The sequence below is a fragment of the Mesorhizobium sp. GW821-FHT07A06 genome, assembly GCF_059419085.1.
Genome location: NZ_JBWKRC010000005.1, coordinates 165592 through 221201 on the forward strand (window position 1 = coordinate 165592; position 55610 = coordinate 221201).

Here is a 55610-nt window from a genome sequence, read left to right on the forward strand (position 1 = left end):
GGATCGTCTGCTTGTTCGTCATCTCCCTCATCGGCAGCGGCCACGCGGCACTTTGGCCGATTGGGGGAGGGGGCGTTCTGGTTCCGGGGTCGCGTACCACGCGACCCAAGGCAGGAGATGTCACACCGCCGGTGGGTTAAGCCGGGCGAAGCCTTCCTGGCGGCGATAGGGGAAATACGGGTAGGGCGCGGTGACTTCGCTCGCCGCGTCGAGTTTCTTCACCTGATCCGGCGTCAGCGCCCAGCCGACCGCGCCGAGGTTCTGGCGCAACTGCTCCTCGTTGCGGGCGCCGATGATGACGGAGGAAACGGTCGGGCGCTGCAACAGCCAGTTGATGGCGATCTGCGGCACCGTCTTGCTGGTCTCCTGCGCCACCGCGTCCAGCGCGTCCATGACCCGGTAGAGATGCTCGTCCTCGACCGGCGGGCCGAAATCCGCCGTGTCATGCAGCCGGCTCTTTTCCGGCAGCGGCTGGCCACGGCGGATCTTGCCGGTCAGCCGGCCCCAGCCAAGGGGGCTCCAGACCAGTGCGCCGACGCCCTGGTCGAGGCCGAGCGGCATCAGTTCCCACTCATAGTCGCGGCCGACCAGCGAGTAGTAGACCTGATGCGCGGCATAGCGGGGATAGCCGTGCTTGTCGGCCTCCGCCAGCGACTTCATCACTTGCCAGCCGGAGAAGTTGGAGACGCCGACATAGCGCAGCTTGCCGGCGCGCACGAGTTCGTCCAGCGTCGAAAGCACCTCCTCGATCGGCGTGCCGGCATCAAAGGCATGCAGTTGCAACAGGTCGATGTAGTCGGTGCCGAGGCGTTTCAGCGCGGCGTCCGTGGCCTTGATCAGCCGCGAACGCGACGAGCCGTAGTCGGCCGGCCCGTCACCCATCGGCGGCGAGGTCTTGGTCGAGATCAGCACGGCGTCGCGGCGGCCCTTGATCGCTTCGCCCAGCACCTGTTCCGAGGCGCCGCTCGAATAGACGTCGGCCGTGTCGAACAGATTGACGCCGGCTTCAAGGCAGATGTCGATCAGCCGCCGCGCTTCCCTGGCGTCGCTGTTGCCCCAGGCACCGAACAGCGGGCCGGAGCCGCCGAAGGTTCCCGCGCCGAACGAGAGTGCGGGCACTTTCAGGCCCGATGCGCCGAGACGTCGATAATCCATTTTCTGCTCCTGGTGGTTTGGAAAGAGGAAAGGCAATCCGGTTCGCCGACGAGCGTCAGGACCGGACGGAGACAGGCTCGCCGAGCGCGTTGGTGCGATCGAGGCGCAGGGCCAGCGCGGCCACGGCGAGTGCGGCGACTGGCAGCAGGGCGGCGACCCAGGTGAGCGAACCCAATCCGAGGCCATGGGCGATGACCACGCCGCCAAGCCAGGCGCCGGCGGCGTTGCCGAGATTGAAGGCGGCGATGTTGAAGGACGAGGCGAGGCTCTGGCCGGCGCCTTGCGCCTTTTCCAGTACCCACATCTGCAGCGGCGCCACCGTGGCGAAGGCCGCGGCGCCCAACAGGCCGACATAGATGACGGCCATAACCTGGCTGTGGATGGCGAAGCTCATGGTCGCCAGCACAAGGGCCAGCACGACGAGACTGCCCAGCACCGCCGGCACCAGCCAGCGGTCGGCGACCTTGCCGCCGGCGAGGTTGCCGGCGATGAGGCCGCCGCCGAAGACGAGCAGGATCGGCGACACGGCGGCTTCCTCGAAGCCGCTGATCTGCGTCAACAGCGGCGCGATGTAGGTGAAGACGGCGAAGACGCCGGCATAGCCGAGCACGGTGGTGGCAAGCCCGAGCAGGACCGGCGTGCGGCGCAGCACGGCGAGATCGGCGCGCAGGTCGCTCCTCTCGGGCGCGGCCTGGCTGCTCGGCACCAGGGCCAGGATGACGGCGAAGGCCGCCAGGCCGACCGCGGTGACCGCCCAGAAGGTCGCACGCCAGCCGAAGGCCTGGCCAAGCCAGGTGCCGAAAGGCACGCCGAGGATGTTGGCGATGGTGAGCCCGGTGAACATCAGCGCGATCGCCGAGGCCTTCCTGTTGGGCGCGACCAGGCCGGTGGCGACCACCGAGCCGACGCCGAAGAAGGTGCCGTGGGCAAAGGCGGTGACGACGCGCGCACCCATCAGGGTCCAGTAGTCGGGGGCCAGCGCACAAGCGAGGTTGCCCAGCGTGAAGATCGCCATCAGCGCCAGAAGCACGGTCTTGCGCGGCCAATTGCCGGTGGCGATGGTGAGCAGCGGCGCGCCGATGACGACGCCGAGCGCGTAGCCCGAAATGAGCTGCCCGGCGGCGGAGATCGAGACGCCGAGATCCTTGCTGACGTCGAGCAGCAGGCCCATGATGACGAATTCGGTGACGCCGATGCCGAAGGCACCGGCGGCGAGGGCGTAGAGAGCAAGAGGCATGGCGGTTCCCACTTTGAAAGACGGCCGTTAAGGCGATGAGCGCCCTTGTCCAATCCGCGCCCCGACCGGGAAGATCGTGTTGCCGGGTGCTGTGAACCAGACTTGATCAAGGCATATTTTCTGTGAAATAGATTCACAGATGGCCAGACCCGACATAAACCGTTCCGGCGAGATCGAAGTCTTCGTGCGCGTCGTCGAGGCAGGCAGCTTTTCCGCCGCGGCGCGCGCGTTGCGCATGACGCCGTCGGCCGTCAGCAAGCTAATCGCGAGGCTGGAATCCCGGCTCGGCGCGCGGCTGGTCAGCCGCTCGACGCGCAAGCTGCTGCTGACCCCGGAAGGGGCGGCGTTCTATGAAAGCGGACTACGCATCCTCGCCGACATGGCAGCAGCAGAGCGCGAGGCGGCCGCGGGCGCCGCACCGCGCGGGCGGCTGCGCGTCAACACCTACGTGCCGTTCGGGGTGCACCGGCTGATCCCGCTGCTGCCGCGCTTCCTCGAACGCTATCCCGAAATCTCGGTCGATCTGGTGCTGACCGACAGTGTCATCGACCTGATGGCCGAACGTGCCGATGTGGCGATCCGGGCCGGGCCGCTTGGCGAGTCACGGCTGGTGGCGCGCAAGCTCGGGCAGAGCCCGGTGGTCGTCGTTGCGGCCCCTTCCTACCTCGAGCCGCACGGCACGCCGCTGACGCCGGCCGATCTCGACGCACACAACCGGATGGGCTTCGGCTTCGTCAGGCACATTGACGGCTGGCCGTTCCTCGACGCGCAGGGCAATGCCGTCATGATCCCGATCACCGGCAACACCCAGGTCAGCGACGGCGAGGCAATGCGGCTGATGACGCTGGCCGGGGCAGGCATTTCCCGGCTGGCGCGCTGGCATGTGGCGGCCGACATCGCCGCCGGGCGGCTAGTGCCGCTGCTGGAGGATTTCAACCCGGGCGACGAGGAGGCGACGCATGCTGTCTATGTCGGCCAAGGCCGGCATCTGCCGGCACGGGTAAGGGCGTTTCTCGATTTCCTGGGCGAGAGCGTGCGGCTGGGCTGAACGGTTTTCGGGAGCCGGCCGGCTCCCGAAATGTCTGTGCCGGCTGCCTATGCCTTGGTTACGAACGGCGCCGGGCGCCGGCCGGCGCCTTGCCGCTCCAGCATCCATGCTGGATATTCGGACGGCAGCGCGCTGACTTCGTCGAGCTTGGCGAGATCGTCCGCGTCGAGTTTCACTTCAGCCGCGGCAAGGTTCTGTTCGAGCTGGTCCATACGGCTGGCGCCTATGATGACGCTCATCACGAAAGGCTTGGCCAGGACATAGCCGAGCGCCACGGTGGCAACGCTGACGTCGTGCTTCTTGGCGATCTCGCGCATGACGCCGACGGCCGCCCAGGCACGGTCCTCGTTGACCGGCGGGAAGTTGAAGGACGCACGGCGGCCCTCGCCATTGCCGGGCGCGCCGGGACCGTATTTGCCCGACAGCAGGCCGCCGGCCATGGGCGACCACACCATCAAGCCGAGTTTCTCCTCGTTGATGAGCGGCACGATCTCACGTTCGAGATCGCGACCGGCGATCGAATAATAGGACTGTATGGTCTCGAAACGAGCAAAACCCTTGCGGTCGGCGATGCCGAGCGCCTTGGCGATGCGCCAGGCCTGCCAGTTGGAAACCCCGACATAGCGGACCTTGCCGCTGGCAACGAGATCGTCGAGCGCCCGCAGCGTTTCGTCGATCGGGGTCACCGCGTCGGTACCGTGCAGCTGATAGAGATCGATATGGTCGAGTTGCAACCGTTCGAGGCTGGCATCGACCGAATCCATGATGTGACCCCGCGAGGAGCCGCGGTCGTTCGGCCCGTTGCCCATGGTACCATGGACCTTGGTGGCGATCACCACGCTCGATCTGGGAATGCCGAGGTCCCGCAGGGACTGGCCGAGCAGACGCTCGGATTCACCGAAGGAATAGACATCGGCCGTGTCGAAGAAGTTGACGCCGGCGGCGATCGAGCGGCCGACAATCTCATTGACGCCCTTCTGGTCGAGGCTCGCGATCAGGCCCCATTGGGCGTTCTGGCCGGCAGCGCCGAAGGTCATGGTGCCGAGACAGAGTTCGGAGACGAACATCCCCGTATTCCCAAGCTGGTTGTAACGCATGGCGAAGGCTCCAAAAAAATGTGATGACGCAAAACAAATAGGAACGGTACGTTTCGTTTCCAGTGTTGGCGTAATGACGCTTCTGGATTGGCCCAACGCTGTAGGCATGAGCGGAGGTGAGATGCCCACGAGGCGAAAACGAACTGGCTTAGGCGTCCCAGGGATTGAACACCGTCACGCCTGTATCGTCGAAGTCGGCAACATTGCGCGTCACAAGAATGAGATCATGGACAAGAGCGGTAGCCGCGATGAGGGTATCGGCGCTGCCTCGTGTACGGCGGGCGGTGATGCGGCCCCAAGTTAACGCGACATCTTCCGTGACGGCGAGAATACGATCGGCATTGTCGCGCCGAAGCTCCCGTAGCCACAGATCGAGGCGTGTTGCCTTTTCGGAGTCGACCTTGCGTAGCTTGATGATCCCACGTTCGATCTCTCCAAGCGTGATGACGCTGAGGCTGACCGAGGTCGGATCCACCGAAGCCAGCCATTCGGTTGGCTTGGGTAGTCGCCTCTGCACATCCGAAACGATGTTCGTGTCGAGCAGATACATCAGAGATCGACGTCCCGGATCATCGTCTCCGAGCGGCGGCTGACCTCTTCGGCGAAATCATCGTCCCAAACCGGACCAGTCAAAAGATATTCGGCCAACGACTTCTTCTTTCCGGCCAGGCGGTCGTAATCCTCGGCGGAAAGCACCACTGCGGCGCGCTCGCCGCGCAACGTCACCGTCTGCGGTCCCTCGCTGCGCGCACGCTGAACCACCTTGGAGAAATTGTTCTTTGCGTCCTGAAGGTGCCAGTTCATTGAATGCCCCCTAGCTAGCTTGGCTGGATATAACATTCGCCCGATGATGCGGCAAGGAATGCCGTGTTGGCGTCTGGGGCTAACGGCTACCAAAAATCGCCGAGCCGACCCTGACGCTGGTAGCGCCGAAGGCGATGGCCGTTTCGTAGTCGCCGGACATGCCCATGGATAGCTTTTCGACTCCGGCCTCGCGCCCAAGCTTCTCCAGCAGCGCGAAATGCGGGCCGGGATTTTCGTCTGCCGGGGGGATGCACATCAGGCCTTCGATGGCGAGGCCGTGGACATCGCGGCAGCGGGTGACGAAAGCCACGGCATCGCGCGGTTCGATGCCGGCCTTCTGCGGCTCGGAGCCGGTGTTGACCTGGACATAGAGTTTCGGCGCGCGGCCTTGCCGGGCCATTTCCTTGGCGAGTTCGGCGGCGATCTTCTCGCGGTCGACCGTCTCGATGACGTCGAACAGCGCGACCGCCTCTTTCGCCTTGTTCGATTGCAGCGGACCGATCAGGTGCAGTTCGATGTCGGGGAATGCCAGCTTCAAATCCGGCCATTTGCCTTGCGCTTCCTGGACGCGATTCTCGCCGAAGACCCGCTGGCCGGCCTCGATCACCGGCTGGATGTCGGCGGCGTCAAAGGTCTTGGAAACCGCGACCAGCGTCACGGCACCGGCCTGGCGAGCGGCCTCCTGCTCGGCGGCGGCGATCCTCGCCTTGACCGCGAAAAACTGCTGAACGGTGTCACCCATATGCAAATCCCGCTGTTTTGACCCGCGTTTTTAACCGCCGCGATGCCCATATGGTTGACGGGTTTGCCAAACCATGGTGAACACCCGGACCACATTCCCTGAACCGCCGAGCCAGTCGCCCGCGGTTCGCGCCTGCTTTTAAGTGAAAAACGTCCCATGGCAACCGAACGATACAATCCGCGCGCGTCAGAGCCCAAATGGCAGAAGGCCTGGGCCACCAAGAAGCTTTTCGAAGCGCACAATGACGACCCGAAGCCTAAATACTACGTGCTGGAAATGTTCCCCTATCCGTCGGGGCGCATCCATATCGGCCACACCCGCAACTACACGATGGGTGACGTGGTGGCGCGCTACAAGCGGGCCAAGGGGTTCAACGTGCTGCATCCGATGGGCTGGGACGCCTTCGGCATGCCGGCCGAGAACGCGGCCATGCAGAACAAGGTCCATCCCAAGGAATGGACCTACCAGAACATCGCCACCATGCGCGAGCAGCTCAAGGTCATGGGCCTGTCGCTGGACTGGGCACGCGAATTCGCCACCTGCGACGTCGACTACTATCACCGGCAGCAGATGCTGTTCCTGGATTTCGTCGAGAAAGGACTGGTGACGCGCAAATCCTCCAAGGTCAATTGGGACCCGGAGGACATGACCGTGCTCGCCAACGAACAGGTCATCGACGGGCGCGGCTGGCGCTCCGGCGCGCTGGTCGAGCAGCGCGAGCTGACGCAGTGGTTCTTCAAGATCACCGATTTCGCGCAGGACCTGCTGGATTCGCTCGACGGCCTCGATGAATGGCCCGAAAAAGTGAAGCTGATGCAGCAGAACTGGATCGGCCGTTCGGAAGGCCTGCTGATCCGCTGGCCGCTCGCCTCGGACATTGCGGGCGAGCATGAGCTGGAAGTCTACACGACGCGGCCCGACACTATTTTCGGTGCCTCCTTCATGGCCATCGCCGCCGATCATCCGCTGGCCAAGAAAGCCGCCGAGACCAATCCGGAGATGGCGAAGTTCATCGAGGAGGTCCGCCATATGGGCACTTCGGTGGCGGCGCTGGAGACGGCGGAGAAGAAGGGGTTCGACACCGGCATCCGCGTCGTCCATCCCTTCGACGACAGCTGGACGCTGCCTGTCTATGTGGCCAATTTCGTTTTGATGGAATACGGCACCGGCGCCATCTTCGGCTGCCCGGCGCATGACCAGCGCGACCTCGATTTCGCCAACAAATACGGCCTGACGGTGGTGCCGGTGGTGATGCCGGAAGGCGAGAATCAGGCGACCTTCCAGATCATCGACGTGGCCTATGGCGACGACGGTGCGATGATCAATTCGCGCTTCCTCGACGGGATGAAGCCGACCCAGGCTTTTGACGAAGTGGCCAGGCTCCTGGAACAGAAGACGATCGGCAACCGGCCGATGGCCGAGCGCAAGGTGAATTTCCGCCTGCGCGACTGGGGCATTTCGCGCCAGCGCTACTGGGGCTGCCCGATCCCGATGATCCATTGCGAGGATTGCGGCGTGGTGCCGGTTCCAAAGGCCGACCTTCCGGTCAAGCTGCCCGACGACGTCGATTTCGACCGGCCGGGCAATCCGCTCGACCGGCATCCGACCTGGCGGCACGTGAAATGCCCGCAATGCGGCAAGGACGCGCGCCGCGAGACCGACACGATGGATACGTTCGTCGATTCGTCCTGGTATTTCGCCCGCTTCACCGCGCCCTGGGCGCACGAGCCGACCGATCCCAAGGCGGCGAACGAATGGCTGCCGGTCGACCAGTATATTGGCGGCATCGAGCATGCGATCCTGCACCTGCTCTATTCGCGTTTCTTCACCCGCGCCATGCGCGAGACCGGCCATGTCGATCTCGCCGAGCCCTTCAAGGGCCTGTTCACGCAAGGCATGGTGGTGCACGAGACCTACCGGGTCGGTTCGGCATCGAATGGCCGCTGGCTGGCACCGACCGAGGTGCGGCTGGAGGAAGTCGACGGCAAGCGCCGCGCCATCGACATCGCCACTGGCGAAGCGGTCACCATTGGCCCGCTGGAAAAGATGTCGAAGTCGAAGAAGAACACGGTTAGCCCGGAAGACATCACCGACGGCTACGGCGCCGACACGGCGCGCTGGTTCATGCTGTCGGACTCACCGCCCGAGCGCGACGTCGAATGGACCGACGATGGCGCCGCCGGCGCGCATCGCTTCATGCAGCGCATCTGGCGCCTGGTGTCGACAGCGGCCGAGACGCTGGCGGGCGTCAAGCCTGCCGCGGCCGGCGCCGGCGAGGCGGGAGCGGTCTCGAAGGCCACGCACAAGATCCTCAAGGCAGTCGGCGAGGACATCGAGAAGCTCGCCTTCAACCGCGCCATCGCCCGCATCTATGAACTGGCCAATGTGCTGACCACACCGCTCAACGAGGTGGCCGAAGGCAAGGCCGATCCGGCGCTGCAAGGCGCCTGCCGCCAGGCCGTGGAGATCCTGGTGCATCTGATCGCGCCCGTGATGCCGCATCTGGCCGAAGAGTGCTGGGAGACGCTCGGCGGTACCGAACTGGTCGCCGAACGGCCGTGGCCGGTCTTCGATCCGGCGCTGGTCATCGACAACGAAGTCACCTATCCGGTGCAGGTCAACGGCAAGAAGCGGGGGGATTTGACAATTGCCCGCGACGCGGACCAAGGTGCGGTCGAAAAAGCGGTATTGGCTCTCGACTTCGTGCAGAAAGCACTTGAAGGTAAGGCTCCGCGCAAGGTGATCATCGTGCCGCAGAGGATCGTCAATGTCGTTGCCTGATCAGGAAAAGACAGAGCTGAGCCGTTTGCTGCGCCGTGTGGCGCTTGCCGGCCTTGTCGGGTCGCTCGCGCTGGTTTCGGCCTGCACGGTGCGGCCGCTCTATTCCAGCGCGCCGCTGACGACGGGTTCGAGCGCCAATGCCGAACTGGCATCGATCGCCATCAAGCCGGTCAAGACGCGTTATGCCCAGCAGGTGCGCAACAACCTGATCTTCGGCTTTGGGCGCGGTGCCGGCGAACCGGCATCGCCGCTTTATTCGCTTGATCTCAGCGTCTCCGAAGCCGTTGAATCCTCCGCCCTCGTGCAGGTCGGAACCGATGAGGACGAGCCGACAGCCGGTTCGGTGACACTTACCGCCAGCTATACGCTGACCGATGCGAAAACCGGTGTCGTCATCACGGTCGGCAAGCGCGCGATCACCTCCTCCTTTGACAGGCCGCGTCAGGAATTCGCCTCGTATCGGGCGCAGATCGACGCCGAAAATCGCGCCGCGCGCGAACTGGCCGAGGCCCTGCAACTGTCCATCGCCCAGGATCTGGTCCGGCACGGCAAGGCGGCCAGCTGACGCCGCTCTTCGTTTTTACGAAGACGCCATCTCGATCCTTGCGTCAGGCCTCCCGGTAGCAGCCGGGCGCCCTTTTTTAGCGCGCTTTTTAGCCCGACGCAGGGATGAGCGAGTGATCGCCGAATGACGATCAACGGCTCGAATCCCGATCACTCCATATCGTCGTGAAAGATACGTTTCAGTTGCTTTAGCGGCGCTCAAGGGAAGCAACTGTTAACCACTCGCTCCCTATTGCTCAGCAGACGTTTCAGAGTGAGTCTTGAGAATGGAATCCAAGCGTTTTCCCCGGGTCAATTCATTGAAGGCAACCTCGCCCGACGACCCCAGAGTAGAGCGTTTCAGCGGCAGGAGCGACAAGGCGGATAGCCAGCGGACCGGAGCGGCCAAGGCCGGCAATTCCCAGCCGCCCGTTCATCTTGGTGGCAACGAAAGCCCCGCCTGGCAGGATTATTTCTTCCTGGCGCCCAATGTGCGGTTCACGCGCACGCCGGACTATGACGCCAGCACAAACAACACGCGGCACGAGCAGGTTGCCGTCGAGGAAAGTGAACCCCTGACGCCGCCGACACAGCACGCAATCGCCCGTCCGACTGCGGCACTCCAAGCCGGCTCGTCCTCGCCATCGCCTATGAGAAACCCCGCTCTGGAAGCCGCCCGGCCTCTCGCAAGCAACAGGGTGGCGACGCATGAAAGGCAGGCTGCCCCTGCCCCTGTATCCGCCCAGCCAGGGCATGCCGGTGAAAAGGCGCGCACTGTTGCCCCGGCGGGCTCCAGGACGGCGGTAACGGCACGCGCATACACGCCGGCAGCGTCTGCCCGCGAGGTTGCGTCACAGGTCAGAACACAAGGCCGCGGAAATGCACGCTGGCCCTACCTGTCGGATCACGTCTTCTTCGAACTCATGGCGCCCTACATGATCGAGAGCCCGTTGCCGGCGCCACGGGCGGTCCCGGTTCCGCGGCCGGCCGCGCCGGTTGTCCCACCACGGGTGGATATCCGCGCAACGCCCACGGATGACCCGACGGCGTTGTTTCGGGTCATCGAGTGGCTTCCGGGCCTGCAAGCCCCATCCTCCTTGCCGGATGTCCGTCCGGCCAATTCGAACGAAGCCGCGAGCAACGCGCCGCAGGATGCCCGGACAGCGGCTGCGGGTCCCGTCGCCGCGACAAGCAACGCCGTTCAGGTCCAGGCCGCGCAAGGCGCGGAGGAGACTGTGCAGGCTCCAGCCTTGCGGGCCTCCGCGACGCTGCCCAGGGTCGGCAAGATCGTGCCGGCCACGACGGGCGAGGCATACGAACTTCCCTCCGAAGAGCTGCTGCAGCAGCCGCCGGAAGGGCAGGGCTTCTACATGTCGCAGGAGCGGCTCGAGCAGAATGCCGATCTCCTGGAAAGCGTGCTCGAGGATTTCGGCGTCAAGGGCGAGATCATCCACGTTCGCCCGGGTCCGGTCGTGACCCTCTATGAGTTCGAGCCGGCGCCGGGCGTCAAATCGTCCCGCGTCATCGGTCTTGCCGACGACATTGCCCGCTCCATGTCGGCGATTTCGGCGCGCGTCGCCGTCGTGCCGGGCCGCAACGTCATCGGAATCGAGCTGCCGAACGAGACGCGCGAGACGGTCTATTTCCGCGAGCTGATCGAATCGCAGGGTTTCCGAAAGACCAGCTGCAAGCTGGCGCTTTGCCTCGGCAAGACGATCGGCGGCGAGCCTGTCATCGCCGAGCTGGCGAAGATGCCGCATCTGCTCGTTGCCGGCACCACCGGCTCGGGCAAGTCGGTTGCCATCAACACCATGATCCTGTCGCTGCTCTACCGGCTGAAGCCGGAAGAGTGCCGGCTGATCATGGTCGATCCCAAGATGCTGGAGCTCTCCGTCTATGACGGCATCCCGCATCTTCTGACGCCCGTCGTCACCGATCCCAAGAAGGCGGTCACCGCGCTCAAATGGGCGGTGCGCGAGATGGAGGATCGCTATCGCAAGATGGCGCGGCTCGGCGTGCGCAACATCGACGGCTACAATGAGCGCGCCGCCCAGGCCCGCGACAAGGGCGAGGCGGTCGTCATGACGGTGCAGGCCGGCTTCGAAAAGGGCACCGGCGCGCCGCTCTTCGAGCAGCAGGAAATCGACCTTGCGCAGATGCCCTACATCGTCGTCATCGTCGACGAGATGGCCGACCTGATGATGGTCGCCGGCAAGGAGATCGAAGGCGCCATCCAGCGCCTGGCGCAGATGGCGCGCGCGGCCGGCATCCACCTGATCATGGCGACGCAACGCCCCTCGGTCGATGTCATCACCGGCACGATCAAGGCCAATTTCCCGACCCGTATCTCCTTCCAGGTCACGTCGAAGATCGACAGCCGAACCATCCTGGGCGAGCAGGGCGCCGAACAGCTGCTTGGCCAGGGCGACATGCTGCACATGATGGGTGGCGGACGCATCGCCCGCGTGCACGGCCCCTTTGTGTCCGACGCGGAGGTCGAGCATGTCGTGGCGCACCTGAAGGCGCAGGGCCGCCCGGAATATCTGGAAACCGTGACGGCCGATGAGGACGAGGAAGAGGCCGAGGACGACCAGGGCGCGGTCTTCGACAAGGGATCGGTCGCCGCCGAGGACGGCGATTCCAGCTATGACGAAGCGGTCAAGGTGGTGTTGCGCGACAAGAAGTGTTCGACGTCCTACATCCAGCGCCGGCTCGGCATCGGTTACAACCGCGCCGCTTCCCTGGTCGAACGCATGGAGAAAGAGGGATTGGTCGGCGCGCCGAACCATGTCGGCAAGCGCGAGATCACCATGGGGCGGCGCCCGCCGGTGGCCGCGCCCGACGACGACGGCACGGACTGATCGGCAGCCTTTCGGTGGTGTTCTTCCTCTGAAAATAAAAAAGGCCGGTTGCCCGGCCCTTTTTCATGGAAGCAGTGCGACCTCAGCCGATCTTCTGGCCGGTCTTGGCCCAGTCGGCGAGGAAGGTGGCGAGGCCCTTGTCGGTCAGCGGATGGTTGACCAGCGCCTTCAGCGTCGCCGGCGGCGCGGTGACAACGTCGGCACCGATCAGGGCCGCCTGCTTGACGTGGTTTACCGTGCGCACCGATGCGGTCAGGATCTCGGTCTGGAAATCGTAATTGTCATAGATCTGGCGGATCTCCTGGATCAGCTCCATGCCGTCCGAGCCGGTGTCGTCAATGCGGCCGACGAAGGGCGAGATGAACGAGGCGCCGGCCTTGGCGGCGAGCAGCGCCTGGTTGGCCGAGAAGCACAGCGTGACGTTGACCATGCGGTTCATCTGGGTGCGGATCGTCTTGCAGGCCTTCAGGCCGTCCAGCGTCAGCGGCACCTTGATGCAGACATTGGGCGCGATCTTGGCCAACACCTCGGCCTCCGCCATCATGTTCTTGTATTCGGTCGCCACCACTTCGGCTGAAACCGGACCTTCGACGATATCGCAGATCTGCTTGGTGACGTCGGCGATCTTGCCGCCGGATTTCAGGATCAGCGACGGGTTGGTGGTGACTCCGTCAAGCAGCCCCAGATCGTTGAGCTCACGGATATCCTTGATATCGGCGGTATCGACAAAAAATTTCATGGCGGTCTCCTGACGATTTCGTCGTGCTTGGGAAGGCACGTTCAGCGTTGCTCTTTGATCTAGACCAAAGTCGGGGCAAGGTCACGCCTCATGATCGAAGATTCGCCCTTTGTCGCAGCCGCACCGGTGCTGGTGCCGATGCCTGCCGAACGCCCTTACACCTATGCCGTGCCGGCCGGCATGCGCGTGGTTCCGGGGTCGATCGTGCGCGTGCCGCTCGGCCCGCGCCAGGTCGCCGGCATCGTCTGGGACGGCGTGGTCGAGAACATCGACGCGAAAAAGCTGCGCCCGATCGAACAGGTTTTCGACTGCCCGCCGATCGACCGCGCCATGCGCCGCTTCGTCGACTGGGTGGCGCAATACACGCTGTCGGCACCGGGCATGGTGGCACGCATGCTGCTGCGCGCGCCGGAGGCCTTCGACCCCGAGCCCTGGATCGAGGGGCTGCAGCGAACGCTCCTCGTTCCCGACCGGATGACGGATGCGCGGGCGCGCGTGCTGGAGACGGCCGAAGGTGGGCTCGCCTGGACGCGATCCGGCCTGGCGCATGCGGCCGGCGTGTCGTCGACGGTGATCGAGGGGCTGAAGGCGCAGGGCGTGTTCGAGACGGTGATGATCCCGCCGCGCCCCGTGGTGGCCGCTCCCGACCCAAGCTATGCCGTGCCGGAGCTGATGCCGGATCAGAGCGACGCAGCATCGATGCTGCGCGCCAACGTCGCGGCCGGCGCCTTCAATGTCGCGCTGCTCGACGGCGTCACCGGTTCGGGCAAGACGGAGGTTTATTTCGAGGCGGTGGCGGCGGCGCTCGACCAGGGCAAGCAGGTGCTGATCCTCTTGCCGGAAATCGCGCTGACCCACGCTTTCCTAGAGCGCTTCCAGCAGCGCTTCGGCGCCAAGCCGGGCGAATGGCATTCCGACCTGCCGCCCAGGATGCGCGAAAAGGTCTGGCGGCAAGTGGCTGAGGGCACGGTGCGCGTCGTTGCCGGCGCCCGATCGGCTTTGTTCCTGCCTTTCAAGGAACTTGGCCTGATCGTGGTCGACGAGGAGCACGACCCGGCCTACAAGCAGGAAGACCGCGTCTTCTACAACGCCCGCGACATGGCCGTGGTGCGCGGCCATATTGGCGGCTTTCCGGTCGTGCTGGCGTCGGCGACGCCATCGGTCGAGAGCCGGGTCAATGCGAGCCAGGGCAAATACAACAGGGCCGTCCTTTCCGCCCGTTTCGCCGAAGCGGCGCTGCCGCAGCTGAGGTCGATCGACATGCGGCGCGCGCCGCCGGCGCGCGGCGGCTTCCTGTCGCCGGTGCTGATCGACCATATGCGCCGGACGCTGGAAAAGAAGGAGCAGTCGCTTTTGTTCCTCAACCGGCGCGGCTATGCGCCGCTGACACTGTGCCGGGTGTGCGGTCACCGTTTCGGCTGCCCGGTGTGCTCGGCCTGGCTGGTCGAGCATCGTTTTCGCGGCCAACTGGTCTGCCATCATTGCGGGCACAATGAGCGCCGCCCCGAGGCCTGCCCGGAATGCGGCACGCTCGACCATCTGGTCGCCTGCGGACCGGGCGTCGAGCGCATCGCCGAGGAGGTGGTCACACATTTCCCCGATGCGCGGACAATCGTCTTGTCATCGGACCTGATGGGCGGCGTGCGGCGGCTGCGGCTGGAGCTTGAGGCGATCGCCGATGGCGAGGCCGACATCGTCATCGGTACGCAACTCGTCGCCAAGGGCCATAACTTCCCCAACATGACCCTGGTCGGCGTCGTCGACGCCGATCTCGGTCTCGCCAATGGCGATCCGCGCGCCGCCGAGCGAACCTTCCAGCTGCTCAGCCAGGTGACCGGCCGCGCCGGGCGCACCGGCAAGAAGAGCCTCGGCCTGCTGCAGACCTTCCAACCCGACCATCCGGTGATGCGGGCGATCGTCTCGGGCGATGCCGAGGCTTTCTACGAGCGCGAGATCGCCGAGCGCGAACGGGCGGCCTTGCCGCCCTTCGGCCGGCTGGCCGGCGTCATCGTCAGCGCGGTGACGCGGGCCGAAGCCGAAGGCCATGCACGCGGGCTGCGCCGTGCCGCTCCGGAGGCATCGGACCTGTTTGTATTGGGACCGGCGGAAGCGCCACTGTCCCTGCTCGGCGGCCGCCATCGCTTCCGCCTGCTGATCCAGGGTGAACGCCGCGCCGACATGCAAGGTTTTATCCGGGCCATGCTGGCCAATGGGCCAAAACAGCGCGGTTCGGTCCGGGTGCAGGTCGACATCGATCCGCAGAGCTTTTTGTAAAATGGGATCGACTAGTCGAAGCCTGGCGGGTCTTGCAGTATATTCCAGCACAAAACGTCAAGCGCTTCAAAATGCCTGACGTTTGTAGTGACCACGGTAAGTCCGTTAACCGCCGCCGTAGCAGCGATCAGTGTGTCCGCCAGGCCCGGGTTCTTCCCTTTCGCAGAGGCTGCTTCCTCCATTCGACCCGCTCTTCGAGCTATATCGGCGTTGATCCCTAGAATTTGATCTGCGAATCCTTCGATCGTGTCATTGAGCCAGACAGTGAGGCTATCCACTCGCCCCTTGGCCCCAGCACGATCGAGCTTGCGTATGCCTTTCTCGATTTCGGTGATTGCAATTACCGGTATGAAGAGCGTTTGCTTCTCACCTTGCGTTACGACCCAATTGGCGACGTCTTTCGCAATTGGCGGCCCGCCGGGCGCGAACGCGGACAAAATGGACGTGTCGAGAAGATAGCCGCTCAAAGATCGATGTCCCTCGACGGCGACTCGTTCCTTTCAAGCTCGATCCCTCCCGGATAGGTCAGAAGAAACTCTCCGAAGTTTCGTCGCTTGGCTGGATAAAGCTTTCGTAAGTCCTCGACCGAAACGACGGCCGCCGCCGGCTTGCCGTGCTTTGTGATGATGGTGGGCTCGCCGCTCTCCGCAGCCTCGACCAGCGCCGAGAACCCTGCCTTGGCCTCCCGAACCTGCATTGTTTTCACGGCAAATCTCCTTGTGGTCTCATGTGGTCATAATATAGGAATTGCACGTGCAAAGGAACAACCCATCATGAAAACCCTTGGCCTTCTGGGCGGCATGAGCTGGGAATCGACCGCCATCTACTATCGGCTGCTCAACGAGATCGTGCGCGAGCGGCTTGGCGGGTTGCATTCGGCGAAACTGCTGCTCTGGTCGTTCGACTTCGCCGAGATCGCCGAGCGGCAGCATCATGGCGATTGGGATGGTGCCGGCATGCTTCTGGTCGAAGCCGCGCGCAAGCTCGAAGCGGGCGGCGCGGAAGGGCTGCTCTTGTGTACCAACACCATGCACAAGCTGGCTGACCAGGTGCAGGCGTCGCTATCCATTCCGCTGATCCACATCGCCGACGCCACCGCCGTGGCGATCAAGCGCGCCGGCATGCAGCGCCCGGTGCTGCTGGCGACGCGGTTCACCATGGAACAGGATTTCTACAAGGGCCGGCTGGCCGACAAATACGGCCTCTCACCCGTGGTGCCCGATGCCGCGGGGCGCGACATGGTGCATCGCGTCATCTATGACGAGCTCTGCCAGGGCATTGTCAGCGACGCTTCGAAGACTGCCTATATCGAAGAAGCCGAACGTCTGCGCCGTGAAGAGGCCGCCGACAGCCTGATCATGGGCTGCACCGAGATCACCATGCTGATCGGGCAGCGAGATTTCGACATTCCCGTCTTCGACACGACGCAGATCCATGCCGAGGCGGCCGTGGAATTCGCTCTGGGTTGATGCATCTCCGCTAAAGTGCCCAGAGCTATCTGGCGCGGCGTTTTTCCTCCGGTAGAATGCCCGCAACTTCAAAATAGGCATTTCGAGGGGACAAAATGGATTTTGCGCTTCCATGGCCGACGAGCCAGGGCGAATGGCTGGCTTGGTCGAGTGCGGTCTTCACGGTGCTGCTCGGCCTTCTGTTTTTCCTGGCGCCGGGCCTGGCCTTTCGCATCCTGCGCCTGCAGGCCAAGCCCGAGAAGGCGGCGGCGATCGCCGAGGGGCGCGGCAGGATGTCGGGCTTTTATCTTGGCGTCGGCCTGTGCTGTATCCTCCTGGCGCAGCCGCTGATTTACATGGCGCTCGGCTTCTCCTGGCTGTTCACCGCCTTCGGCCGGCTGCTGTCGATGATGTCCGACGGCGCCAACACACCTTTCAATTGGGTTTCCATTGTGGTGGAATTGGCCCTGGCGGCATTGCCGCTTGCCTTTGCCTTCGGCTTTGTGCCCTGAATCCAAGGGTATTCCGGCGCGCAAGACCCGAGTCTTTCGCCGGATGCGACAATAGTGCCTGAAAAGCATGCGGAACGACGCATTGCGGTCTTAAAATGCCTGTGCTAGACGGCAATCGACTTTCGGCCGGGGATAGCGGAAGCCGCGCCTCCGTGCTTGAGAAAATGCAGTAAGGTCAAAGATTTAGCCAGAGTTTTTGCTCGCGCCAACAATCTGCGGCCTGTCAGACAAGAGAAAAGACGGTCCGTGGCTCAATCGTCATCGCCAATCTCAGGTGTCGCAGAACGCTATGCGGGTTCGCTGTTCGAACTCGCCCTGCAGGCAAATTCCGTGGCCAAGGTCGAGGCCGACCTCAACAGTTTCGAAGCGCTGCTCGCGGGGAGCGCCGACCTGACCCGGCTGATCAACAGCCCGGTGTTCTCCAGCGAGGATCAGGCCAAGGCCATCGCGGCGATCGCCGACAAGGCCAAGATCACCGGCCTCACCGGCAATTTCCTGCGCGTCGTCGCACGGAACCGCCGCTTGTTCGCCGTGCCCGGTATGATCAAGGCGTTCCGCCAGATAGCGGCCGAACACCGCGGCGAAACCGCTGCTGAAGTGACGTCGGCTCATGAGCTGACCGCCGCCCAGCAGACAGAACTCAAGGCGGCGCTGAAGAGTGTTGCCGGCAAGGACGTGGCCATCTCCGTTACCGTCGATCCGTCGCTGCTTGGCGGGCTGGTGGTCAGGATGGGCTCGCGCCAGATCGATACGTCGCTCAAAACCAAACTCAATTCGCTCAAGCTTGCACTGAAAGAGGTCGGCTGATGGACATCCGCGCCGCGGAAATTTCCGCAATTCTGAAAGACCAGATCAAGAATTTCGGCAAGGAGGCAGAAGTCTCCGAAGTCGGACAGGTGCTGTCCGTCGGTGACGGTATCGCCCGCGTCTACGGCCTCGACAACGTCCAGGCCGGCGAAATGGTCGAATTTCCCGGCGGCATCCGCGGCATGGCGCTCAACCTCGAAGCCGACAATGTCGGCGTCGTCATCTTCGGCGCCGACCGTGACATCAAGGAAGGCGATACCGTCAAGCGCACCGGCGCCATCGTCGACGTTCCGGTCGGTCCGGGCCTGCTCGGCCGCGTCGTCGACGCGCTCGGCAACCCGATCGACGGCAAGGGCCCGATCAAGGCGACCGAACGCAAGCGCGTCGACGTCAAGGCGCCCGGCATCATTCCGCGCAAGTCGGTGCATGAGCCGATGTCGACCGGCCTCAAGGCCATCGATGCGCTGATCCCGGTCGGCCGCGGCCAGCGCGAGCTGGTCATCGGTGACCGCCAGACCGGCAAGACCGCCATCATCCTCGACACCATGCTCAACCAGAAGTCGGTGCACGACAACGGCCCCGAGAAGGAAAAGCTGTACTGCGTCTACGTCGCCGTCGGCCAGAAGCGCTCGACCGTCGCGCAGTTCGTCAAGGTGCTGGAAGAGCGCGGCGCGCTCGAATATTCGATCATCGTCGCCGCCACCGCTTCCGATCCGGCGCCGATGCAGTTCCTGGCGCCGTTCGCCGGCTGCACCATGGGCGAATATTTCCGCGACAACGGCATGCACGCGCTGATCAGCTACGACGATCTGTCCAAGCAGGCCGTCGCCTATCGCCAGATGTCGCTGCTGTTGCGCCGCCCGCCGGGCCGCGAAGCCTATCCGGGCGACGTCTTCTATCTGCACTCGCGCCTGCTTGAGCGCGCCGCCAAGCTCAACGACGATCTGGGCAATGGCTCGCTGACGGCCCTGCCGGTCATCGAAACGCAGGCCAACGACGTGTCGGCATACATCCCGACCAACGTGATCTCGATCACCGACGGCCAGATCTTCCTCGAAACCAACCTGTTCTTCCAGGGCATCCGTCCGGCCGTCAACGTCGGCCTGTCGGTGTCGCGCGTCGGGTCCTCGGCGCAGATCAAGGCGATGAAGCAGGTTGCCGGCTCGATCAAGGGCGAGCTCGCGCAGTACCGCGAAATGGCGGCCTTCGCGCAGTTCGGCTCGGATCTCGACGCCGCCACGCAGCGCCTGCTCAACCGCGGATCGCGCCTGACCGAACTCCTGAAGCAGCCGCAGTTCTCGCCGCTGAAGACGGAAGAGCAGGTCGCGGTGATCTTCGCCGGTGTCAACGGCTATCTCGACAAGCTGCCGGTCAACCAGGTCGGCAAGTTCGAGCACGGTCTGCTCAGCCACATGCGTGCGGCGGGCAAGGACGTTCTCGACGCCATCCGCAAGGAAAAGGCGCTGTCGGACGATCTGCGCGCCAAGCTGAAGGCAGAGATCGACGCTTTCGCCAAGACCTTCGCCTGAGCGAAGCGACAAGACGGGATCAGGTTTGAAGCATGCCTTCATTAAAAGACCTTCGTAACCGTATCGCCTCGGTCAAGGCGACGCAGAAGATCACCAAGGCGATGCAGATGGTCGCCGCGGCGAAGCTGCGCCGTGCGCAAGAGGCCGCGGAAGCGGCGCGCCCCTATTCGGAGCGCATGGGTTCCGTGCTGGCCAACATCACCCAGGCGATCGGCGGCGGTGGCGATGCCCCGGCGCTGATGACCGGCACCGGCAAGGACGACGTGCACCTGCTGGTCGTCTGCACGGCCGAGCGCGGCCTGTGCGGCGGCTTCAATTCGCAGATCGCGCGCCTTGCCCGCGATCACATCCGCCGGCTTCTGGCCGACGGCAAGCAGGTCAAGATCATCTGCGTCGGCAAGAAGGGTTTCGACATCCTGCGCCGCGACTATGCATCGATGATTCTCGACCGCATCGATCTGCGCGAGGTGAAGACGCTCGGCTTCGTCAATGCCGACGCGATCGCCAAGAAGGTCATCCACCTTTTCAACGACGGCGGCTTCGACATCTGCACGCTGTTTTATTCGCAGTTCAAGTCGGTGATCAGCCAGGTTCCGACCGCGCAGCAGATCATTCCGGCCGGCGTCGCTTCGGCTCCCGCCGAGGCGGTGGATGGGGGCAGCGCCGTCTATGAGTACGAGCCGGAGCCGGGCGAAATCCTGTCCGACCTCATCCCGCGCAACATCTCCGTGCAGATTTTCCGCGCGCTGCTTGAAAACGCGGCCGGCGAAATGGGTGCCAAGATGAGCGCCATGGACAATGCGACGCGCAACGCCGGCGAGATGATCAACAAGCTGTCGATCACCTACAACCGTCAGCGGCAGGCGCAGATCACCAAGGAACTGATCGAAATCATTTCGGGCGCCGAGGCGCTCTAGGCGCGGTCCGTGGGCCATCTGGCCCGCGACCGGACCGCGTGAGAAACAAAGGACGAAAAAGGGTAAAGACGATGGCGAAAGCAGCGACCCCCAAGACGGCAGCCCCCAAGGCCGCAGCCGCGAAGACCGCAGCCCCCGCGAAGGCGGCCAAGGCTCCGGCAGCCGCCGCGAAGGCAGCTCCGGCAAAGACGGCGGCAGCGCCGGCCAAGGCCGCCGCGGCCAAGACATCGGCAGCGGTTGCCAAGGCAACCGGTGTTGTCGGCAAGGTCCGCCAGGTCATCGGCGCCGTCGTCGACGTGCAGTTCGGGGATCACCTGCCGGCGATCCTGAACGCGCTCGAGACGACCAATGTCGGCAACCGTCTGGTGCTCGAGGTTGCCCAGCATCTGGGTGAAAACACCGTGCGCTGCATCGCCATGGACTCCACCGAGGGTCTGGTGCGCGGCCAGGAAGTGCGTGACACCGGCGCGCCGATCACCGTGCCGGTCGGTCCGGGCATGCTCGGCCGCATCATTAACGTCATCGGCGAGCCGGTCGACGAAGAGGGCCCGGTCGACGCAATCGAAATGCGCTCCATCCATCAGCCGGCTCCGACCTATGTCGAGCAGTCGACGGAAGCGCAGATCCTGATCACCGGCATCAAGGTGCTCGACCTGCTGGCGCCCTACGCCAAGGGCGGCAAGATCGGCCTGTTCGGCGGCGCCGGCGTCGGCAAGACCGTGCTGATCCAGGAACTGATCAACAACATCGCCAAGGCCCATGGCGGCTATTCGGTGTTCGCCGGCGTCGGCGAGCGCACCCGTGAGGGCAACGATCTCTATCACGAGTTCATCGAATCCGGCGTCAACAAGAAGGGCGGCGGCGAAGGCTCCAAGGCGGCCCTCGTGTACGGCCAGATGAACGAGCCGCCGGGCGCGCGCGCCCGCGTCGGCCTGACCGGCCTGACGGTCGCCGAATATTTCCGCGACCAGGGCCAGGACGTGCTGTTCTTCGTCGACAACATCTTCCGCTTCACGCAGGCGGGTTCGGAAGTGTCGGCTCTGCTCGGCCGTATCCCGTCGGCCGTGGGCTATCAGCCGACGCTCGCCACCGACATGGGCGCGCTGCAGGAACGCATCACCACCACCACCAAGGGCTCGATCACCTCGGTGCAGGCCATCTACGTGCCCGCCGACGACTTGACCGACCCGGCGCCGGCGACCTCGTTCGCCCATCTTGACGCGACGACGACGCTGAACCGCGCCATCGCCGAAAAGGGCATCTATCCGGCGGTCGATCCGCTGGATTCGACCTCGCGCATGCTCGACCCGATGGTCGTCGGCGAAGAGCACTATGCCGTCGCTCGCCAGGTGCAGTCGATCCTCCAGCGCTACAAGTCGCTGCAGGACATCATCGCCATCCTGGGCATGGACGAGCTGTCGGAAGAGGACAAGCAGACGGTTGCCCGCGCCCGCAAGATCGAGCGCTTCCTGTCGCAGCCGTTCTTCGTCGCCGAAGTGTTCACCGGCGCCCCCGGCAAGCTGGTCGATCTCGCCGACACCATCAAGGGCTTCAAGGGCCTCTGCAACGGCGACTACGATCACCTGCCGGAAGCTGCCTTCTACATGGTTGGCGGCATCGACGAAGCGGTCGAGAAGGCACAGCGCCTGGCGGCTGAAGCAGCTTAATCAAGGGAATAGGGAGTAGTCAGTAGTCGGTAGTGAATAGCAGGCGGGTGACCGGGCATTTGCCCTTTCTCCCCACTTCCTACTCACTATTCCCTACTCACTAAATCGACATGGCTGAAGCTTTCAAATTCGAACTGGTCTCGCCGGAGCGCCTGCTGGTTTCCGCCGAGGTCGAATCTGTCGTCATCCCGGGCGCCGAAGGCGAGATGACCGTGATGGCGCATCACGCGCCAGTCATGACCACGATCAAGCCGGGTGTCGTCACGGTGAAGACCGCTTCGGGCGGCGAAGAACGCTATGTCGTGTTCGGCGGTTTCGCCGACATCGTTCCGGCCGGCTGCACGCTGCTGGCGGAATCAGCGGTGGCGGTGAAGGATGTCGACCGGGCGGATCTCGCCCGCCGCATCCAGGAAGCCAAGGAAGATGCCGCCGACGCCAAGGACGACCAAGCGCGCAGCAAGGCGGAGCAGTTCCTCAGCCAGCTCACCACGCTGGAAGGCGCGCTTATCCCGGCCTGAAATTCAGTTCAGATGACTTGATGAAAAGCGGGGCCTTGCCCCGCTTTTTTGTTTAAATGCCCAAGGCGGCGAAGGCCAATGTCGGGCCATCGCGTCGCAAATGCACCAGATGCACCGCCGTGAGTTCAATCAGCGTCTGGCGCTCGGCGTGATCCCCGGCAAAGCCGGCCAGGTCGAACACTGCCGTCACGGTTTCGTTCGCCGGCAGCTGCTGGTCCAAAAGCGCCGTCAGGGCCGCGTCGAGCGGATCGGTGAAATGGTTTTCGGGCAAGGTCTTGCCGCGAGCGGCACAGGCGGCAATCCAGGCCGCCACCACCAGCGTGAGATGCACGAACTCGGTACCCGCTTCGAGGCACTCGATGGCGGACGCGATGATGCGCTGTGGGAGTTTCTGGCTGCCGTCATTGGCGATCTGCGCCGTGCGATGGGCGAGCGCGGTGTTGGAAAAACGCTCGGCAAGCTCGGCTGTGTAGGTGGATGTATCGAGCCCGGCGTCCTCCGGCAATGTCGGGATGGCTTCGGCCCAGAGCCCGTCGACAAATTGCCGGATCGCCGGATCGGCAAAGGCCCGGTCGACCGTGGCGTGGCCGCTGAGCAGGCCGAGATAGGCGATGCCCGAATGCGCTCCGTTGAGAAGCCTGAGCTTCATGTCCTCGAAGGGGCCGACATCGCCGACCATGGTGACGCCGAACTTTTCCCAAGCCGGCCGGCCGGCGGAAAAATTGTCCTCGATCACCCATTGGCGGAAGGGCTCGGTCATCACGGGCCAGGCATCGTCGACACCGAGTTCGCCAGCGACGCGTGCCCGGTCGGCGTCGGTGGTTGCCGGCACGATCCGGTCGACCATGCTCGACGGAAACGCGACCTGGCTTGCGATATGGTCGAAGAGTCCGGGAACCTCCGCCGTGGCAAGCCTGGCATCGCGCAGCGCGGCGAATTCGGTCAGCAGCCGATGCAAGGTGGCGCCATTGGCTGGCAGGTTGTCGCAGCACAGCACGGTGAAGGGCGGGGTGCCGGCTGCCAGTCGTTGAGCCAGCGCCTCGGCGAGAAAACCATGCGCCGTCTTCGGCATTCGCGGATTTGCCAGATCGTGGGCGATGTCGGGGTGAGCGGCGTCCAGCCCGCCGCCCGCGGCCCTGAGATAGGCCTTCTCGGTGATGGTCAGCGTGACGATGCGGGTGCGCGGATCGATCAGCGCGGCCAGCACCGCGGCCGGATCTTCCGGCGCCACAAGCATCGACTGAATCGAGCCGACGACGCGCAGCTCCTCCGCGCTACTGCTGCGGACCGCCAGCGTGTAGAGCCCGTCCTGCGGCCCCAGCGCATCGCGCGTGTCGGGGCTGCGCAGGGAGACGCCGACGATGCCCCAGTCCGTCTCGCCCGCCGCCAGGCAGTCGTCGACATAGGCGGCCTGATGGGCTCGGTGGAAGGCACCGACGCCAAGATGCACGATGCCGGGCGCAACGCGGCCGCGGTCATATGCGGGGATCTCGGCGGCCGCGGGCAGCAGTTGCAGCGTTGCGTTGGACAGATGGCTTCTGGTCATCACGATACCGGGGCTGAGGGCTTTGGGGACGCGGCCGATGACAGGCGGCGTAACACCTACGTCCGCCTGCCGCAAGGATGCCGCTTTGCCGGGGCACGTTGACATCGCGTTGGCCCAAACGTACCGATAACCAACTGGAAGGAGCTGCTTTCCCATGGTCGCGCTGATCGATCCGGACCTGCTTTTTCCGCCTGAAGCGCATTCGCGCTCGCTTGCCCGCGACCTCTATGTGGGGGTCAGGAACCTGCCCATTGTCAGCCCGCACGGCCACACCGATCCGCGCTGGTATGCGCTAAACGAGCCGTTCCCGGATCCGGCACAATTGCTCATCGTGCCCGACCACTACATCTTCCGCATGCTGTTCAGCCAGGGCGTACGGCTGGAGGATCTCGGCGTGGCGACCCTGGACGGCGCCCCGGTCGAGAGCGACGGCAGGACGATCTGGCGGCGCTTTGCCGAGCACTATTACCTGTTCCGGGGCACGCCGACCCGGCTGTGGTTCGACCATGTGCTGGCGCACCTGTTCGGCATCGAGGAGCCGCTGAGCGCCGAGACCGCCGACCGTCATTACGACACGATCGCGACGCTGCTGCAGTGGGAGAATTTCCGTCCGCGCGCCTTGTTCGAGCGCTTCAACATCGAGGTGATCGCGACGACGGAAGGCGCGCTCGACGACCTCAAATGGCACCAGATGATCCGCGACAGCGGCTGGGAGGGCCGTGTCGTCACCGCCTACCGGCCGGACGCGGTTGTCGATCCCGATTTCGAAGGGTTTGCGGCCAATCTCGACCGGCTGGGCGAGATCACCGGCTGCGACACCGGCGGTTGGGCCGGCTATCTCGACGCGCATCGCCAGCGGCGCGCCTTCTTCAAAGGCTTCGGCGCGACCTCGTCCGACCACGGCCATCCGACAGCCGAGACCGCCAACCTTTCCGATGCGGCGGCCGAGGAACTGTTCAACCGCATTCGCCGCGGCTCGGATGACGAGCGCGAGCGAAAACTGTTTCGCGCCCAGATGCTGACCGAGATGGCCAAGATGAGCAGGGATGACGGGCTGGTGCTGCAGATCCATCCTGGCTCCCAGCGCAATCATTCGGCTTCCGTTTTCCAGAAGTTCGGCCGCGACAAGGGCTTCGATATCCCGACACGGACCGACTACGTGACGGCGCTGAAGCCGCTTCTCGACTGCGTCGGGCTGGAGCGCGACCTGACCGTCATTCTCTTCACGCTCGACGAAAGCAGCTATGCGCGCGAGCTGGCGCCGCTGGCCGGCGTCTACCCGGCACTCAGGCTCGGTCCGGCCTGGTGGTTCCATGACAGTCCGGAAGGCATGCGCAGGTTTCGAGAGATGACCACGGAGACGGCGGGCTTCTACAACACTGTCGGCTTCAACGACGACACTCGCGCCTTCCCCTCGATCCCGGCCCGTCACGACGTGGCGCGGCGGGTCGACTGCGCATTCCTGGCGCGGCTGGTCGCCGAGCATCGGCTGCGCGAGGACGAGGCGCATGAACTGGCCGGGGAATTGGCCTATACGCTTGCCAAGAAAGCCTATCGGCTTTGACGGGACGTGCCTGGCTGGCGTTGGCCGGCCATTGGCGGCAAGGAGATGACGATGACGAAGATATTCGCCCATGCCGGCGAGGCGCCCTGGACGCCGACGCCCGACGGCAACAGGCGGCGCGTTCTCCTCTCCACCGATGAATTGATGCTGGTCGAGTTCGGCTTCGACAAGGGCGGTGTCGGTGCGCTGCATTCGCATCCGCATGTCCAGTCAAGCTATGTCGCCGAGGGCCGCTTCGAGGTGACCATCGACGGGCTGACGGAGATCCTTGAGGCCGGTGGCAGCTTCATCGTGCCGTCCGGCCTGGTGCATGGCGTCAGGGCGCTGGAAGCGGGGCGGCTGGTCGACAGTTTTGCGCCGTGCAGGGCCGATTTCCTCGCCTGAGGGCGCTATCCGGGAAGGGTCACGGTTCGGCTTCCAGCAGCGGCAGGCCGGCCAGCTCCAGCCTGATATGCCCACGCTCGGGCCGCAGCAGCCGGATCGGTGCGCCTTTCTCGTCAAGGCGCCGACGCAGAAGGATGAGCCTGGTTTCAAGATTGTCCTTGATATCAGGCAGCCGCAGCGTCGCGTCCCGCCTGATCTCGCGATTGGAGAAATCGCGGCGTCCCGTGGCGAGGAAGGTGCGGACAAGGTGGATCAGGAGCCGCCCGGGGACGCCTTTGATCAGATAGTCGTCGTCGATAAAGACACTGTCGTCGAAAGCGAAATATCTTATCTTGAACGCGGGTGCTCCGGCCTGATCCGAGGCATGTCCGCCTTGTGCCGACTTCGCGAAGGCATTGGCTTGGTGGCCACCTTCCAGTTCGGCAAGCCGCAACCCCGCGGCCAGTTGGCTCGCAACCAGCATCAGGGCATCCTCATCCTGATGGCCGAAAGCGAAACTGGCCTCGGACTCGACAAACAGCACGCCTCGCAATTTTCCCTGGGCAAGCATCGGCACCGCCATCTGGCTGCGCGGACCGGCAAGTCCGGGAAGCGGGATATGGCGTGTGCGCTCGGACGCCGAAAGTATGGCTGAGGCATAGCGTTGGGAACGCCGCAGGTCACAGATACGAACCGGCTGGCGCGTGGCGGCCGCGATGCCGATCACGCCTTCACCAAACGCGATCTCCGCGCCGACACCAAGGCTGCTGTATCCGCGACTCGCCAGGGTGCTTAGCCGCTGGGCGGTCTCGTCGGGCACCAGAACCATCGCATGCCGATAGTCGAAGCTGTTCTCAAGTCCGGCCAGCGCCTTGTCCAGCATAACATCGGCATCGGCTTCCGAGCCGATGGCGGCGGCAAGAAGCGCGGCCTTGGGCAGGTGGTTCGTTGTCGCGGGGACCGGATTGCGATGTTCAGGCGGGACGGCGCCGACCACCGCGCGGCAATCGCGCACGAAGTACAAGTCGGCGCTGCGCAGTTTCATGATCCCCGCCATTCCTTGTTGCGCACTCATCACCGAAAGATGCGATTTTATGCGTTCGAACAGCTCGCCATGGTCGAGCGCATGCAGGAATTCCAGATCGAGTATGTGTTGGACGCCGCTTCGTCCATCGACGACCATCAGCGTGGCGACGCCGCTGGCGCGCACATTGGCGGCCGTCTTGGAAAAGAACTGGTTCGAAAGCGCGACATGGCTCTCATCGACGTAATAGACATGAGACAGATACGAGATGTTGGGTATGCCGTCGCCATCGCTGGTCGCGATCACCGATGGGATGACGCCTTCAAAACTGTCGCGGATGTCGCTGAGGGAGATCATGGCGAGTGTGTCCGGAGCCTCTCGCCCGCACCGGGTCCGGGTGACTGCGAAAAGACATCGGTGGGCCGAAAACGGATACGAAGCAGATCACTGTCGACCAGGGTATGAGAGAGTTGATGCCGGGTCACGCCAAGCGCTTCCATCACCACCAGCATCTCGGAAATGTAGTTTTGCGCTTTCGCCCTGTCGGCATCGTCGGCCGGTGACACCGCCAGGATGCGGCCCTTGATCTGGACGGCGCGATAGTCGTGTGGGCGTACCATCGTGACCGCCACCGGTGCATCCAAGGCGGCGTTCTCGACAACTTCGGGCCATTGGGCCCGCGATACGAGCACGTCGATACATCCGAGGCTCGCGACATGCGCGGCGCCGGTGCCGCGGCCGATGGCTGGGCGAAACGCGGCATTGCGTGTGGATATGAGAATCATCACCGGACCTGCGAGCAGGTCGTCTATTTCCTTGCTGATCAAGGCCGCCCCATTGCCTACATGCAAACAGTCTAATCGGATAGGAAAGTTTTAGGAACAGGCATGCTGCTTAGGAAGCATTTAGGAAGCATGTTCTTCAGCCCTTGACTAGAAGGCCTCGCGAAGCCGGCGCGATCAGTCATCGTGACAATCGGGACGCCGCACAGACGGGAGATCTTCAATGACACATGCAAGAATACCAGACCTCAATGGCCGCTATGATCTTTACGGCCTGATCCACAAGGGTCTTCGCAAGGCCCAATGCGAATTGCTTGCGCGCCTGGGCAGCGCGGATTTCGACGATGCGGCGGCGACCGCACCATTGCTGGCCGACCTTCGTACGATCCTTATGCTTGGGGCCAGCCATCTTGCCCATGAGGACAGGTATATCCACCAGCCGCTCGAAGCGCGCGTGCGGGCTTCGACCGACCGCCTCGAGCACCAGCACGACGATCATCGGCTGGCCTTTGCAGAACTCGAGGACATGATCCGGGCGATAGAGGAGGCACCCCTTGATGCCCGGGCCAGCCTTGGTCGCCGGCTTTACATCGCTTTCACGGTCTTTGTCGGACACGATCTCGAACACATGCATGAGGAGGAGACGGTAACCGCGCCGCAACTATGGGCGAACTTCACGGATGCCGAACTGCAAGGCATCGAAATGGCGATCATCGGGTCGCTCACGCCGGAGAAGAACCTCGCCTTCATGCGCCTGATGATCCCCGCCATGAGCCGCAGCGAGCGTGCCGCGCTTCTGGGAGGCATGAAGGTCTCGGCGCCTGCCGACGCGTTCGCTGCCGTCATCGAATTCGCGGCGCGGCCACATCTGTCGCGTGAGGATTTTTGCGACCTCTCCAGCAGACTTGGGCTCGCTGCCTGAAATTCGCACCGGAGACGCTCGGAGGCAGTTCGCGTTCGAGCGCAAGGATTTCGACAGGGAGTCAGAACCATGCACAACCGCCATACGGCAGCCCTGGGCTGCACGATTTCAACCGGCCGGGCTGCTGCCCGCCGTGGAGGCTGCCGCGCATGCGCCGCGCATTGTCCGGCAAAGCCTGGTCGTGCCCAGGCGGCCGGTCGGCCATCGGCGGATAACAGGTGTTTTGCTGCAGGAAGAGGATCGCTGATCCGCACGCCGCCCGACAACCGATGATGGAAGGTCACATCGTGGGCGGCAGCCTGGCCTCGCCGGCCAATCGGCTCCTGGCCAGGGAACCCGCGCCTCGGACAAGGCGCGGGTTTGTTGCCTGGGCGCCAGTGGCGCCGCGGTACTCAAGACATCACCGCAGGATTGGAAACCTGCCGGATCATAGTGAATATAACCTTAATGCGCCGGCACCGGGTGGTCGCGACGGCTGGCGGCGAGCAGATGCGTGGCCTCGAGGATAGCCTCGGCCGGCGTGTCGGAGATATTCGCCGACCGTCCGCGCTTCGGCGCGGTCAGGTGATATGCCTGAGCAGGCCGAAAAGCCGCTCGAACGTCTTGCCATAGGGTGGGCGCAGCAGGGCGCCGGCGCTCAGGCGCGACTGCAGGAAGACCGGCTTCTCCTTGCTGAAGGCGCGGAATCCCCATTCGCCGTGATAGGCGCCCATGCCGCTGGCGCCGACGCCGCCGAAGGGCTGGTTCTCCTGCACCAGATGCAGCATGCAGTCGTTGACGGTGACGCCGCCGGTGACGGTCTCGCGCAGGATGCGCCGGCGGTTGGCGCTGTCGTTGCCGAACCAGTAGAGCGCCAGTGGCCGATCGGCCTGGTTCACATGGCTGATCGCCTCGTCGACGGTGGCATATTCGACGATCGGCAGCACCGGGCCGAAAATCTCCTCGCGCATCAGCCGCAGGTCCGGGCCGGCATTGCCGACCAGGGTCGGCACGAATTTCCGGCTTGTTGTATCGAGGTCCTCGCCGGCCGGGTTGATCTCGGTGATGGTGGCGCCGGCATGGCGGGCTTCCGCGATCATGGCGCGCAGGCGCTGGAAGTGCCGGTCGCTAACGATGGCTGTGTAGTCGGGGTTGTCGCGCAGCGTGGGGTAGAGCCGCGCCACCGCGGCTGCGAGCTTGGCCGTGACCGTGCCTGCCTGCCCCTTGGGCACCAGCAGGTAGTCCGGCGCGATGCAGGTCTGACCGGCGTTGAGCAGCTTGCCATAGGCAACGCTGGCCGTCGCCGCATCGAGATCGCAGGAGGGATCGAAGATCGCCGGCGACTTGCCACCGAGCTCGAGCGTCACCGGCGTCAGATTGGCGGCGGCGGCGATCGCGACCTGGCGGCCGACCGCGGTCGAGCCGGTGAACAGCAGATGATCGAACGGCATCGAGACGAAGGCCTTGCCCATCTCGGCATCGCCGGTGATGACGCTCAACTCGTCGGGCGAAAAATGCTCGACGGCCAATCCGGCCAGCAACTCCGAGAAAGCCGGCGTCAGCTCGGACGGCTTGACCAGCACGCGATTGCCGGCGGCGAGCGCCGCCGTCACTGGCGCGACGGCGAGCTGGAAGGGATAGTTCCATGGTGAGACGATGCCGACCACACCGAGCGGCTGCGGCACGAGGCGGTTTTTGCCCGGCAGGAACGGCAAGGTGGTGGCGACGCGACGCTCGCGCATCCAGCCTTTCAGGTGAGACAGCGCGTGACGGATGCCGGCGCGCACGACAAACAATTCGGCGAGGCGGGTCTCGTGAGTCGAGCGGCTGCCGAAATCAGCGTTGATCGCGGCGCAAATGTCGGCTTCGTGCCGCTCGGTCAGCGCCAGCAGGCGCTTCAGGCGGTCTTTTCGCACGCCAAGGTCCGGAAAGGGCTGTTTCTCGAAGGCGGCGCGCTGCAAGCCGAACCGCTCGCCGAGAACGTCCTGTCTCACCTGCAGCATCGCGCGCGCTCCTTGCTCCCGCGCAGCTTACATCAGGGCCAGCCTGAATCCAGCCAGGAGCACATGGCGCAGGGACAGGCGAGGCTCACATGGCTGTTTGACCTTCCGTTCGCATCCATGCCGTTGTATCGAATGCGGCAAGCTGAAATCTCCGACAAGGGCGCGTGGCGCATGATTCCGCAAATTCGTGTCACCGCCATGCGACACGGACCCGTCATTACGCCGCAGATGCTGCCCGGCGATGACGGGGCCAACATCAACGGGCCGTCGCTGATCAGCATGCCTGACTGGGTGCCCGGTCGGCTTGGTGCCTACTATCTCTACTTCGCTGACCACACGGGGACCTATATCCGCCTCGCCTACTCCGATTCGCTGCACGGGCCTTGGCGCATCCACCCCGGCGGTGTGCTGTCTCTTGACCAATGTCCGTTCATCGTCGGGCATATCGCCTCGCCCGATGTGCACATCGACCAGAAGCTTCGCCATTTCGTGATGTATTTTCACGGCCCGGCAAAATCCGGTGAAGGCCAGATCACCTTTGCCGCGACATCCGTCGACGGGCTTCGTTTCACTCCGCTTTCCGAACCGCTCGGGCCGTTCTACGCGCGCATCTTCCGCCACGATGGCTGGTGGTACGGTTTGCTTGGAACGGGAGCGATCACCGTCTACCGATCGAGAAACGGCATTTCGGATTTCCAACGCGGTCCGGTCGTGCTGCCTGCCATGCGGCAGGACCTCGCCCCACGGCATGTCGCGCTGCAGAAATCCGGCCGCTGGCTGCGGGTCTATTACACGCGTCGGGGCGACGCGCCGGAACGGATCCTCTACGGCACAATCGATCTCGCCGAGGATTGGCGGGACTGGACCGTGCGAGGCGACAGCGAAGTGTTGCGGCCACTGACGGAGTTCGAAGGGGCCGGCTTGCCGGTCCGCCCCAGTCGGATCGGTCTGGCCCAGGGCAGGGAAAACGCGCTACGCGATCCAGCCATTTTCGAGCAGGATAATCAGACCTGGCTGCTCTATGCGGTCGCCGGAGAAAGTGGGATCGCCCTGGCCGAGCTTGGCTTTTCCGAGGTGCCAGCCGCGGCGCCCCGGAAGCCGGTCGTGGCGTTACGCCGCCGCGCAAGGCGGCTTTTCTGGCACCTTCGACAAAAGGCGCCAATGCTGCCTTCGGCAATGAAATCCCGAAACAGAATTTTCATCGCCGGATGCGCGCGCAGCGGCACCACGCTCAGCCTCAATCTGATGGGCTGTTTCGAGGATATCTATGTCCATACCAACGAAGCGCCATACCAGACACTGGTCAAACTGGATCGCTACCAAGCCAACCTGGTCGTAAAACGCACTTTCGTGAGCTACAGGGATCTTGAGGATTTGCCCGCATCGGTCGGCCTGATCTATTGCGTGCGGCATCCTTTCGACGTGCTGACCAGCTCTCATCCGGAGACCGTCGATCTGCGGCCCTTTCACGTGACCATGGAGCGTTGGGAGGCGGAATATGATGGTTTGATGCGGCTGCGACAGGCCCAGCCGGAGAGAGCCATCACCTATTTACGCTATGAGGACGTGATCGCCGAACCGGACATCGTGCAGGCGAGGATTGCCCGATCCTTCGGCCTGGCGCCCGCTACGCTCTTCAGCCGCGATGCAAACAATCCCATCAGGTCCACCTCGCTGAGAAAATGGGAGCGCAATGAAGCGTTCAGGACCTATCTGCGCGGCCTGCCGCCGTCATTTCTCGAGCGTGTGGACGGCTTCTGCCGGGAGTTCGGCTATGACAATTCGGCCGGCATATTGACGACGGAATTGGCTGAATGACGCAGGCAACCGGGATTCTGGCCGAGGATCGCAAGCGGCGCGTGCTGAAGGACGTGTTCGGCTTCGACGATTTCCGCCCCGGCCAGGCCGATGTCATGGACGCGCTGCTCGGCGGGCGCCATGTGCTGGCCGTCATGCCGACAGGTGCCGGCAAGTCGCTTTGCTACCAGGTCCCGGCGCTCGTCATGGGCGGGCTCACCCTCGTCATTTCGCCGCTGGTGGCACTGATGCAGGATCAGGTCGCCGCGCTACGGCTGGCGGGCGTTGGCGCCGACACGATCAATTCCTCGCTCGACCGCGAGGCCAATGTCGCGGCCTGGCGCCGCGTGGCGTCCGGCCAGACGCGGCTGCTCTATCTGGCGCCGGAGCGGCTGATGACCGAGCGCATGCTCGAGGCGCTCTCGAGGCTCGATGTCAGCCTGATCGCCATCGACGAGGCGCATTGCATCTCGCAATGGGGACCGGCGTTCCGGCCCGAGTATGAGGATCTGTCGCGGCTGCGGCACATCTTCCCCAACGTGCCGATCATCGCGGTGACGGCGACGGCGGACGAGAGCACGCGCAGCGACATCGAGGCCCGGCTGTTCGCCGAGCGGGTCGAAACGCTGGTGCTGGGTTTCGACCGGCCCAACATCAAGCTGGCCATCGAATCCAAGCAGGACAGCAAACGACAATTGCTGCGTTTCATCGAGCGTCATGCCGGCAAGAGCGGCATCGTCTACTGCCTGTCGCGCAAGAAGACGGAGGAGATGGCGGCCTTCCTCGAGAAGAATGGCGTCACCGCGCTCGCCTATCATGCCGGCATGAGCAAGGAGGCGCGCGAGGCGAACCAAAACGCCTTCATGACGCTCTCCGGCGTGGTCATGGTGGCGACCATCGCCTTCGGCATGGGCATCGATAAGCCCGACGTCGCCTATGTCTTCCACACCGACATGCCGGGCAGCCTGGAAGCGTATTACCAGGAGATCGGCCGCGCCGGCCGTGACGGACGCAAGGCCGAGGCGCACATGCTCTACGGCCTTGGCGATATCCGCATGCGCAGGCTGTTCATCGACGACGAGGACGCGTCCACCGAGCACAAGAGGCGGGCGCATCGCCGGCTCGACACGCTGATCGGCTATTGCGAGACGGCGCAGTGCCGTCGCCAGGTGCTGCTCGGCTATTTCGGCGAGGAAGCTTCGCCTTGCGGCAATTGCGACAATTGTCTCGACCAGGTGCCGCGCGCCGATGGCGCCGCCGAGGCGCGCATCATCCTGGCGGCCGTCGGCCAGAGCGGCGAGCGCTTCGGCGCTGCCCATGTCATCGACATCCTGCTCGGCCATGAGACCGAAAAGGTGCTGGCCAGGGGTCATGAGAGGCTGGCCAGCTTCGGCGGCGGCGCGGCGCACAAGAAGGATTTCTGGCAGTCGCTGATCCGGCAACTCGTCGCCGGCGGCTTCCTGGAGCCGGATCCGAGCGGCCATGGCGGCCTCGCCATCGCCGAGAAGGGTCGCGCGCTTGGCCGTGGCGAGACCCCGTTCCACTACCGAGTCGAGGTGCGCGCCCGCGCCTTGCGCAAGATGCGAGCGGCCGACGGTTCGGCCATGAATGCCGAAGGCATCGATGCTTCGCTGCTGGCCATGCTCAAATCCCTGCGGCTGCGGCTGGCCAAGGAGCGCCAGGTGCCGGCCTATGTGGTGTTTTCCGACCGCACGCTGATCGACATGGCCGAGCGCTGCCCGCGCGACCTCGACGCTTTCGCGGAAGTGAACGGTGTGGGAGGGGCAAAGCTCAAGGAATTCGGTGAGATATTCCTGAGCGCAATCGCGGCGCATCTATCAGGGGCGTGAGCGGCTGACGGCTTCCGGCGGCGCGCCAGCGGAAGCTTACGAGGGCAGATTTCATTCGCCGGGACCTGGAAGACGATCGGCCTGGCGTTGAATGCACGCAGCCGGAAGGTGCCGGCGAGGCCGACGCCGGCAAGTCAGCTCCCGAGCTTGGTGGCGAGTTCGGCCTGGATTTGCCGCAGCACCGCCGAGGCGGTCTCGAGCTCGTCGTCGCCAATGAGAGAGACCAGCTCGTGGCGAAGCTCGGCCAGCACCGTGTTGATCGAACTCATCCGCGCCTCACCGTCCTTGGTCAAGGACAATATCTTGGCCCTGCGGTCGCTGGGATCCTCACGCCTTGTGATCAGGCCTTCGGCCACCAGGAGATCGACGAGACGCACCAGCGAAGGCCCTTCGAGGCCGGCCTGTTCCGCGACCGCTCCCTGGCGAGCCTCGCCGCCCAGTTGCCACAATGCCAGCAGCGGCATGGCCACGGCATGCGAAAGTCCGCAACGATCCAATCGCTCGTTGGCGGTGCGACGCCAAAGGCGCGCAACATTGGTTATCAGCTGGCCGATCGTTTCGCGGCTTCTGGATCGCTCATTTTCCATTGCCAATGGTTCGCATACAATCTATTTGAATGCAATTGATACCAGCGAGAGATGACGAAGGCGATCGTTCCATCTGTCCGCCAGGTGTCCGTTCTCAGTGTGAGGGATCGGCGTTCGCCGGACCCTTTTAGGTGTTTTCCGATGTCCGTTGCTTTTAGCGCAGTGCCCTCAGTTTCCACTCCAGCAAATCCGCGTTCGCGCGTCATACTGGCGAGCCTGATAGGCACCACGATCGAATTCTATGACTTCTATGTCTACGCCACGGCCGCCGTGCTGGTGTTTCCTCACCTGTTCTTCCCGGCCGGCAACGACACGACGGCGCTTCTCGCTTCCTTCGCCGTGTTCGGCGCGGCGATGATTGCGCGCCCGCTCGGCGCGATCTTCTTCGGCCATCTGGGCGACCGGCGCGGCCGCAAGATCACGCTGGTTGGCGCGCTGCTGACCATGGGGCTGGCGACATTCCTGATCGGCCTGCTCCCAACCTACGCGAGCGCCGGATGGCTGGCGCCGGCCCTGCTGGTGGTGTTGCGCCTCGCTCAGGGTTTTGCGCTCGGCGGAGAGTGGAGCGGCGCCGCACTGGTGGCGACGGAGAACGCGCCGAAGGGAAAGCGCGCTGTCTACGGCACTTTCCCCCAACTCGGCGCGCCGATCGGCTTCATCATCGCCAACGGCCTGTTCCTGAGCATTGCCGCAGCGATGCCCTCGGACGACCCCTCGCGGCCGTCGATGGCGTTCCTTTCGTGGGGATGGCGCATCCCGTTCCTGTTTTCGGTGGTCATGGTGGCCATCGGTCTGTGGGTCCGGCTCAACCTGGTCGAGAGCGCCGCGTTCGACAATACGGTGCGCACTGGCCGGGTCAGAAAGCTCCCGCTGGCTTCGGCGGTCAAGACGCATTGGAAAGAGCTCATACTCGGCACTTTCTACATGCTCGCCACCTATGTGCTGTTCTACCTGATGACGACGTTTTCGTTGAGCTATGGCCGCGCGGCACCCTCGGCGGCGGTACCGGGCCTCGGCTACAGCTACACGACCTTCGTGCTGATGATGATCATCGGCGTTGTCTTCTTCGGCGTCTTCACCATGGTCTCCGGCCCGTGGGCCGACCGCTGGGGTCGCCGACGCACGCTGATCTGGATCACTCTGGCGATCGCCGCCTTCGGCCTGCTGTGGGTGCCGATGCTTCATGCCGGCACCGTCGGCGTCATGGCGTGGCTCATCGTCGGCTTCAGCCTGATGGGCATGACCTTCGGCCCGATGGGGGCGCTGCTGCCCGAGCTGTTTCCAGCCAATGTCCGCTACACCGGCTCGGGCATCTCCTACAATGTATCCTCGATCCTCGGCGCGGCCGTGGCGCCGTTCATCGCGGTAGCCCTCTGGAGCGCCGGAGGCGGACCTTTCTGGGTCGGCGTTTATCTGTCGGCCATGGCGGTGCTCACCCTGATCTCCTTGTTGATCGGGAATGAGACAAAGGATGTCGACATCAACAATTAGGTTCAAGGAGCTTTCCCGACCCGCCTGGGAGGAGCGGGTCAAAGAGCTGACGCACAATGACGCTCCCTTCCTGGCAAGACTGGCTGTTTTCGATCAAGGCGTTCATCGCCTCGATGCTGGCGCTCTATATCGCGCTGTCATTCGACCTGCCGCGCCCTTACTGGGCCATGGCCGCTGTCTACGTCGTGGCCAATCCGCTTGCCGGCGCGACCTCCTCCAAGGGGCTCTACCGCGCGCTCGGCACACTGATAGGCGCGTCGGCGTCAGTCCTTTTCTTGCCGATGTTCGTCAATTCGCCGCTGCTGTTGAGCATGGTCGTGGCGTTGTGGACTGGCGGGCTGCTTTATATTTCGATGTTGGACCGGACGCCGCGCAGCTATGTCTTCATGCTGGCCGGCTATTCGCTTCCGCTGATCGCGCTGCCGGCGGTCGATGCGCCCCAGACGATCTTCGATATCGCCTCGGCCCGCAGCCAGGAGATCATCCTTGGCATCGTTTGCGCCAGCGTGGTCGCGCAATTGCTGTTCCCGATCGGGCTGTCTTCGCTCTTGTCCTCGCGCATTTCCAACTGGCTTGGCGATGCCGCTGCATGGGCGAGCGACATCCTGCGCGGCGAGGGCGCGCTTGGGGTAACCTTGCTGGCCCGGCAGAAGCTGGCATCGGACATTTCAGGGCTCGACATCCTCATCAGCCAGCTCGGTTACGATGCCCATACGCGCGGCGTCACGCGACAGGCGCGACAGTTGCGCGGGCGGTTGATGTTGCTGCTGCCGCTGCTGTCGTCGCTCGATGACCGCATCCATGGCCTGAAGTCGCAGGACCGCGCGATCCACGAGGAGTTCTTCACCCTTCTCGGTGATGTCGGAACCTGGCTCCAAGTGGTGGACGGTCCGGACCGCGCCGTTCTGTTCCGCTCCCGCATTGCTGATTTGCGGCCGGCCGCGCACGCGGTCGACTGGGACAGCCTCATCCTCGACAGCGCCTTGGCCAGGCTGAGGGAGATCGTCGACGCCTGGCACGACTGCCTGGTGTTGAAAAAGCAGATCGCGACAGGCGATTCGCGCGGCGAAAGGCTCGCCTTCCGCCGTCGCCGCACTTTCTCGCGCACCCGCCATCACGACTACGGTATGTTGTTCTTCTATGCCGGTTCCGTGATCCTCGCCGTGCTGGCGGCCAGCGCCCTGTGGATTTATTCGGGCTGGGCGGAAGGCGCCGGCTTCGTGCTGATGGTGGCGGTCGGGAGTTCGTTCTTCGCCGCCGCCGATCGGCCCGCGCCGCTTCTCCTGTCGATGTTCGTCTGGTGCACGGTCAGCCTGGCGGTCACCGCCCTCTACCAGTTCGCCATCCTGCCGATGGTTCAAAGCTTCCCCTTGCTGGTTCTCGTACTGGCGCCGCCTTTCCTCGTGCTCGGCACGCTCATTCCCAGGCCTCAGCTCAGCATGCTGGCGATGCTGCTCACAGTGAACACCGCATCCTTCATTGCCCTCAGCGACCGGTTTTCCGCCGATTTCGTCTCGTTCGCCGATGGTGGCCTCGCCGCCCTGGCGGGTGTGGGTTTCGCACTGGTGTGGACGCTGGTGGTGAGGCCATTCGGCGGGGAGATCGCAGCCCGGCGCCTGGTGCATGCCGGCTGGTCGGACCTTGCCCAACTCGCCGCCGGCGATCGCGTCGAGGACCAACGCCGGCTCGCCGGCCGCATGCTCGATCGTCTCGGCCAGCTCGTGCCCAGGCTCGCGGGGACGGAGAACAAGGCGCTGTCGACAATCGATGGCTATGCGGAAATCAGGCTCGGCCTGAACATCGTGGAACTGCAGCGGATGCGCAACCGACTCACGCCCGACGAGAGGCGCGAGGTCGGCATCGTCCTGTCGGCCGTCGCCGAGCTGTTCAAGGAGCGCCTGCGCCTTGGCGCGGCCGTCACAGCGCCGCCGCGGCTGCTGGCGCGTATCGATCGCGCCCTCGCCACGGTCGCGGGCCGTCAGGCCACGCCGGCCCGGCGGTCGGCGGACGCGCTGGTCGGGCTGCGGCGGGCGCTGTACCGGAACGCCGCGCCACCGATTTATTCGACAATGTCGGAACCCATGCTGCTGGTGGCGGAGTAGATCGATCATGCAAAGCGATATCAGCATAGGCGGCGTCTATCTGCCGGGTCTTCTCGTCCTGATGCTGGCGGCCTTCGTCGTGGCGCGGATCGTCTGGCAAGTGTTGTCGTGGACGGGACTCTATTCCTTCGTCTGGCACAGGGCACTCTTCAATTTCGCGCTTTACATCCTCATCCTCGGGGCATTGTCCTCGCTTTCGAATCGGCTGTTGTCATGAAGTACCGCTTTCTGCGCCTTACCGGCAGGATCCTCGTCACCGCTATCGTCGTTGTCATCGCTTGCGTCGCGGCCTGGAAGCTGTGGGACGACAACATGAATGCCCCATGGACGCGTGATGCGCATGTCCGCGCCGACGTCGTCGGCGTCACGCCCGACGTGTCGGGCCTGGTGGCCGAGGTCCTGGTCAAGGACAACCAGGCGGTGAAGAAGGGCGATGCTCTTTTCCAGGTCGACCGCCAACGCTTCGCGGTGGCGCTCGCTCAGGCGCAGGCGGTGGTGGAGGGGAAGCAGGCAACGCTCGACCAGGCCAAGCGAAACCTCGACCGGCTTCAGCGCCTGACCGCCTCGGCGGTCAGCGTCCAGCAGATCGAGGAAGCGCGGTCGACGGTAGCCGAGGCGGAATCGGAAAGCCTGCAGGCCAGCGCATCGCGCGACCTGGCGCAGCTCAATCTGGACCGTTCCGAAGTCCGGGCGCCGGTGAATGGCATCATCACCAATCTCAGCCTTCGCCCGGGAGACTATGTCGCCCCCGGCACGGCCACCATGGCGCTCGTCGACACCGATACGATGCGCATCGAGGGCTATTTCGAGGAGACGAAACTTTCGCGCATAGGGATCGGCGCCAAGGCATCGATCAGGCTGATGGGATGGCCAAACACCCTGTCCGGCCATGTCGCAGGCATCGCCGCGGGGATCGCGGACCGCGAACGCAGCTCGGGCACGTTGCTGGCGGACATCAATCCGACCTTCACCTGGGTGCGGCTCGCGCAGCGCGTTCCCGTGCATATCGTGCTCGACAGCGACGCGGCCACCAAGGCACGGCTGGTTGCCGGGACCTCCGCAACGGTGACCATCGACCGCGCTACAGCACGGTGAGGGCGCCCGCCTCGCGCGGCGCGGTGCTTGAACGGCGGCTCTTTACGCCGGCATTGACCAGGCAATAGCGGCCACGGTTCACGGCGCCGAGACGACTCCGGTTTTGACATGCTTTGCCAAAATACGTCATGCTGGCTTTGAAAGGGGGCTGATATGACGGCCACGGATATATCCTCCCTCACCGGATTGAATTGCCATGGTCGTGAGATCGTTTGCCGGCGGGCGTCAGTGCCGGCCGGCTTCGCCCGCCGCCGAAAAATTGTGCCAGGACCCATCTGTGAGAATAGTTCTAGGAACCTATCAGTTCGATGATGTTGGCGGCAGCGAGACCTATGCAATAACGATTGCCGAACAGTTCCTGAAACTTGGCCACGACATCACGATCTATGTGAAGGCACCTGGGAAGATGGCTCAGGTGGCCAGGGAGCGGGCGATCAGGATCGCAACGGATCTCGAGCTTCCAACGCCCGATGTCGTGCTCAGTCAGGACGGCGTCGTCGCTTATGAGATATCGGCCAGGTGGCCAGAGGTTCCTCACGCTTTTATCTGCCATAGTCCGCTTTTCGAATTGCAGACGCCCCCGGCTGTTCCTGGTGTGGTCGGCGCGGTTGTTGTCATGAGCGCGCGATTTGAAGATCGGCTTCGTGCCCTGGCCACGAAGCACCGGATTGTTCGCTTTCGCCAGCCGATCGATGTGGACAGGCTGGCGCCCCGCGGCGCAGCCCGCAAACAGCCGAAGAAAGCGCTTCTGCTGGGGAACTATCTGCAAGGCGAAGCAAAGCGCTTTCTGGTCGACGCGTGGAGCGGCGCCGGGGTCGAGTTCATGCAGGTCGGCAGCCCCGCCGGCACCAATTCGGCCGACATCGTCCAAGCCATCGCGGAGGCCGATATCGTTGTGGGGAAGGCCCGGGCGATCCTGGATGCGATGTCCTGCGGCCGGCCTGCCTATGTGTACGATGTCTTTGGGACGGACGGCTGGGTAACCCCACAGGTCTATGAGGCGATGGAGGCCGACGCGTTCGCGGGGCTAGCTCTATCGCGCCCCTTTGATCCCGCACAACTGGTCACCGATCTGGGTGCCTATGATCCCCTCATGGGAATGGCTAATCGGAAACTGGTCATGATGCATCACCACGCGCGAATCCATGCCCAGCAGATGATCGATCTGTGTTCGGATCTGGCAAAGCCGACGGCAAGCCGGACCACGCCCAAGCTTGAGCTCTCGAGATTGGTGGCGTCGAACTGGAGGTCGGAATCCAAGTTGCTGTCCGCCAGGATAGCATTTGGACCGGTGGCCGAGCGCGCCAAAAGGGCCGAAGACGAAGTCAGCCGGCTTCGCGCCGAGAACGGACAATACCGTCGCACGATCGAGCAACTGACGAGGGAGCTCAACATCCCGACAACCGGGGAGGAGCGAAACGACTTCCGGCGCCGGATGGCGGCGAAAGTCGACCGTGACCTCGAGGCTGATCAGGGCAAGTTGTCCGAAAACACCACGGATGAACCGGGCGTGAAGATCCACATGTCCCAGATCAATCGTCGCGTCGTCATTGCGAAGATAAAGCGCCTGATACGCAAGCACTATCGAAGGCTGACAGAATGAACGAGTTGAAGAAGTCCGATCGCGCACCCTACCTTATGTGCGCGGACGATGTTCAAATCGGCGACGACGTCTCCATAGGCGCCTATGTCGTCCTCTATCCCGGAACACGACTGGGCCGCGGAGCCCGTATCGAGCATGGCGCCATAATAGGCAGACCAAGCCAATCGAATCCCGGTTCGGTTGCCCAGCCAACAGTTCAGCAGCCGACCGACATAGGCGAGAGAACCATCGTTGGCGCCTACGCCATCGTCTGCTCCGGCGCGATGACCGGCCCCGACGCCTATATCGGTGACCATGCCCTGATCCGCGAAGGCGCGCGTCTTGGGGAAAGGAGCAGCGTCGGTTTCTCCTGTACGGTGGGAAGCAAGTGCGTCATCGGAGAAAACACAAGAATCCAGGGGTTTTGCGGATTTCCGGCAGGGACCATTATCGAAAGCGACTGTGCCATCGGGCCCTACGTCGTCGCGCTCGCCACCACGTTCAGTCCCAACGGGAGGACACCTGACGGTCCCGTTGTCGTTCGGCAGGGTGCCCGTATCGGCAGCGCCGTCCAATTGATGCCCGGGGTGGAAATTGGTGCCGGCGCAACGGTCGGTGCCGCCTCGGTGGTCACTCGCAGCGTCCAGCCCGGCATGACCGTGCGCGGAACCCCGGCATCCGCCAACGTGACAAGAGATGGATGAAACTGGCGGGAGGGAGGGAGGTCTATGCCGTTCAACCCGCCGGGTGGCGCAACTGCTGTTCCTCCCCGGTGCTAAGAAGGGACCGGATCGCTCTGAACACCAGCGTTATGGCTTCGTCGCGCCCGACATCGTCGGCGACTGCCTTGCGCAGCCAAAGTCCATCGATCAGGGCAGCGATGACAAAACTCGCCTCGCGAAGGCGTGTTGTATCGAACATCCCTGCAAACACCGAAGCCAGGTTTGAGCGCAATCGGCGGTAAAACAGCCGCTGGAGCCGGGCATATTGCGGATTTACGCCCGCCTCGGCACAGACCGACAGCCACGCATTGGCAATGGGGCGGGTGAACGCCGAGGCGGGAAAGTTTCCTTCAACGATCGCTTCCAACCGTGCCCAACCGGTCCGCGCCGCCTCCAGTCGCGCTATGACGTCTTCCATCAGCAGGCGATTGTTGTGGCGCACCATGCCGAACAGAACCTCGTCCTTACCCTTGAAATAATAGGCAAGGATGCCGGGCGACATGCCGGCTTCACGGCATATGCGGGCCGAGGTCATGCCTTGCAACCCATGCTCGAGGAATACGCGGCGGGCGGCGGCAATCAGCTCGGAGCGCCGTATGTCCTCGATTTTCGTCCGCTTGCCCTGAGTCGTCATTGCTCTTTCTAGCAAATAAGATTTTTGTACGCTCATACAAGATTCTATATTGACATATAATGCAGAGGCCATAGCGTTGGCGGGCAATTCGTCTCACGAAGAAAATGGGGAGCCACAATGCGCACGAGACTCGTTCTGGCCTTGCTTTCGGCGCTCGTCGCCTCGCCGGTCATGGCCGCCGACGCATCGCAATGTCGGAAGGTCCGCATGGCGGATCTGGGCTGGACCGACATCGCCCTGACCAACACCACCGCCGAGGTCATCCTCGATGCCTTGGGATATGACGCCTCTCAAACCTTGCTCGGCCTCGGGGTCGCCTATTCGGCGCTGAAGGAAAACGACATGGATGTCTTCCTGGGCAATTGGAGGCCGGTCCAGGACGAGGAATACAAATCCTACTTCGACGAGGGATCGGTCGAAGTGCTGGGCGTCAACCTGGAGGGTGCCAAGTACACGCTGGCCGTACCGCAATATGTCGCGGACCAGGGGATCAAAAGCTTCGACGATCTTGCTTCCCATGCCGACAAGTTCGGCCGCAAGATCTACGGAATCGAGGCAGGCTCGAACAAGCCGCTGCTCGACATGGTGGCCGCCAACCGGCACGGGATGGGCGATTGGCAGATTATCGAATCCAGCGAGGCAGCAATGCTGACGCAGGTCTCGAATTCCGTGGCGGACAAGAGCTGGGTCGTCTTCCTTGGCTGGGAACCGCATCCGATGAATCTCGATTACAAGATAAGCTATTTGTCGGGCGGGGACGTCGAGTTCGGACCGAATTTCGGCGGCGCCACGGTGCGCACCATCGCTCGCAAGGGATTCTCGGCGGAATGCCCCAACGCGGCCAAACTGTTCGCCAATCTGGTATTCGATCTCGACTACGAGAACCACGGCATGCGGATGATCCTGGGGGAGGGCAAATCCGCCGACGAAGCCGCCCGCGAGATGATCAAGCGCAATCCGGACAAGCTCGGCAAATGGCTGGACGGCGTCTCGACCCTTGGCGGCCAGCCAGCCGTGCCGGCCGTGAAAAGCGCTCTCGGCCTTTAGATGACGCAAAGCATGCTTGCGGCCGTGCTGGAACACGCCGGCCAGCCGTTGCGCATCATGAGCGTGCCGCGGCCGGAACCGGGTCCCGGAGAAATACTGGTCCGTCTGGAGGCGAGCGGCATATGCCATACCGATGTGCATGTGTGGCAAGGGCATCTGCGGCCGGCTTCGGGGCAAGCGGCGGCGATTCTTGGCCATGAGGGCGTGGGCAGGGTGGTGCGGACGGGTGCCGGCGTCACGGGCTGGCGGGTTGGCGAGCGGGCGGGCGTCGCCTGGCTGCATGACGCCTGCGGCTGCTGCGATGAATGCCACGCCGACATGGAATCCTTCTGCCAGCACCAGCGCGCCCATGGCTTCGATGTCGCGGGCACTTTTGCCGAATATGTCGTGGCCGATGCGCGTTTCGCCGCGCGCGTGCCGGACCAAGGCGATGCGGCCATGCTGGCGCCTTTGATGTGCGCGGGCCTGACCGCTTTCGGGGCGCTGAAGCGGGCGGAGGTCGTTGCCGGCGAGGTCTGTGCCGTGTTCGGCTGCGGTGGCCTGGGCCTTTATGCGATCCAGATCGCCCGGCGGCTCGGCGCGGTGGTCATCGCCGTCGACACGGATGAGGCCAAGCTCCGCCTCGCGGCTTCACTTGGCGCCGAACACACGCTTCTTGCCTCGCCCGGTCTGGCTGGTGATTGGCCGGCGCGGCTGCGTGCCCATGTCTGCATCAATTTTGCGCCGACACCGGCGAGCTGGGATGCGATGACCGCGGCCATCCGTCCGCGCGGCAGGATCATCGCCGCGGCCATGGTCTCGCAACCGGTACCCCTCAGCCAGGAATGGCTCACCGCCACCGGTGTCTGGATAACCGGCACCAGCGTGGGCACGCGCGCGCAGATGCGTGAACTGATGCAATTGCACGAGGCGCAGCCGCTAGAGGCTCAGGTCGAGCGCGTCACGCTCGCGGAAGTGACCAGCGCGCTGGGGCGGTTGAAAGCGGGCACCGCCGAAGGACGGCAGGCGATTGTCTTTGGTGCCGGTGTCTGAGATGCCGTCGGCCGAGTCGTATCGGCGGGATACGCATTGCCAGATACGCCACCGACAGGGGATTGGGCAGACTGTGCCGCCAGACCGGATGGGCGGGCGATGCTTGGCGGGCCGAAGCCGAAGAAACGGAGAACTACGTCTACTCCATAGCCCTCCAAAATTGAGCGAATGGCGACAATTGGGGTGGGTAGCGGAAGTTAGCTATTGCAAGGCAGACTGCCAAATCGGACGAGCGTGACCACGGTCTGCTTCTCGGCATGAACAGTGATCCGAAGGCAAGATGTGAGGACGGGCAGCGGCGATCTTGCGGCACACCTGAACTCGGTGGAAAGCAAGCGGGCTCCATCGGGGGCGCATACTCCCGATCAATCAGGCGGCCGCAGCGCGATTGAGTTTCGGAACGACGGCGTCGATGAACGTGTCCATCGTTGCTTCACCCATATCCACGGCCTTGGCACCTTCGCCATGGATAATCCTCACGTCGGTGATGCCGAGGACGTTGAGAATGGCCTTGAGGTATCGGGGGGCAAAATTGAGGTGGTTGATGGGCGAGGCCTCGCCATAGATGCCGCCGGACGCCAGCACCACGGTGGCTCTCTTGCCGATCAGCAGTCCCTTGCCGTCGAAGCCAAGCGTTACGCCCTTGCGCACGATGTGATCGATCCAGGCTTTGAGGCTGGCCGGGATATTGTAGTTGTAGACCGGCGTGGCGATGACAAGCTCGTCAGCTGCCAGCAATTCGGCAACCAGCGCGTCCGAGAGACGCAGTTGCTCGGCCATGTCCGAGGTATGGGCATGCGGTGACGTGAAATAGGCCGACAACCACGGCATGGTCACGTGCGGCAGCGCATCCACGGCCAGGTCGCGCCGCACGACCGCGCCATCCGGGTGCACCTCGAGCCAATTGGCGACAAGGCGTTTGGTCAGCTGGCGGGAAATCGAAGCCTCGCCGCGCGCGCTGGTTTCGACAACGAGAAGGTTGGGCATGGCGTCCTCAAGGTTTGGGCTAAACAGCCGGAACAGATGCGGACGATATAGGCTTTCTATCCAGCAGCAGGAGCGATAATAAAGTGATCATCTCTATCGGCTAATATGATGGATCATGATCGGCAGTCTCAGCCTCGACCAGTTGCGCATCCTGGTGACCATTGCTGATGCCGGCAGCTTTTCGGCGGCCGGGCGGCAATTGCGCCGCGCGCAATCGGCAATCAGCCAATCGGTGGCGACATTGGAAGCCGCGCAGGGCGTCCAGCTCTTTGACCGCAGCACACATCGCCCCCGCCTGACTGAAACGGGCCGGGTTCTGGTCGATCAGGCCCGGCTGGTGCTTTCGAGCGCGGCACGCTTCGAGGCCGTCGCGACCGGGGCGCGAGGCGGGGTCGAGCCCGAGCTTGCCCTAGCCATAGATCCGCTGGTGCCCACCGCCCCGCTTATCGAAAGCCTGCGCGCGTTGCACCAGGCCTATCCGCATCTTCCCATAAGCTTCTCGACCGAGGGCCTGGGCGGGGCGCTGCGTCGTTTGCGCAGCGGCGACGTCGCACTGGCCTTCTGCCTGCTGCTGCCGGTGGTGCCCGAGGACGTCGTGGCATTGCCGCTGCTGCGCATGGCGCTGACGCCTGTGGTCAGCGCCGATCACCCATTGGCAGCGCTTGGTCGTCCGGCAACCCGCAACGACCTGGAACGCTATATCCAGCTCGTCCTGTCCGACCCGGTCGATCGGGAAGCGAACAATTACGGCTTGGCCAGCGCCACGCGGTGGCGCTTTGTCGACCTCGGCCGCAGGCTGGATTTCCTGCTGGCCGGCTTCGGCTGGTGCCGGATGCCGGAGCATCTGATTGCCGATCATCTCGCAGCCAGCGTTCTAGTTCGGCTCGAGCTGGCCGAAGATGCCCGTGACCCGGCAAACGCCCTGACCATCTACGCCGCTCGCATGGCGGACCATGAACCTGGCCCGGCCGGCCGGTGGCTCCTTAACGACCTGCAGGTCCGGCTGTCGCTCTGATCCGGTCAAACAGTTGTCGTCAGTATCGCCTAATCCCTGACATGTCAGTCGCCAGAACGAGCAGAGTTCATGTCGCCTTGCTCAGTTCACGGATCGGGAGGCGGCTGATGCTGTGGCCTGTGGCGGCTTCAGCCGCGCGGCGGAGCATGCGCGGGTCTGACGCTCCCTGATGGTCGAGCCGCGGCGTATAGGGCGCCTCCAGCCTTGCTGCCTCGTCGTCGGTGAGGCTGATTGAAAGGGAAGCCACAGCGTCGTCGATATGATCTGGTTTCAGCGCACCGACGATCGGAGCTGCCACCACAGGATTGCGACGCAGCCAGGCCAGCGCAATCATTGACCGGCCGACGCCCCGTTCTTTCGCAATCGCCCCCACCGCATCGACAATCAGCTTGTCGCTGTCGGCAGTGGCTGCTCCCAGATTGTAGACGGCTTCGGTTTTCGCCCTTGCGGTGATCGCTCCCCACGGCCGGGCCAGCCGTCCGCGGTTGAGAGGGCTGTAGACAATGGTCTGCACCCCTTCGTCGATGCAAAGCGCATGCATCTCGCGCTCTTCCTCGCGGTCGAGAAGATTGTAGGTATCCTGCATCGACACGAAGCGGGCCCAGCCGTTGGATTTCTGCAGGTGTAGCGCTTTGCCGAATTCCCAGGCCTTCATGGACGATGCGCCGAGATAGCGGACCTTGCCGGCCTTGACGACATCGTTCAGGGCCTCGAGCGTTTCTTCCCAGGGGGTGGTCCTGTCACGACGATGGATTTGGTAGAGGTCGATATAGTCGCTGCCCAGGCGCCTCAGGCTCATATCGACTTCGGTCATGATCGCCTTGCGCGATAGCCCGATGCCATTGGGGCCGTCGCGCATTGGTGCGCTGAGTTTGGTGGCGATCACAACGTTTTCGCGGTGCGCAAAGTCCTTCAGTGCCCGCCCGAGGATCTCCTCGCTGGAACCGTTTGAATACAGATTGGCGGTGTCGAAGAAATTGATGCCCGCTTCGAGTGCGTGGCGAATGAGACGTCGACTTGCTTCCTCGTCGAGCGACCAGGAGGGGTAACCTCGCGATGGATTCCCGAACCCCATGCAGCCAATACAGATAGGCGAAATATCGAGGCCCGTCCGGCCGAGCTTGGCATATTGCATGTCCGTCTCCACATCCGCTATATTCGGACAAATGTCCGCTTAGCGTTAAGTAACGGACAATTGTCCGTTTAGTCAAGAGGCGACATGGCTGTAGAAGAGGAGGGATTGCGAGCAGACGCCCGCGCTAACCGAGATCGCATACTTGAGGTGGCACGAAAGGCCCTGACCGCCGATCCCGAAACGCCGCTTAGCGCTATCGGCAAGGCAGCCGGAGTTGGGCAAGGCACGCTCTATCGCCACTTCCCGACCCGGGAAGCCCTGGCCCTTGCCATTTATCGTAAGGAGATCAACGCCCTTGCGGCTCTCGCATCCACGCTTGTGCAGGAGCATCCGCCGCTGGAGGCGTTTCGTCTGTGGTGTGCCCAGGTGGCGGATTCCAGCGCCATGAAGCGCGGCGTGGCAAGGCTTCTGCAAGGGGCCACGTCCGAGGATGACGGACGCGAAACCTATCAGCAGATGCTGTTGGCGGTGCGTTCACTCATCGCCGCATGCGAGACCGCCGGCGCGATTGATCGCGATGCAAATGCCGACGATGTTTTGATGCTTCTCGGAGTCCTTTGGCAAATCCCATCCCATCGCGGGAGGGATGCACAGGCAGCGAGGATAATAGCGCTCATCTTCAGGGGGTTGGGTGCCGAAGACGAGCCAGGCAGCCGTGCTGGACCATGAAGCTCGTTCTTGTGTTGGAGCGCTTGTCGGGGTTCGTCGGGGTCTGCATGTATCGCGAACGCGGAGTTGCGGTTTCACGCATTCGCTTTTAGGCGACCAACGTCAGAAATGGGGGCGTAAGCCGCTGTCGCCGCTCTCGAGATATCGGCCTGTAGCGTAGGATCGGCGGTTCGCTATGTCAGTTGGTGGCGATGCGGTGATCGGCGGCGATAAGCACTATGGCGTATAATCGGCGGCGTATGGCGGAGAGGGAGGGATTCGAACCCCCGATGGGCTTGCACCCATGCCGCATTTCGAGTGCGGTGCATTCGACCACTCTGCCACCTCTCCGCGGTCATGGTCGGCCGTTGCCGGCGCGGCGCACTAGATAACGGCTGAACGGGCAGGTTACAAGGCCAAATCCACCGATATTTGGCTTGCCCGACAAGCACGGGATTCACGGGCGGCATTGGCCCGGCAGGGCATGGCGGTCTTGACGGTCGTCGCCGATTTCTCCAGCGTGCCGCAGGCCTTGCCGCAAAAGATCGCCGGCCGGCCGGCCAAAGCAGTCCCGGCAACGGGTGTTGCCTTGACACCCGCTCAACCTTCGGTTAGGGACAGCGCGCAATCGGCGTGGAGGGTTCTTCCGCGCCGCTTGTTTTTTGAACCCGCAGACTGACAAAAAGACGGCCGAACCGCCAGACGCGGTTCATCAAGGCCGACCGAACAGCGAAAGGCAAAAAATGTTCGCAGTCATTAAAACGGGCGGCAAGCAGTATCGCGTCGCCGCCAACGATCTCCTGAAGATCGAAAAAGTCGAAGCCAATGTCGGCGATATCGTCGAGATCGGCCACGTGCTCGCGCATGGCGAGGGCGAGAATGTCACGTTCGGCGCGCCGTTCGTCGATGGCGCCCTGGTTACCGCCGAAGTCGTCGAGCAGGGCAAGAACCGCACGGTCATCGCTTTCAAGAAGCGCCGCCGCCAGAATTCGCGCCGCAAGATCGGCCATCGCCAGCTTTTGACCACCGTGCGGATCTCCGAGATCCTGCTGGGTGGCGCCAAGCCGACCAAGAAGGCGGCCGTGAAGGCGGAAGCCAAGGCCGAAGTCGCCGCCGAGGCCGCGCCGAAGGAAGCCAAGGCCAAGAAGGAAGCCAAGGCGGAAGCTGCACCGAAGGACGAGGCGAAGGCCGAGACGGCCGCCGCGCCGCTGTTCAAGGCGCCGAAAGGCGAGCCGGACGACCTGACCGTGATCAAGGGCATCGGCCCGGTCGCCGCCAAGGATCTCGCCGAGCAGGGCATTATCACCTTCGCGCAGCTGGCCAAGCTGACCGACAAGGACGTCGCCAAGATCGACGAGCACATGCCGTTCAGCGCCGACCAGATCAAGGACTGGCGCGAACAGGCCAAGGAACTGGCCAAGAAGTAATTTTTCCGGCGAAACATCAGCCGGATCGGACTTGAAACGGAACGCGAACGCGTTCATAAGGCCTTTTAGGCGCCTTGCGGCGCAACGGAGTTAGTTAGATGGCACACAAGAAAGCTGGCGGCTCGTCGCGCAACGGTCGCGACTCGCATTCCAAGCGTCTGGGCGTGAAGAAGTTCGGCGGCGAAGCCGTCATCCCGGGCAACATCATCATTCGTCAACGCGGCACCACCTGGCATCCCGGCGTCAATGTCGGCATGGGCACGGACCATACCCTTTTTGCGCTCGAATCCGGCGCCGTGACGTTCAACAAAAAAGCCAACGGCCGAACCTACGTATCGGTCAACCCGATTACCAAAGCCGCGGAGTAGCCGGTTCCGCACTAGAACACCGGCGCCCATCTCGGGAACCGGTGTCTGGCAAAACCAGGAAAAGGATCAGGGGAGATGGGTTTCCATCTCCCCTTTTTCTTGTGCCTGGAGGATTTTCAAATGGTTGCCGAAGCGGAAGACAGTGAAGACGAAAGTTACGCGATAGACTGCCCGGTGCTGGTCACCGAGCGGCTGGTGATGCGGGCGCCGCGCGAAGAGGACATCGCGCAACTGGTCGAGCTTGCCGACAACCGTCATGTCGCCGAAATGCTGGCGCGCATGCCGCACCCCTATGGCGAGGACGAGGCGCGCGCCTTCCTCGCCATGACCAGATCGCGCCGGGCCGGCATTGCCTATGCCCTGACGCTGGCCGGCACCGACACTTTCGTCGGCTGCGCGGGCTTGAACACCACCGATCGCGGGCTGGAACTCGGCTACTGGATCGGCGAACCCTACTGGAAGCGGGGCTATGCCACCGAGGCCGCCCACGCGCTGGTCGACCTCGCCTTCCAGAAGACCTCGATCCAGGTGCTGCATGCCTCGACGCGGGTCATCAATCCGGCCTCGCGTCGGGTGATCCACAAGTGCGGTTTCCAGTATGCCGGCCAGGGCATGCTGAACTCGATCGTCGCCGGCCAGGTGCCGGTCGAGCGCTACAGGCTGGACCGCAAGACATGGACGAGCCTGCGCAACTGGGTACACTTTTGAGCGATGGCGCCGTCAAGCCAATGGTCTACGACAGCAACGGTATCGAAACGATCGCGCCGATAACGCCCGGTGACATCGAAAGCTTTCATCGTGCGCTTGATCTCGTTGCGCGTGAGCGGAAGTACCTGTCCTTCCTCGAGGCGCCACCGCTGGATCAAACCCGGCGATTTGCGTTGGACCGCATCGCGAAAGGCGATCCGGGGTTCGTGGCCGTCATTCGTGGCGAGGTCATCGGTTGGTGCGACATCACCCGCCATGACCGGCTCATCCATGCCCATCGCGGCAGTCTCGGAATGGGAATTGTTGCCTCCCATCGCGGGCGCGGGCTCGGATCGCGGCTTATCCATGCCGCCTTGGCGCAGGCACGCAAGACCGGCTTTGTCCGCGTCGAGCTGTCCGTACACGCCGACAATGCCCGCGCCATCGCTCTTTACGACAAGGTCGGGTTTGTCAGGGAAGGTGTGCAGCGCGACGCTATCTGTATCGACGGGCAATACGGCGATACGATCATGATGGCGATCGTCGAACGCGAAAACGCAGCCGGATGAAGAGTCGTCAGCCCAGTTCGACCCATACGGGCAGGTGGTCCGAACCCGCTGCTTTCCGGTCGACCCACAGGCGCTGCAGCGAACGGGCAAGCGAGGCGCTGGTGAAGACATAGTCGATGCGCTTGTGACGGCTGGCATTGGCAGGGTCCTTGGGGTCGACCCAGCTGACGAGATCGGCGCCGGCGACATCAAGGCGCACGGCGGCGTCGACCGCGAAGTCGGCGGTCAGCGGCATGCCGAATTCATGGTCCGGCCGGCCGGCGAGTTCGACATATTCGGGCGAGGCGGCCAGCATGTTGAAATCGCCCATGGCCACAAAGGCCTCCGGATGCGGCAGTTCCGGCAGGCCGATCTCGGCGACGCCGGACAGCGCGCCGCCTTCGAGCGCGTAGTTCAACAGGCGCCGGCGCAGGAACTGGATCTGGCTGGCGCGCTCCACAGGGCTGCGATGATCTAGATGGATGGAATAGAAACGGATGAAACCAAGCGACGTCTCGATCAGTGCCTCCAGCGCGCCGCGCTGGAAGTTCATCATCTCGAAGCTGCGGCTGCGCGGCAAAAGCAGGTTGCGCGACAGATGAATGGGCGTCTTGGACAGCACCATGTTGCCGAGCTGGAAGGTCGTGGTGATGGCGCGGCCGTTTTCGATGCGCGAACCGATATTGGCCTCGAAATTGCTGCCATAGACGGCGAAATAGTCGGGCAGCGCCTCGCCGATCTCGGTGACCATGTCGCGGCTGCCGTTCCTGGGGTTGTTGCGGGTGACCTCCTGCAGCGCGATCACGTCGGCGCCGCGCACCGCGTCGGCAATACGCGCGACATCGTAGTGCCCATCAAGACCGATGCCGTACTGGATGTTGTAGGTTACAAGCTTCATACCGACATCTCTCCGACCGACCCCACACGGCCATCGTCACAAAACGGTCTCGCCCTTCGCCGCGCCTTGGTTTAGAGCAAGGCCCAAGGTTTAGAGCAATGCCGCAAGGCCAATAAAAGAAACTGCGATCCCATGAAATTTCTCGATCAAGCCAAGGTCTATGTCCGCTCCGGTGACGGGGGCGCCGGCTCGGTGTCGTTCCGGCGCGAGAAGTTCATCGAGTTCGGCGGGCCGGACGGCGGCGACGGCGGCCGTGGCGGCGATGTCTGGCTCGAAGCGGTCGACGGGCTGAACACGCTGATCGACTACCGCTACCAGCAGCATTTCAAGGCCAAGACCGGCGTCCACGGCATGGGCCGCAACATGACCGGCGCCAAGGGCGCCGACGTCACGCTGAAAGTGCCGGCCGGAACCCAGGTTTTCGAGGAAGACAATGAGACGCTGATCTGCGACCTGACCGTGGTCGGCCAGCGCTTCCTGCTTGCCAAGGGCGGCAATGGCGGCTTCGGCAACCAGCACTTCAAGACCTCGACCAACCAGGCGCCGCGCCGCGCCAATCCCGGCCTGCCGGGTGAGGAACTCAACATCTGGCTGCGGCTGAAGCTGATCGCCGATGCCGGGCTGGTCGGGCTGCCCAATGCCGGCAAGTCGACATTTCTCGCGGCCGTCACCGCGGCCAAGCCGAAGATCGCCGATTATCCCTTCACGACGCTGCATCCCGGCCTCGGGGTCGCGCGCATCGACGCGCGCGAATTCGTCATCGCCGACATTCCGGGCCTTATCGAAGGCGCGCATGAGGGCGTCGGCATCGGCGACCGTTTCCTCGGCCATGTCGAGCGCACGCGCGTGCTGCTGCATCTGATCTCTGCGCAGGAGGAAAATCCGGGCAAGGCCTACAAGACCGTGCGCGCCGAATTGGAGGCCTATGGCCAGGGGCTGACCGACAAGGTCGAGATCCTGGCGCTCAGCCAGGTCGACACGCTCGATGCGGATGGGCGCAAGAAGAAGGTCGCCTCGCTGAAGCGCGCCGCCGGCCGCGCGCCGATGCTTCTGTCCGCCGTCACCGGCGAAGGTGTCGAGGCTGTGCTGCGGGCGCTGATGACCGTGATTGCCGAGGCGCGCGCGGAGGCCGCGCCCGTGGTCGAGACGCGCTGGGAAAAGTAGTGCCATGCAGTCGCTGAAAAAATACCGGCGCATCACCGTCAAGATCGGCTCGGCGTTGCTGGTCGACCGCGCGAGCGGCCTGAAGCGCGACTGGCTGGCTTCGCTCGCCGACGACATCGCCGTGCTCGCCGAGGGCGGCGCCGAAATCCTCGTCGTGTCGTCCGGTGCCATCGCGCTTGGCCGCACCATCCTTGGCCTTGGCAAGCGCGCGCTGAAGCTTGAAGAGAGCCAGGCGGCTGCCGCCGTCGGCCAGATCGCGCTCGCCGGCGCCTGGTCGGATGCGCTCGGCAAGGGCGCCCTGAGATCGGGCCAGATTCTCTTGACCCTTGGCGACACCGAGGAACGCCGGCGCTATCTCAACGCGCGGGCGACGATCTCGACGCTGCTCAAGATGAAGGCGGTGCCGGTCATCAACGAGAACGACACGGTCGCTACCTCCGAAATCCGCTATGGCGACAATGACCGGCTGGCCGCGCGTGTCGCGACGATGATGGGCGCCGATCTTTTGGTGCTGCTCTCCGACATTGACGGCCTCTACACCGCACCGCCGGCGCGCGATCCCCAGGCCAAATTCATTCCGGTGGTCGACCGCATCACGCCAGATATCGAGGCGATGGCGGGAGCGGCCGCGTCCGAGCTGTCGCGCGGCGGCATGCGCACCAAGCTCGACGCCGGCAAGATCGCCACCGCCGCCGGCACCGCCATGATCATCACTTCGGGCACGCGGCTGTCGCCGCTGATGGCGATCGAGCGCGGCGAGCGCGCGACCTTCTTCCGGCCCAGCGCCAATCCGGTCAAGGGCTACAAGACCTGGATCGCCGGCCAGCTCGAACCGGCCGGCCGGCTGACGGTCGATGCCGGCGCCGTTGGCGCGCTCACATCGGGCAAATCGCTGCTGCCTGCCGGCGTCAAGCTGGTCAGCGGCAATTTTTCGCGCGGCGACACGGTGGCGATCCTGTCGCCCGAGGGCCGCGAGATCGCGCGCGGCCTGGTTGCCTACGATGCCGCCGATGCCGTAAGGATCGCTGGCCTGAAGACGGCCGAGATCGAAACCGTGCTCGGTTACGAAGCGCGTTCGGCGATGATCCACCGCGACGACCTCGTGGTGAGTCACGCCGGGGGCGATATAAGCGGAGGATGAGCCATGCTGAAGCTGCATGAAAAATCCGGGGACGATACCGTGGCGCTGATGGCCGATATCGGCCGCCGCGCCCGCGCCGCCGCCCGACCGCTGGCCATCGCGACCACCGCCGCCAAGAATGCCGCGCTCCTTGCCATGGCGGACGCGCTCCTTGCCCGGGAACAGGACATTCTCGACGCCAATGCCATCGATGTGTCGAATGGCGAGGAATCGGGGCTGTCGGCATCCTTCATGGATCGGCTGAGGCTCAATCCGGCGCGCATCCGCGCCATGGCGGATGGCATCCGCGAGATCGCCGCGCTGCGCGATCCCGTCGGAGACGTCATCGCCGAGTGGGACCGACCGAACGGCCTTCATATCGAGCGCGTGCGCACGCCGCTGGGTGTCGTCGGCGTCATCTATGAGAGCCGGCCCAACGTCACGGCCGATGCCGGTGCGCTCTGTCTCAAGGCCGGCAATCCGGTAATCCTGCGCGGCGGCTCGGATTCGCTCAATTCGTCCGCCGCCATCCATGCCTGCCTGGTCGACGGCCTGAAGGCCGCCGGCCTGCCTGAAGATGCCATCCAGCTGGTGCCGACTACCGATCGCGCCGCTGTCGGGGAGATGCTCAAGGGGCTTGGCGGTACGCTCGACGTCATCATCCCGCGCGGCGGCAAAAGCCTGGTCGGGCGGGTGCAGAACGAGGCGCGCGTGCCGGTCTTTGCCCATCTCGAGGGTATCTGCCACCTCTACATCGACCGCTCGGCCGATCTCGACATGGCGGTGAAGATCGCTGTCAACGCCAAGATGCG

Annotated in this window: 51 protein-coding genes, 1 tRNA gene and 1 pseudogene (1 of these 53 running past the window's edge); 34 read left to right on the forward strand and 19 right to left on the reverse strand. The window is 63.9% G+C overall.

From position 1 onward, the window contains the following. Positions 1-120 precede the first annotated feature (120 nt). Together AC07SZ_RS17875 and AC07SZ_RS17880 are read right to left on the reverse strand one after the other, a co-directional pair. Complete coding sequence (locus tag AC07SZ_RS17875; protein WP_494915286.1) at positions 121-1155, reverse strand: aldo/keto reductase; 1035 nt, start codon at positions 1153-1155, stop codon at positions 121-123. A gap of 55 nt (positions 1156-1210) precedes the next feature. Beyond that, on the reverse strand, positions 1211-2392 hold the full coding sequence (locus AC07SZ_RS17880; RefSeq protein ID WP_056575087.1) for an MFS transporter: 1182 nt from the start codon (positions 2390-2392) through the stop codon (positions 1211-1213). A gap of 139 nt (positions 2393-2531) precedes the next feature. Between AC07SZ_RS17880 and AC07SZ_RS17885 the strand changes: the two genes are divergently transcribed. Beyond that, positions 2532-3440: a LysR family transcriptional regulator gene (locus tag AC07SZ_RS17885; protein ID WP_494915288.1), complete on the forward strand. Its 909-nt coding sequence runs from the start codon at positions 2532-2534 to the stop codon at positions 3438-3440. 47 nt (positions 3441-3487) lie between these two features. On the opposite strand, the gene AC07SZ_RS17890 is transcribed toward AC07SZ_RS17885, so the two are convergent. The 4 genes from AC07SZ_RS17890 to AC07SZ_RS17905 all read right to left on the reverse strand — a co-directional run bounded on the left by AC07SZ_RS17890 (position 3488) and on the right by AC07SZ_RS17905 (position 6083). Next, entirely contained in the window at positions 3488-4537 is a 1050-nt protein-coding gene (locus tag AC07SZ_RS17890; RefSeq protein ID WP_056575092.1) for an aldo/keto reductase, read from the reverse strand. 148 nt (positions 4538-4685) lie between these two features. Beyond that, entirely contained in the window at positions 4686-5087 is a 402-nt protein-coding gene (locus AC07SZ_RS17895; protein WP_065005498.1) for a type II toxin-antitoxin system VapC family toxin, read from the reverse strand. Continuing rightward, positions 5087-5341: a type II toxin-antitoxin system Phd/YefM family antitoxin gene (locus tag AC07SZ_RS17900; RefSeq protein WP_056575098.1), complete on the reverse strand. Its 255-nt coding sequence runs from the start codon at positions 5339-5341 to the stop codon at positions 5087-5089. Before AC07SZ_RS17900 ends, AC07SZ_RS17895 begins: the two co-directional genes overlap by 1 nt. Before the next feature lie 79 nt (positions 5342-5420). Further along, positions 5421-6083: a YggS family pyridoxal phosphate-dependent enzyme gene (locus tag AC07SZ_RS17905; protein ID WP_056575101.1), complete on the reverse strand. Its 663-nt coding sequence runs from the start codon at positions 6081-6083 to the stop codon at positions 5421-5423. 156 nt (positions 6084-6239) lie between these two features. Between AC07SZ_RS17905 and leuS the strand changes: the two genes are divergently transcribed. The 3 genes from leuS (at position 6240) to AC07SZ_RS17920 (ending at position 12268) form a co-directional block, all read left to right on the forward strand. Beyond that, on the forward strand, positions 6240-8864 hold the full coding sequence (gene leuS / locus AC07SZ_RS17910; RefSeq protein ID WP_065005499.1) for a leucine--tRNA ligase: 2625 nt from the start codon (positions 6240-6242) through the stop codon (positions 8862-8864). Beyond that, positions 8851-9429, forward strand: coding sequence for an LPS assembly lipoprotein LptE (gene lptE / locus AC07SZ_RS17915; RefSeq protein ID WP_494915289.1), 579 nt, complete (start codon positions 8851-8853; stop codon positions 9427-9429). Before leuS ends, lptE begins: the two co-directional genes overlap by 14 nt. Before the next feature lie 265 nt (positions 9430-9694). Further along, the gene (locus tag AC07SZ_RS17920; protein WP_494915291.1) at positions 9695-12268 is read left to right on the forward strand and encodes a DNA translocase FtsK; all 2574 of its coding nucleotides are present in this window, start codon (positions 9695-9697) and stop codon (positions 12266-12268) included. A gap of 82 nt (positions 12269-12350) precedes the next feature. Here AC07SZ_RS17920 and fsa read toward each other — a convergent pair whose 3' ends face one another. After that, positions 12351-13007: a fructose-6-phosphate aldolase gene (fsa, locus tag AC07SZ_RS17925; RefSeq protein ID WP_056575113.1), complete on the reverse strand. Its 657-nt coding sequence runs from the start codon at positions 13005-13007 to the stop codon at positions 12351-12353. Positions 13008-13097: 90 nt separating this feature from the next. On the opposite strand from fsa, the gene AC07SZ_RS17930 reads away from it, so the two are divergent. After that, the gene (locus AC07SZ_RS17930) at positions 13098-15281 is read left to right on the forward strand and encodes a primosomal protein N' (protein ID WP_056575116.1); all 2184 of its coding nucleotides are present in this window, start codon (positions 13098-13100) and stop codon (positions 15279-15281) included. An 11-nt stretch (positions 15282-15292) separates the two neighbouring features. Here AC07SZ_RS17930 and AC07SZ_RS17935 read toward each other — a convergent pair whose 3' ends face one another. Beyond that, complete coding sequence (locus AC07SZ_RS17935; RefSeq protein ID WP_056575118.1) at positions 15293-15748, reverse strand: type II toxin-antitoxin system VapC family toxin; 456 nt, start codon at positions 15746-15748, stop codon at positions 15293-15295. Then, entirely contained in the window at positions 15745-15987 is a 243-nt protein-coding gene (locus AC07SZ_RS17940) for a type II toxin-antitoxin system Phd/YefM family antitoxin (RefSeq protein WP_056575120.1), read from the reverse strand. Before AC07SZ_RS17940 ends, AC07SZ_RS17935 begins: the two co-directional genes overlap by 4 nt. A 67-nt stretch (positions 15988-16054) precedes the next feature. Here AC07SZ_RS17940 and AC07SZ_RS17945 point away from each other — a divergent pair, with 67 nt between their 5' ends. The 7 genes from AC07SZ_RS17945 (at position 16055) to AC07SZ_RS17975 (ending at position 22679) form a co-directional block, all read left to right on the forward strand. Continuing rightward, positions 16055-16750: an aspartate/glutamate racemase family protein gene (locus AC07SZ_RS17945; RefSeq protein ID WP_494915293.1), complete on the forward strand. Its 696-nt coding sequence runs from the start codon at positions 16055-16057 to the stop codon at positions 16748-16750. A 95-nt stretch (positions 16751-16845) separates the two neighbouring features. Further along, positions 16846-17241, forward strand: coding sequence for an AGROH133_08824 family phage infection protein (locus AC07SZ_RS17950; RefSeq protein WP_056575124.1), 396 nt, complete (start codon positions 16846-16848; stop codon positions 17239-17241). A 246-nt stretch (positions 17242-17487) separates the two neighbouring features. Beyond that, positions 17488-18048, forward strand: coding sequence for a F0F1 ATP synthase subunit delta (locus tag AC07SZ_RS17955; protein ID WP_494915294.1), 561 nt, complete (start codon positions 17488-17490; stop codon positions 18046-18048). After that, positions 18048-19577, forward strand: a complete 1530-nt coding sequence (gene atpA, locus AC07SZ_RS17960; protein WP_019861845.1) for a F0F1 ATP synthase subunit alpha — start codon at positions 18048-18050, stop codon at positions 19575-19577. Before AC07SZ_RS17955 ends, atpA begins: the two co-directional genes overlap by 1 nt. Positions 19578-19609: 32 nt before the next feature. Further along, positions 19610-20494 (forward strand): F0F1 ATP synthase subunit gamma, encoded by an 885-nt coding sequence (locus tag AC07SZ_RS17965; protein ID WP_056575131.1) that lies wholly within the window; start codon positions 19610-19612, stop codon positions 20492-20494. A gap of 71 nt (positions 20495-20565) precedes the next feature. Next, positions 20566-22161 carry a F0F1 ATP synthase subunit beta gene (atpD, locus tag AC07SZ_RS17970; RefSeq protein ID WP_056575132.1) on the forward strand — a complete coding sequence of 532 codons (1596 nt, stop codon included), beginning with the start codon at positions 20566-20568 and terminating at the stop codon, positions 22159-22161. Between the two features lie 110 nt (positions 22162-22271). Then, on the forward strand, positions 22272-22679 hold the full coding sequence (locus AC07SZ_RS17975) for a F0F1 ATP synthase subunit epsilon (RefSeq protein ID WP_172348044.1): 408 nt from the start codon (positions 22272-22274) through the stop codon (positions 22677-22679). Between the two features lie 52 nt (positions 22680-22731). Here the strand turns inward: AC07SZ_RS17975 and AC07SZ_RS17980 are convergent, their stop codons facing one another. Then, a complete protein-coding gene (locus AC07SZ_RS17980; RefSeq protein WP_172371876.1) occupies positions 22732-24225 on the reverse strand; it encodes a mannitol dehydrogenase family protein in 1494 nt (497 codons plus the stop codon). Positions 24226-24379: 154 nt separating this feature from the next. Here AC07SZ_RS17980 and uxaC point away from each other — a divergent pair, with 154 nt between their 5' ends. Further along, the gene (gene uxaC, locus AC07SZ_RS17985) at positions 24380-25789 is read left to right on the forward strand and encodes a glucuronate isomerase (protein ID WP_172371877.1); all 1410 of its coding nucleotides are present in this window, start codon (positions 24380-24382) and stop codon (positions 25787-25789) included. Between the two features lie 45 nt (positions 25790-25834). Continuing rightward, positions 25835-26173, forward strand: coding sequence for a cupin domain-containing protein (locus AC07SZ_RS17990; protein WP_056576442.1), 339 nt, complete (start codon positions 25835-25837; stop codon positions 26171-26173). A gap of 19 nt (positions 26174-26192) precedes the next feature. Here the strand turns inward: AC07SZ_RS17990 and AC07SZ_RS17995 are convergent, their stop codons facing one another. Both AC07SZ_RS17995 and AC07SZ_RS18000 read right to left on the reverse strand, forming a co-directional pair. Beyond that, positions 26193-27533 carry a GAF domain-containing protein gene (locus AC07SZ_RS17995; RefSeq protein ID WP_494915297.1) on the reverse strand — a complete coding sequence of 447 codons (1341 nt, stop codon included), beginning with the start codon at positions 27531-27533 and terminating at the stop codon, positions 26193-26195. Next, the gene (locus tag AC07SZ_RS18000) at positions 27530-28003 is read right to left on the reverse strand and encodes a hypothetical protein (RefSeq protein ID WP_056576444.1); all 474 of its coding nucleotides are present in this window, start codon (positions 28001-28003) and stop codon (positions 27530-27532) included. The genes AC07SZ_RS17995 and AC07SZ_RS18000 overlap by 4 nt, the downstream gene beginning before the upstream one ends. Before the next feature lie 178 nt (positions 28004-28181). Here AC07SZ_RS18000 and AC07SZ_RS18005 point away from each other — a divergent pair, with 178 nt between their 5' ends. Beyond that, positions 28182-28880, forward strand: coding sequence for a hemerythrin domain-containing protein (locus AC07SZ_RS18005; protein ID WP_056575157.1), 699 nt, complete (start codon positions 28182-28184; stop codon positions 28878-28880). Positions 28881-29440: 560 nt separating this feature from the next. Here AC07SZ_RS18005 and AC07SZ_RS18010 read toward each other — a convergent pair. Next, positions 29441-30862: a coniferyl aldehyde dehydrogenase gene (locus tag AC07SZ_RS18010; protein WP_494915298.1), complete on the reverse strand. Its 1422-nt coding sequence runs from the start codon at positions 30860-30862 to the stop codon at positions 29441-29443. Positions 30863-31033: 171 nt separating this feature from the next. Here AC07SZ_RS18010 and AC07SZ_RS18015 point away from each other — a divergent pair, with 171 nt between their 5' ends. Together AC07SZ_RS18015 and recQ are read left to right on the forward strand one after the other, a co-directional pair. Next, a complete protein-coding gene (locus tag AC07SZ_RS18015) occupies positions 31034-32680 on the forward strand; it encodes a sulfotransferase family protein (RefSeq protein ID WP_494915299.1) in 1647 nt (548 codons plus the stop codon). After that, positions 32677-34509 (forward strand): DNA helicase RecQ, encoded by a 1833-nt coding sequence (gene recQ, locus AC07SZ_RS18020; protein WP_056575173.1) that lies wholly within the window; start codon positions 32677-32679, stop codon positions 34507-34509. Before AC07SZ_RS18015 ends, recQ begins: the two co-directional genes overlap by 4 nt. Positions 34510-34643: 134 nt before the next feature. Here recQ and AC07SZ_RS18025 read toward each other — a convergent pair whose 3' ends face one another. Continuing rightward, positions 34644-34973, reverse strand: a complete 330-nt coding sequence (locus AC07SZ_RS18025) for a MarR family winged helix-turn-helix transcriptional regulator (protein WP_244494131.1) — start codon at positions 34971-34973, stop codon at positions 34644-34646. A gap of 264 nt (positions 34974-35237) precedes the next feature. Here AC07SZ_RS18025 and AC07SZ_RS18030 point away from each other — a divergent pair, with 264 nt between their 5' ends. From AC07SZ_RS18030 to AC07SZ_RS18055, 6 genes are all read left to right on the forward strand, one after another. After that, the gene (locus AC07SZ_RS18030; RefSeq protein WP_056575178.1) at positions 35238-36587 is read left to right on the forward strand and encodes an MFS transporter; all 1350 of its coding nucleotides are present in this window, start codon (positions 35238-35240) and stop codon (positions 36585-36587) included. Positions 36588-36643: 56 nt separating this feature from the next. Further along, positions 36644-38689, forward strand: coding sequence for an FUSC family protein (locus tag AC07SZ_RS18035; protein ID WP_494915302.1), 2046 nt, complete (start codon positions 36644-36646; stop codon positions 38687-38689). A gap of 7 nt (positions 38690-38696) precedes the next feature. Next, positions 38697-38906 (forward strand): DUF1656 domain-containing protein, encoded by a 210-nt coding sequence (locus AC07SZ_RS18040; RefSeq protein WP_056575183.1) that lies wholly within the window; start codon positions 38697-38699, stop codon positions 38904-38906. After that, positions 38903-39784, forward strand: coding sequence for an efflux RND transporter periplasmic adaptor subunit (locus AC07SZ_RS18045; RefSeq protein WP_494915303.1), 882 nt, complete (start codon positions 38903-38905; stop codon positions 39782-39784). Before AC07SZ_RS18040 ends, AC07SZ_RS18045 begins: the two co-directional genes overlap by 4 nt. Before the next feature lie 196 nt (positions 39785-39980). Continuing rightward, positions 39981-41387 carry a hypothetical protein gene (locus tag AC07SZ_RS18050; RefSeq protein ID WP_494915305.1) on the forward strand — a complete coding sequence of 469 codons (1407 nt, stop codon included), beginning with the start codon at positions 39981-39983 and terminating at the stop codon, positions 41385-41387. Beyond that, the gene (locus tag AC07SZ_RS18055) at positions 41384-42070 is read left to right on the forward strand and encodes a DapH/DapD/GlmU-related protein (RefSeq protein WP_056575192.1); all 687 of its coding nucleotides are present in this window, start codon (positions 41384-41386) and stop codon (positions 42068-42070) included. The genes AC07SZ_RS18050 and AC07SZ_RS18055 overlap by 4 nt, the downstream gene beginning before the upstream one ends. 31 nt (positions 42071-42101) lie before the next feature. On the opposite strand, the gene betI is transcribed toward AC07SZ_RS18055, so the two are convergent. After that, positions 42102-42758 (reverse strand): transcriptional regulator BetI, encoded by a 657-nt coding sequence (gene betI, locus AC07SZ_RS18060; RefSeq protein ID WP_494915307.1) that lies wholly within the window; start codon positions 42756-42758, stop codon positions 42102-42104. Between the two features lie 81 nt (positions 42759-42839). Here betI and choX point away from each other — a divergent pair, with 81 nt between their 5' ends. Continuing rightward, complete coding sequence (choX, locus tag AC07SZ_RS18065; RefSeq protein WP_494915308.1) at positions 42840-43769, forward strand: choline ABC transporter substrate-binding protein; 930 nt, start codon at positions 42840-42842, stop codon at positions 43767-43769. Positions 43770-43781: 12 nt separating this feature from the next. Beyond that, positions 43782-44801 carry an alcohol dehydrogenase catalytic domain-containing protein gene (locus tag AC07SZ_RS18070; protein ID WP_494915309.1) on the forward strand — a complete coding sequence of 340 codons (1020 nt, stop codon included), beginning with the start codon at positions 43782-43784 and terminating at the stop codon, positions 44799-44801. A 369-nt stretch (positions 44802-45170) separates the two neighbouring features. On the opposite strand, the gene AC07SZ_RS18075 is transcribed toward AC07SZ_RS18070, so the two are convergent. Next, entirely contained in the window at positions 45171-45788 is a 618-nt protein-coding gene (locus AC07SZ_RS18075) for an FMN-dependent NADH-azoreductase (RefSeq protein ID WP_056575204.1), read from the reverse strand. 115 nt (positions 45789-45903) lie between these two features. Here AC07SZ_RS18075 and AC07SZ_RS18080 point away from each other — a divergent pair, with 115 nt between their 5' ends. Further along, a complete protein-coding gene (locus AC07SZ_RS18080; RefSeq protein ID WP_494915310.1) occupies positions 45904-46803 on the forward strand; it encodes a LysR family transcriptional regulator in 900 nt (299 codons plus the stop codon). Between the two features lie 181 nt (positions 46804-46984). On the opposite strand, the pseudogene AC07SZ_RS18085 reads toward AC07SZ_RS18080, so the two are convergent. After that, positions 46985-47938: pseudogene (locus AC07SZ_RS18085) on the reverse strand (aldo/keto reductase); the annotation flags it as partial. Positions 47939-48022: 84 nt separating this feature from the next. Here AC07SZ_RS18085 and AC07SZ_RS18090 point away from each other — a divergent pair. Next, positions 48023-48607 (forward strand): TetR/AcrR family transcriptional regulator, encoded by a 585-nt coding sequence (locus AC07SZ_RS18090; protein WP_056575211.1) that lies wholly within the window; start codon positions 48023-48025, stop codon positions 48605-48607. A 240-nt stretch (positions 48608-48847) separates the two neighbouring features. On the opposite strand, the gene AC07SZ_RS18095 is transcribed toward AC07SZ_RS18090, so the two are convergent. Further along, a tRNA-Ser gene (locus AC07SZ_RS18095) sits at positions 48848-48937 on the reverse strand. Between the two features lie 392 nt (positions 48938-49329). On the opposite strand from AC07SZ_RS18095, the gene AC07SZ_RS18100 reads away from it, so the two are divergent. The 4 genes from AC07SZ_RS18100 to AC07SZ_RS18115 all read left to right on the forward strand — a co-directional run bounded on the left by AC07SZ_RS18100 (position 49330) and on the right by AC07SZ_RS18115 (position 51637). After that, positions 49330-50013, forward strand: coding sequence for a 50S ribosomal protein L21 (locus AC07SZ_RS18100; RefSeq protein ID WP_056576446.1), 684 nt, complete (start codon positions 49330-49332; stop codon positions 50011-50013). 98 nt (positions 50014-50111) lie between these two features. Next, positions 50112-50381, forward strand: coding sequence for a 50S ribosomal protein L27 (gene rpmA, locus AC07SZ_RS18105; RefSeq protein ID WP_010912120.1), 270 nt, complete (start codon positions 50112-50114; stop codon positions 50379-50381). A 120-nt stretch (positions 50382-50501) separates the two neighbouring features. Beyond that, on the forward strand, positions 50502-51089 hold the full coding sequence (locus AC07SZ_RS18110) for a GNAT family N-acetyltransferase (protein ID WP_056575214.1): 588 nt from the start codon (positions 50502-50504) through the stop codon (positions 51087-51089). A gap of 20 nt (positions 51090-51109) precedes the next feature. Beyond that, positions 51110-51637 carry a GNAT family N-acetyltransferase gene (locus AC07SZ_RS18115; protein WP_494915546.1) on the forward strand — a complete coding sequence of 176 codons (528 nt, stop codon included), beginning with the start codon at positions 51110-51112 and terminating at the stop codon, positions 51635-51637. A 7-nt stretch (positions 51638-51644) separates the two neighbouring features. Here AC07SZ_RS18115 and AC07SZ_RS18120 read toward each other — a convergent pair whose 3' ends face one another. Further along, a complete protein-coding gene (locus AC07SZ_RS18120; RefSeq protein ID WP_494915311.1) occupies positions 51645-52514 on the reverse strand; it encodes an endonuclease/exonuclease/phosphatase family protein in 870 nt (289 codons plus the stop codon). Positions 52515-52646: 132 nt separating this feature from the next. Between AC07SZ_RS18120 and obgE the strand changes: the two genes are divergently transcribed. The 3 genes in view from obgE to AC07SZ_RS18135 are tightly spaced (at most 4 nt apart) and all read left to right on the forward strand, a layout consistent with a single transcriptional unit that may run on beyond the window. Further along, positions 52647-53678, forward strand: a complete 1032-nt coding sequence (obgE, locus tag AC07SZ_RS18125) for a GTPase ObgE (RefSeq protein WP_494915312.1) — start codon at positions 52647-52649, stop codon at positions 53676-53678. Positions 53679-53682: 4 nt separating this feature from the next. After that, a complete protein-coding gene (gene proB / locus AC07SZ_RS18130) occupies positions 53683-54819 on the forward strand; it encodes a glutamate 5-kinase (RefSeq protein ID WP_056575221.1) in 1137 nt (378 codons plus the stop codon). 3 nt (positions 54820-54822) lie between these two features. Beyond that, a protein-coding gene (locus tag AC07SZ_RS18135) for a glutamate-5-semialdehyde dehydrogenase (RefSeq protein ID WP_494915314.1) crosses the window boundary here: on the forward strand, positions 54823-55610 show its 5' portion. Its footprint extends 499 nt past the window's final position; only the first 788 of its 1287 coding nucleotides appear in the window; it begins with the start codon at positions 54823-54825; its stop codon lies beyond the right edge, outside the window.

Bases quoted from the DNA above. Each gene is read 5' to 3' on its own strand.
- AC07SZ_RS18005 (WP_056575157.1), top strand. From the start codon at position 28,182: ATGACACATGCAAGAATACCAGACCTCAATGGCCGCTATGATCTTTAC.
- betI (WP_494915307.1), bottom strand. From the start codon at position 42,758: ATGAGCGTACAAAAATCTTATTTGCTAGAAAGAGCAATGACGACTCAG.
- obgE (WP_494915312.1), top strand. From the start codon at position 52,647: ATGAAATTTCTCGATCAAGCCAAGGTCTATGTCCGCTCCGGTGACGGG.
- AC07SZ_RS17950 (WP_056575124.1), top strand. From the start codon at position 16,846: ATGGATTTTGCGCTTCCATGGCCGACGAGCCAGGGCGAATGGCTGGCT.
- AC07SZ_RS17905 (WP_056575101.1), bottom strand. From the start codon at position 6,083: ATGGGTGACACCGTTCAGCAGTTTTTCGCGGTCAAGGCGAGGATCGCC.
- AC07SZ_RS17900 (WP_056575098.1), bottom strand. From the start codon at position 5,341: ATGAACTGGCACCTTCAGGACGCAAAGAACAATTTCTCCAAGGTGGTT.
- AC07SZ_RS18035 (WP_494915302.1), top strand. From the start codon at position 36,644: ATGACGCTCCCTTCCTGGCAAGACTGGCTGTTTTCGATCAAGGCGTTC.
- AC07SZ_RS18015 (WP_494915299.1), top strand. From the start codon at position 31,034: ATGATTCCGCAAATTCGTGTCACCGCCATGCGACACGGACCCGTCATT.
- AC07SZ_RS17930 (WP_056575116.1), top strand. From the start codon at position 13,098: ATGATCGAAGATTCGCCCTTTGTCGCAGCCGCACCGGTGCTGGTGCCG.
- uxaC (WP_172371877.1), top strand. From the start codon at position 24,380: ATGGTCGCGCTGATCGATCCGGACCTGCTTTTTCCGCCTGAAGCGCAT.
- proB (WP_056575221.1), top strand. From the start codon at position 53,683: ATGCAGTCGCTGAAAAAATACCGGCGCATCACCGTCAAGATCGGCTCG.
- AC07SZ_RS17920 (WP_494915291.1), top strand. From the start codon at position 9,695: ATGGAATCCAAGCGTTTTCCCCGGGTCAATTCATTGAAGGCAACCTCG.
- rpmA (WP_010912120.1), top strand. From the start codon at position 50,112: ATGGCACACAAGAAAGCTGGCGGCTCGTCGCGCAACGGTCGCGACTCG.
- AC07SZ_RS18090 (WP_056575211.1), top strand. From the start codon at position 48,023: ATGGCTGTAGAAGAGGAGGGATTGCGAGCAGACGCCCGCGCTAACCGA.
- AC07SZ_RS17980 (WP_172371876.1), bottom strand. From the start codon at position 24,225: ATGACCAGAAGCCATCTGTCCAACGCAACGCTGCAACTGCTGCCCGCG.
- AC07SZ_RS17995 (WP_494915297.1), bottom strand. From the start codon at position 27,533: ATGATCTCCCTCAGCGACATCCGCGACAGTTTTGAAGGCGTCATCCCA.
- AC07SZ_RS18030 (WP_056575178.1), top strand. From the start codon at position 35,238: ATGTCCGTTGCTTTTAGCGCAGTGCCCTCAGTTTCCACTCCAGCAAAT.
- AC07SZ_RS17975 (WP_172348044.1), top strand. From the start codon at position 22,272: ATGGCTGAAGCTTTCAAATTCGAACTGGTCTCGCCGGAGCGCCTGCTG.
- atpD (WP_056575132.1), top strand. From the start codon at position 20,566: ATGGCGAAAGCAGCGACCCCCAAGACGGCAGCCCCCAAGGCCGCAGCC.
- AC07SZ_RS18045 (WP_494915303.1), top strand. From the start codon at position 38,903: ATGAAGTACCGCTTTCTGCGCCTTACCGGCAGGATCCTCGTCACCGCT.
- AC07SZ_RS18115 (WP_494915546.1), top strand. From the start codon at position 51,110: ATGGTCTACGACAGCAACGGTATCGAAACGATCGCGCCGATAACGCCC.
- AC07SZ_RS17895 (WP_065005498.1), bottom strand. From the start codon at position 5,087: ATGTATCTGCTCGACACGAACATCGTTTCGGATGTGCAGAGGCGACTA.
- AC07SZ_RS18050 (WP_494915305.1), top strand. From the start codon at position 39,981: ATGGTCGTGAGATCGTTTGCCGGCGGGCGTCAGTGCCGGCCGGCTTCG.
- AC07SZ_RS18110 (WP_056575214.1), top strand. From the start codon at position 50,502: ATGGTTGCCGAAGCGGAAGACAGTGAAGACGAAAGTTACGCGATAGAC.
- atpA (WP_019861845.1), top strand. From the start codon at position 18,048: ATGGACATCCGCGCCGCGGAAATTTCCGCAATTCTGAAAGACCAGATC.
- AC07SZ_RS18100 (WP_056576446.1), top strand. From the start codon at position 49,330: ATGTTCGCAGTCATTAAAACGGGCGGCAAGCAGTATCGCGTCGCCGCC.
- AC07SZ_RS18120 (WP_494915311.1), bottom strand. From the start codon at position 52,514: ATGAAGCTTGTAACCTACAACATCCAGTACGGCATCGGTCTTGATGGG.
- AC07SZ_RS17885 (WP_494915288.1), top strand. From the start codon at position 2,532: ATGGCCAGACCCGACATAAACCGTTCCGGCGAGATCGAAGTCTTCGTG.
- AC07SZ_RS18010 (WP_494915298.1), bottom strand. From the start codon at position 30,862: ATGCTGCAGGTGAGACAGGACGTTCTCGGCGAGCGGTTCGGCTTGCAG.
- AC07SZ_RS18075 (WP_056575204.1), bottom strand. From the start codon at position 45,788: ATGCCCAACCTTCTCGTTGTCGAAACCAGCGCGCGCGGCGAGGCTTCG.
- choX (WP_494915308.1), top strand. From the start codon at position 42,840: ATGCGCACGAGACTCGTTCTGGCCTTGCTTTCGGCGCTCGTCGCCTCG.
- recQ (WP_056575173.1), top strand. From the start codon at position 32,677: ATGACGCAGGCAACCGGGATTCTGGCCGAGGATCGCAAGCGGCGCGTG.
- lptE (WP_494915289.1), top strand. From the start codon at position 8,851: ATGTCGTTGCCTGATCAGGAAAAGACAGAGCTGAGCCGTTTGCTGCGC.
- AC07SZ_RS17875 (WP_494915286.1), bottom strand. From the start codon at position 1,155: ATGGATTATCGACGTCTCGGCGCATCGGGCCTGAAAGTGCCCGCACTC.
- fsa (WP_056575113.1), bottom strand. From the start codon at position 13,007: ATGAAATTTTTTGTCGATACCGCCGATATCAAGGATATCCGTGAGCTC.
- AC07SZ_RS18070 (WP_494915309.1), top strand. From the start codon at position 43,782: ATGCTTGCGGCCGTGCTGGAACACGCCGGCCAGCCGTTGCGCATCATG.
- AC07SZ_RS17890 (WP_056575092.1), bottom strand. From the start codon at position 4,537: ATGCGTTACAACCAGCTTGGGAATACGGGGATGTTCGTCTCCGAACTC.
- AC07SZ_RS17945 (WP_494915293.1), top strand. From the start codon at position 16,055: ATGAAAACCCTTGGCCTTCTGGGCGGCATGAGCTGGGAATCGACCGCC.
- AC07SZ_RS17880 (WP_056575087.1), bottom strand. From the start codon at position 2,392: ATGCCTCTTGCTCTCTACGCCCTCGCCGCCGGTGCCTTCGGCATCGGC.
- AC07SZ_RS17965 (WP_056575131.1), top strand. From the start codon at position 19,610: ATGCCTTCATTAAAAGACCTTCGTAACCGTATCGCCTCGGTCAAGGCG.
- AC07SZ_RS18080 (WP_494915310.1), top strand. From the start codon at position 45,904: ATGATCGGCAGTCTCAGCCTCGACCAGTTGCGCATCCTGGTGACCATT.
- AC07SZ_RS18025 (WP_244494131.1), bottom strand. From the start codon at position 34,973: ATGCCGCTGCTGGCATTGTGGCAACTGGGCGGCGAGGCTCGCCAGGGA.
- AC07SZ_RS17990 (WP_056576442.1), top strand. From the start codon at position 25,835: ATGACGATGACGAAGATATTCGCCCATGCCGGCGAGGCGCCCTGGACG.
- AC07SZ_RS18040 (WP_056575183.1), top strand. From the start codon at position 38,697: ATGCAAAGCGATATCAGCATAGGCGGCGTCTATCTGCCGGGTCTTCTC.
- leuS (WP_065005499.1), top strand. From the start codon at position 6,240: ATGGCAACCGAACGATACAATCCGCGCGCGTCAGAGCCCAAATGGCAG.
- AC07SZ_RS18055 (WP_056575192.1), top strand. From the start codon at position 41,384: ATGAACGAGTTGAAGAAGTCCGATCGCGCACCCTACCTTATGTGCGCG.